This window comes from Bacteroides sp. 2_2_4 (genome assembly GCF_000157055.1).
GTDB lineage: Bacteria > Bacteroidota > Bacteroidia > Bacteroidales > Bacteroidaceae > Bacteroides > Bacteroides ovatus.
Map to the genome: position 1 here is coordinate 464,225 of NZ_EQ973357.1, position 57,671 is coordinate 521,895.

Genomic DNA, 57,671 nt, shown 5'->3' on the forward strand with positions numbered 1-57,671 from the left:
GACTATCTTTCGAGCAGGAGTACTAACGGTTTCTTCTTAATGGTAGAAGGTGCCCGAATAGATAAAAGTGCGCACAGCAATGATTATTCGGCAGTTGTCCGTGAAGTATTGGACTTTGATAAGGCGGTAGAAGCTGCTATCAGATTTGCAGAAAAAGATGGAAATACATTAGTGATTATTTCAGCTGATCATGAAACCGGAGCATTAGCTTTACGTGACGGAAACATAAAAGAAGGCAAAATGAAAGCAATGTTTGTATCTAAAGGACATACACCAATCATGGTTCCACTGTTTGCATACGGTCCACAATCCAAGCTTTTTGGCGGTGTTCAGGAAAACAGCGATGTTAGTAATAAAATTCTCCAATTACTCGCTAAATAAGATATAAAACAGATCTGTCATTCAAACTGAAATAAGAAAGAATTTCTTATTTGCATATAGAAAAAATTCTTTCTTATTTCTTTTCTGCCTGATAGACTCCAAAAATAATGCAACCTGCTCCCAATAATGTAATCCACGTGATTTTTTCGTGGAGAATGATAACCGAAGCTACCATAGTTACCAACGGATTGAGATAGATATAATTGGAGGCTCTAACGGTTCCCAACTGTTTCAATACCACATTCCAGAGGACATAACAAACCAAGGATGCCAGGACGGCCAAAAATAAGAGATTAGATAATACAACCGGTTTTAAAAGTACATCGAAATCAGGTTGTAACGGATGAAGAAAAAAGGCGGGAAGTATGGTTAATACTCCATAAAAGAATATTTTGCGGGTGATAAATACTGTGGGGTAACGCCCTGTCATTTTCTTTATCACCAAACTATAAAATGCCCACGACAGGGCGGCAAGTAAAGTGAGCAAATCCCCTACCGGAGATAATTTGAGTACAAAACTACCGTTAAAGACCACCAGTCCCACCCCGATTAAAGCTAATATGGAACCATAAATCAAACCTTTGGTGGCTTTTTCACTCTTATAAAAGAGAAGGGAAAGAATGGTAGTAAGCAGGGGAGCTGTGCAAATGATGAAAGCGACATTGGATGCTTGTGTGATCCCCAAAGCTGTATTCTCTGTAAAGAAATAGAGTGAACCACCGAAGAAACCTCCTGCCATCAACCAAAGTTCGTCTTTCCAATTACCCGCAAACAGACGTTTGGGAGAAATCACCCAAATACCCAGATAAGCAATGAAAAAACGATAAAAGAATATCTCCTGTGGGGTCAGTCCGTGATTAATCAATACTTTGGTTGATATGAAAGTCAATCCCCAGATAGCAACTACAAGTATCGCAATCAGATGGTAATATCCATGCTTCAATTCCATAATGGTGGTGATGTTTGTTTAATAGAGTGCAAAGATAGCGAGAAGTTATGGAATGTTTGTTTGGAGAAGTAACAAAAAGCCCGTACCTTTGTTTATGTTCAAAGAAAGTTCCTAAAATAAGGTATAAGTTATGGAAAAATATATAGCACCGGACAGGAAACGTATCCCATACGGCATGATGAACTTTGCAGTAATCCGCCGCGACGACTGTTATTATGTAGACAAAACCCGGTTTATACCCATGATAGAAGAGGCGGACAAGTTTTTCTTCTTTATTCGTCCGCGCCGTTTCGGCAAAAGCCTCACAGTAAATATGTTGCAGCACTATTACGATATACTTGCCAAGGATAAATTCGAAGCGCTGTTTAGCGATCTTTACATCGGAAAGCACCCTACGCGCGACCGAAACAGCTATCTGGTACTATACCTCAACTTCTCCGGAATAGTAGGCGAACTGCACAACTACCGCAAAGGACTGGACGCGCATTGCCAAACAATGTTCGACTATTTCTGTGACATTTACGCCGACTATCTCCCCAAAGGCATCAAGGAAGAACTCGACAAAAAAGAAGGAGCTGTCGAACAATTTGAATACCTGTTCACAGAATGTAATAAGACCAACCAACGTATTTACCTCTTTATTGACGAATACGACCATTTCACCAATGCCATCCTCTCGGATATAGAAAGCCTGCACCGCTATACGGACGAAACACATGGCGAAGGTTATCTGCGCGCCTTCTTCAATAAAATTAAAGCTGGAACCTATTCCAGCATTGAGCGTTGTTTCATTACCGGCGTAAGCCCCGTGACAATGGACGACCTCACAAGTGGTTTCAATATCGGAACCAACTACTCGCTCACACCGGAATTCAACGAAATGATAGGTTTCACGGAAGAAGAAGTGCGCCAAATGCTCACTTACTATTCCACCACCAGTCCATTCAACCACAGTGTGGACGAACTGATAGAAATAATGAAACCTTGGTATGACAACTACTGCTTTGCGGAAGAATGTTATGGTGAAACCACTATGTACAACTCTAACATGGTACTCTACTTCGTCAAGAATTATATTCAACGAGGCAAAGCCCCCCGGGATATGGTAGAAGACAATATCCGTATCGACTACGAAAAATTACGTATGCTCATCCGGAAGGACAAAGAGTTTGCTCATGATGCCTCCATCATACAAACATTGGTGAGCGAAGGCTACGTCACCGGAGAACTGAAAAAAGGTTTTCCTGCCGTCAATATCACCAACCCCGACAACTTTGTGAGCCTGCTCTACTATTTCGGTATGCTCACCATTAGCGGCACGTATAAAGGAAAGACCAAACTCACCATCCCTAATCAGGTAGTCCGCGAACAAATCTACACTTATCTGCTAAGTACCTATAATGAAGCCGAACTCAATTTCAGTAGTTACGAAAAAAACGAACTTGCCAGTGCTCTTGCCTACGATGGAGACTGGAAAGCCTATTTCGGTTATATTGCCGACTGCCTGAAACGCTACACTTCCCAGCGCGACAAACAGAAAGGTGAATTTTTTGTCCACGGCTTTACGCTTGCCATGACGGCACAAAACCGTTTCTACCGTCCCATTTCCGAACAGGACACACAGGCAGGTTATGTCGATATTTTCCTCTGTCCGCTACTGGACATCTATTCCGACATGAAGCACAGCTATATTGTAGAACTGAAGTATGCCAAGTATAAAGATCCCGAAAGCCGCGTGGAAGAACTGCGACAGGAAGCTATTGCCCAAGCGAATCGTTATGCTGACACTGATACGGTAAAGAGAGCAGTCGGCACTACACAGCTTCATAAGATTGTGGTTGTGTACAAAGGAATGGATATGCCGATATGTGAAGAGGTTTAACAGATAGGCTAACAATATGAAAAGATCAATAAAACGTTTGCCCAAACGCACGCAAGAAGAGTTGGCGGTGTTACAAGAGCTGATATTGTCGAATCTTACGAATGTGCGTATGATTATCTTGTATGGAAGTTATGCACGGGGAAAATATGTCATCTGGGATGAAACATACGACGAACGTGGAGTAACTACTTACTACCAAAGTGATTTGGATATTCTGGTGATATGTGATACGAGAGACGCAAATAAAGCAGAGAGGCATGCGCGCGAGGTGATCGTTCCTAAATATGATACAAGAATGGAAGGAAAGCGACATCCGGCACCGCCTAATATTATTGTAGAAACTCCAGTGACCATTAATAGAGCTATAAGAAGGAAGCATTATTTCTTTTATGAAATTATAAAAGACGGAATTCTGTTGTATGACAATGGTACGTTTCATATTGGCAAACCTGAAAAGTTGCCGTATCGGGAGATTAAGCAATATGCAGAGGAAGAATATGAAGAATGTTTTCCTTTAGCAGAAGGATTCTTAAGACATGGCGAACTAGCCTATGAAGATGGAGACTATAAATTAGGTTCTTTCTTATTACATCAAGCCTGCGAGCGCTTCTACAAATCATTTACGCTTGTGTATAACGGAATTCGCCCTAAATCTCATGAATTAAAAGTACTGGGAGCGATGGTCAGAAGCTGTTCACGAGGATTTGCTAATGTGTTTCCTACCAATACTTTCGAAGATAATAAAGCATTTGATAAATTATGCAGGGCATATATCGAAGCGCGATACAACCGGCTGTTCACCGTCAACAAAGAGGAATACGAGTATATGCTGGCACGAACAGAGGTGCTGCGCGAAGTGACTATCCGAGAATGTGCTGCACGCATAACATATTACGACGAGATGATAGAAAAAGAAGAGAAAGACAAGATATAACCATATATTGTAAAAATGAAGAATTACCCTCATCACAAATAGCTGTAATGAGGGTAATCACGTTAAAAGAGAGTTTCTACACATCTCCTTAATATCAATTTCTACATGAGAAACTATCGCAATTACATACTTTATTTAGTCACCTTGTAAGTTCCACTTCCATACTCCTTTGACTTCACCTCTCCAGGAAGAGTTACGGTAGCGGTAACACCCTTAGGAATGGTGAATTCCCAAATCCAGGTGTCTCCTTCGTATTTCCAGGCGCTCTTGATGAGTCCGGAGGCGGAACGGTATTCGGCAGTCACGTGTCCTAATCGCTTGTCTGGAATGGGCTTCATAATGATATGCTTGAAGCCGGGAGTAGCAGGATCGGCTGCAATGCCGGCAACGGTTTCCCAAATCCATTCACATACGCATCCGTAGGCATAATGATTGAAGCTGTTCATACCGCGTGGTCCCATTCCTTTGTCTATCATATAGCTGTTCCACCGTTCCCAAATGGTGGTGGCTCCATTGTCCACAGAGTATAGCCAGCTTGGGTTCTTACGTTGAAAGAGGAGTTCATAGGCAATGTTTTCCATGCCATTCTCCGTGAGGGTAGCCATGAGAATGGATGTTCCCAAGAATCCGGTCTGCAAGCAAAGATCGTGCTGTGCGAAGTTTTCACGCAGGCGGTCTATCATCTTCGCTTTGGCTTCGCCTTCCAAAAGCTGGTTCTTTAGGGCAAATAAGGCAGGAGTTTGCATGGTGTTGAGGATGGCGGTTTTGAAGGTGCCGTCTTCGTTGAGGAAGTTCTCTTTGATGTATGCCTTTGCCGAATCAGCCATTTGCTGGTACTTGGCAGCATCGCGACCGGTGGCGGCAGCCATATCTCGCATCATGAAAGCATCTATTACCCAGTAGGAAGCGCTCAAATAGTTCCAATAGCTGACGGCATCAGGAAGCGGGCCTTGGGGAGAGAAAGCGAGTCCGCTACAACTTTCCAGTGGTTCGTAGCTCAACCAGTCGGCCCATTGGTAGTTGCCGTTCTCACCGCAGAGAGTCTCGTGGTTATACTTGGTGTCGTTGATGTGGTTCATAAACAGGTCCATGGCGTTCCAGCTCTCCTCAATAATTTGCGTGTCACCGAATTGCTTCCATACCGTCCAGGGCACAATGATTCCGGCATCAGCCCAACCCAAACGCATTTTCTCATCACCGTATTGTGCCAAGGGAGCCACTCCAGGGAATCCGCCCAAACTATTCTGGGTGTCGCGCATGTCACGCATCCACTTATGGAAAAACTTCATGGTGTTAGCAAAGAACGTACCGGTTTCTGCAAACACTTGTGTGTCTGCTGTCCAGCCCAGACGCTCGTCGCGTTGCGGACAGTCGGTGGGTATGGACAGGTAGTTGGATAGCTGTCCCCAATAAGTGTTGGAGATGAGCTTGTTCACAAGGTCGTTGCCTGTGGTGATAGTGCCGGTCTCCAGTTCCTTTGCGATGGAAGTAACGGGGATGGACTTCAACGACTTGATGGCAACATTCCCGGTGGCAGTTATGGAGACATAGCGGTAACCGAAGAAGGTGCAGCGAGGATAATAGGCCACATAGTTATCTCCGCCAGCAAAGGTGTAATCCAGACGGATGCCGGTGTGGGGGATGCGCAGGTTTTCGCGATGGCAGCTTCCTTCCGGACCGTCCATGCCACGAATCTTGGCACCGTTGCCATCATTGAGCAGCTCTGCAGGAAGGCAGGTCAGCACCGTTCCCTCGGCGGCTTTGAATACGAAAGAAGGTACGCCGGCACAATTTTGTCCGAAGTCCACCACTAACGTCTCTCCCGGACTTACGGTCATCTCCGTACCCGATGCGAACTCACGGGCGATAATTACCTTACCGAACTCATTCTCCTTTGCTCCTTCTACATTCTTCCAAACGTATGCTTTGACAGGAGCGAGGGCGAGATCTGTACGCAGATAGACTTCCGCTCCGTCCGAAGGCAGGATGTCGCCGGAGAATTCGGTGTTCTCTTCGGGTATGGAAAGTTTGTCCACACATTCGTAGCCCATCGGTTCGCGTGCATCGTACTCTTCTCCGTCAAAGATACCGGCATGTTTCACCGGGCCGGCAATTCCGGCTTTCCAGTTTTTAAGGTCAGTACCGTAACGCTTTTTGGTTCCGTCAGAAAAAGTTAGTTCCAGTACACCACGGAAGGCACATTTCTTGCCTATCATGCCGTCATATCCTCCGGGGGTTATGATTTTGTCACCCCACCATCCCGGCGTCACCTGTACGGAGAGCATGTTCTCGGCGTTTGGCTTGGTACGGATGATGTCTGTAATATCATAGGTGAAAGAACGTTTGGTCTTGGCATAGTGTGTGAAGCCCGGTTTCAGAAATTCCCCGCCTACGGGTTTCCCATTCACATACAACTCGTAAACTCCCAGTCCAGCGGTCATCCACTTGGCAGAGACAATTTTCTGTTCGTTTTTCACGGTGGACACGAACCAACTCGCGCCATCGGCTGCGCGACCGTTGTTATGTCCTTTCACTACAGGGGCGTCTACTGCGGAAATCCATTGGGATTCGTTCCAAGCTGATGCTTCCAATGCGTCAGTACGTTTTCCGACTTCGGTTGCGTTTATCAGTCCGCTATTCGAGAAAAGCGCGAGAATCATTATCGGGATAAGATTCGCAAAACAATGAAGATTCATTTTCATACTTATATGTATTTTTTAGTATTAAAAGATTAACTTGGAAATGCAGTTTTAGTTTTACAGGGCTTGCACAACAAAATTACAGAATTATATGATATGACAGACGATTTCTGCATTTTTTTTGACTCAATGATGGTTTCTATTCAATCCGGAACTGACTCATAAGTCCGAACTGATTGAACAGACAACAGGAGCTTTTTACGTTGAATGATCAATTACCGAGCAAAACAATGACATATTGTAAAATAATATAATCAATACACTCATTCAGTATATTGTATAAATTATTTATTAAAAAAGAAAAGAAGATGCCGGTTATTCATTGCAATCATTCTTTCTTCTTTACACGAAATTCTCGAAATCGAATAAACTCTATTCAAGTTTTTAATAAATAATGAAGAGGTTTATTATAAACGGTATCCAAGTTTATTATAAACTCTTTTTTGACACTTTCAATACCTAAAATAGAATTATTGCAACAAAAATGGGCAAGAACCTTCACAGTTTCTTGCCCATTCGTTATCCTCGTTATGCAATTCGCATATTAACCTATTGAATTTTATGTAATAAAATTTATATATTTCATTGTTATTTCTTTATCATTATTGACCTCAAATATACAAAATAAAAAGAAGAAAGTCAATAGGGAAAGCGTGGTTATCTGAAAATAAACACGTAAATTTGTGCCTCGAATTAGAAATAACAGTATAAATCACTATAAATAAAAACTTTATCACTATGGAGTACAATTTCAGAGAAATTGAAAAGAAGTGGCAGAAAAGGTGGGTAGAAGAGAAAACCTACCAAGTTACGGAAGATGATTCGAAGCAAAAATTTTATGTACTAAACATGTTTCCTTACCCATCAGGAGCTGGTCTACACGTAGGTCATCCGCTGGGATACATTGCTTCGGATATTTACGCCCGTTACAAACGACTGCAGGGCTTCAATGTACTCAACCCAATGGGATATGACGCTTACGGTTTGCCGGCAGAACAATATGCTATCCAGACCGGACAGCATCCTGCTATCACTACCGTCAACAATATCGACCGCTACCGCGAGCAGTTGGACAAAATAGGTTTCTCTTTCGACTGGAACCGTGAAATCCGTACTTGCGACCCGGAATATTATCATTGGACCCAATGGGCCTTCCAAAAAATGTTCAACAGCTATTATTGTAACGATGAACAGGAAGCCCGTCCTATCGAAGAACTGGAAAAAGCCTTCGCCATCTACGGAAACGAAGGACTCAATGCCGCTTGCAGCGAAGATATCAGCTTTACTGCCGAAGAGTGGAACGCCAAAAGCGAAAAAGAAAAGCAAGAAATCCTGATGAACTACCGCATCGCTTATCTGGGCGAAACGATGGTAAACTGGTGTGCCGAGTTAGGAACTGTACTGGCTAACGACGAGGTAGTAGACGGAGTCAGCGAACGTGGCGGTTTTCCTGTTATCCAGAAGAAAATGCGCCAATGGTGTTTGCGTGTATCTGCGTATGCACAACGCTTGCTTGATGGATTGGACACGATCGAATGGACAGATTCTCTGAAAGAAACCCAAAGAAACTGGATCGGACGTTCGGAAGGTGCTGAAGTGCAATTCAAAGTAAAAGACAGTGATCTCGAATTCACAATTTTCACCACTCGTGCAGATACCATGTTCGGTGTTACCTTTATGGTATTAGCTCCGGAAAGTGAATTGGTGGTACAATTAACGACTCCTGAACAAAAAGCAGAAGTAGACGCTTACCTCGACCGTACCAAAAAACGTACGGAACGTGAACGCATCGCCGACCGTAGTGTTACCGGTGTATTCAGCGGTTCGTATGCTATCAATCCGTTCACAGGTGAAGCAGTACCCGTATGGATCAGCGATTACGTACTGGCCGGATACGGAACAGGAGCTATTATGGCTGTACCTGCTCATGATAGCCGCGACTACGCATTTGCCAAACATTTCGGATTAGAAATCCGTCCGTTGGTAGAAGGCTGTGATGTAAGCGAAGAAAGTTTCGATGCAAAAGAAGGCATTGTTTGCAACTCTCCGCGTCTTGATGTCACTCCTTACTGTGATCTTTCATTGAACGGACTGACCATCAAAGAAGCGATAGAGACAACCAAGAAATATGTAAAAGAGCACAATCTGGGTCGTGTGAAAGTGAACTACCGTCTGCGTGACGCTATTTTCTCTCGCCAACGTTACTGGGGTGAGCCGTTCCCTGTTTACTACAAAGACGGAATGCCCTATATAATTGACGAAGCCAGCCTGCCGCTGGAACTTCCGGAAGTCGCTAAATTCCTGCCTACCGAAACAGGTGAGCCTCCATTGGGACACGCAACTAAATGGGCTTGGAATACAGTAAACAAATGTGTCGTAGAAAATGAGAAGATCGACCATGTAACCGTCTTCCCGCTGGAACTGAACACCATGCCGGGATTCGCCGGTTCTTCGGCTTACTATCTCCGCTACATGGACCCGCATAACCATCAGGCATTAGTTGATCCGAAAATTGACCAGTACTGGAAAAATGTAGACCTATATGTAGGTGGTACCGAACATGCAACAGGTCACTTGATTTATTCTCGTTTCTGGAATAAATTCCTGTATGACATGGGTGTGTCTGTAATGGAAGAACCCTTCCAAAAGTTAGTAAACCAAGGAATGATTCAAGGCCGCAGCAACTTTGTATATCGTATCAAAGATACCAATACTTTCGTTTCGCTGAACCTGAAAGATCAGTACGAAGTTACTCCTATCCATGTGGATGTAAATATCGTATCCAATGATGTTTTGGATTTGGAAGCATTCAAAGCATGGCGTCCTGAATATAAAACAGCCGAATTTATCCTCGAAGACGGAAAATATGTTTGCGGATGGGCAGTTGAAAAGATGAGTAAATCTATGTTCAATGTAGTCAATCCGGATATGATTGTTGAGAAATACGGTGCGGATACACTTCGTATGTATGAAATGTTCCTTGGCCCGGTAGAACAGTCTAAACCGTGGGATACAAACGGAATCGACGGTGTACACCGTTTTATCCGTAAATTCTGGTCGTTGTTCTACAGCCGTACAGACGAATATCTGGTGACAGACGAACCTGCAACGAAAGAAGAATTGAAAAGCCTTCATAAATTGATTAAGAAGGTGACAGGTGATATTGAACAGTTCTCTTACAATACATCTATCAGCGCATTCATGATTTGCGTAAACGAACTCTTCAACCTGAAATGTAGCAAAAAAGAGATTCTGGAACAGCTCGTTATCACTCTCGCTCCTTTCGCTCCACATGTCTGCGAAGAGTTGTGGGATGTATTGGGACACGAAACTTCCGTATGCGACGCCCAATGGCCTGCATACAACGAAGAATATCTGAAAGAAGATACTATCAACTATACCATCTCTTTCAACGGAAAGGCACGTTTCAATATGGAATTTGCAGCAGATGAAGCTTCGGACGCTATCCAAGCCGCAGTATTGGCAGACGAACGTTCACAGAAGTGGATTGATGGCAAGACTCCGAAAAAGATCATTGTCGTTCCGAAAAAGATTGTAAACGTTGTAATTTAAAGTATTAAGTATAAAACAATAAGTATTAAGTAATAAGTATTATCCATAGTCGTTTTCCAAATATATCCGTCAGGTTAATACTTATTACTTAATACTTGAACTTAAAATCCATGCATAAACTGACAAAAGCGGAAATAATGAGAGAAGTGAAAGATTACATCTATATCACTCTCGGATTGATAAGCTATTCTTTGGGATGGGCTGCATTCCTGTTACCTTATCAGATAACTACCGGAGGAACTACCGGTATCGGAGCTATTATCTATTATGCAACAGGATTTCCAATTCAGTGGTCATACTTCATTATCAATGCAGTTCTGATGACGTTTGCCATCCGGATATTGGGTCCGAAATTCAGTATAAAAACGACTTATGCTATTTTTACGCTGACTTTTCTGCTTTGGTTATTCCAGTTGGTGGTGAACAATTACGTAGAAGCACCGGATATGACGCCGGACGGTAAGCCGCTGTTGCTCGGTACAGGACAGGATTTCATGGCCTGTATTATTGGTGCAGCCATGTGCGGTGTAGGCCTCGGTATCACTTTCAACTACAATGGAAGTACGGGTGGAACAGATATTATCGCAGCCATCGTCAATAAATACAAAGATGTATCACTCGGGCGAATGATTATGATTTGTGATGTATTCATTATCAGCTCCTGTTACTTTATATTTCATGATTGGCGCCGGGTTATTTTCGGTTTTGTCACCCTGTTTATTATTGGTGTTGTGCTCGACTGGATTATCAACAGTGCCCGTCAATCGGTTCAATTCTTCATCTTCTCCAAGAAATATGATGAAATAGCCGACCGTATCATTAAAGACGCCGACCGGGGAGTAACGGTACTCGACGGTACGGGATGGTACAGTAAAACCAATGTGAAAGTGTTGGTAGTACTTGCCAAGAAACGTCAGTCACTCGAAATTTTCCGTTTGGTAAAACGCATTGATCCGAATGCTTTTATCTCTCAAAGTTCCGTTATCGGTGTGTATGGCGAAGGATTCGATAAGCTGAAAGTGAAATAATAACCGGTTGATAAGTAGTGAACAACCCTGTTAAAACAAAAAATAAGATGATGAAACGCAAACTTGTATTTGCTACCAATAATGCTCATAAACTGGAAGAAGTGGCCGCTATCCTGGGAGATCAAGTAGAATTATTAAGTCTCAATGATATCGGTTGCCAAGCGGATATTCCCGAAACTGCTGAAACACTGGAAGGAAATGCGTTATTAAAATCTTCCTATATCTACAAAAACTATCATCTGGATTGTTTTGCCGATGATACGGGATTGGAAGTGGAAGCCTTGAACGGAGCTCCCGGAGTCTATTCCGCCCGCTATGCAGGAGGTGAAGGACACGACGCCCAGGCAAATATGCTCAAACTTCTTCACGAACTGGACGGAAAAGAAAACCGTAAAGCACAATTCCGCACCGCTATTTCGTTGATACTGGACGGAAAGGAGTATCTCTTTGAAGGAGTGATAAAAGGCGAAATAATCAAAGAAAAACGTGGTGATTCCGGATTTGGCTACGATCCTGTATTCATGCCTGAAGGTTACGACCGGACTTTTGCCGAATTGGGAAATGATATAAAAAACCAAATCAGCCATCGCGCACTGGCTGTACAGAAACTTTGTGAGTTTCTGCAAAGCTGATTATACATACCCACTTAAAATATAAAACACAATGAAGAAAATTACTTTATTTACTTTACTTACGCTCCTATTGTGTACTTCGTGTGTAACAAAAAAGAAGTTCATGCTTGCAGAGATGGCAGCCACCGCAAGCAAAGACAGTCTGCAAGGGTTGTTGAATAACTCCCGCGAAGTTGGTAACCAGCTATCGGCACAAGTCAAAAACCTCTTGCGTGATACGACCAAGATGGGGAACAGTATCCGCCAATATCAGAGTATGTTGAATGTCAACATGACTGAACAGGAAAAACTGAATGCGCTGTTGAGCCAGAAGAAAAATGAGCTGAACGAAAGAGAACGCACGATCAATGAATTGCAGGACATGATTAAGGCACAGAATGATAAGGTACAAAATCTCTTGAGTAATGTAAAAGATGCATTACTTGGTTTTAGTACTGACGAGCTGACCGTTCGCGAAAAAGACGGAAAAGTATATGTAGCGATGTCCGACAAATTATTATTCCAGTCAGGAAGTGCCCGCCTAGATAAACGTGGAGAGGAAGCTCTCGGCAAACTGGCCGAAGTATTGAACAAACAGACGGACATCGACGTATTTATCGAAGGACATACGGACAACAAACCGATCAATACTGTACAATTCAAAGATAACTGGGATTTGAGTGTGATCCGTGCCACTTCCGTAGTTCGTATCCTCATCAAGAATTACAATGTAAATCCTTTGCAGATTCAGCCTAGCGGCCGCGGTGAATATATGCCTATTGATGACAACGAAACAATAGAAGGAAGAAGCAAGAATCGCCGTACGGAGATTATCATGGCTCCGAAGTTGGATAAGTTGTTCCAGATGCTTCAAAGTTCGGAAGAATCCAAATAAAAAATAATTGATTCAATAATCAACAATAAAAAATCCTCTCGGTTAATAAACTGGGAGGATTTTTTTATCTTTAAAGAATTGAATTATTTTAAAACAGTTTCTAACTGTTATTCATTCAAGAACAATAATAAAAACCAAATTTCTTTATAATCCCAACTTAGCCGAAATCTCCAACATCCGCTGAATCGGCTTCACTGCCTTCTTAGCCACCTCCGGATCTACCGTTATTTCCGGTGCTTCATTCTTCAAACACTCATAGAGCTTCTCTAACGTATTCAACCGCATGAAGCTACACTCGTTACATCCGCACGTACTATCGTTCGGAGGAGCAGGGATAAACGTTGTCTGCGGACACTTCTTCTGCATCTCATGCAAGATACCCGATTCGGTAGCCACAATATACGTGTTTTCCGGATGGTTCACGGCATACTTCAACAATGCTGCCGTAGACCCTACCACATCCGCCAGTTTCAAAACCGTACTCTTACATTCGGGATGTGCCAAGACCAACGCTTCCGGATGCTGCGCTTTCAATTCCACAATCTTTTCAACAGAGAACTGTTCATGCACGTGACAGGCTCCGTCCCAAAGCAACATATTCCTGTTCGTAACAGAGTTGATATAATTACCCAAATTCCTATCCGGACCAAAGATTATTTTCTCATCTTTGGGGAAGCTTTCCACGATCTGCTTCGCATTGGTGGAAGTCACCACCACATCTGTCACTGCTTTCACGGCAGCTGTTGTGTTGACGTACGAAATAACGGTGTATCCCGGGTGCTCTTTGACAAACTGTGCAAACTGATCCGCCGGACAACTGTCCGCCAACGAACAACCTGCCGCCATGTCGGGTACCAACACTTTCTTGTCCGGACAAAGCACCTTTGCCGTTTCCCCCATAAAGTGAACGCCACACATCACAATAATGTCCGCTTCCGTTTTGGCTGCCCATTGAGCCAATGCCAAACTGTCGCCAACGTAATCGGCGATGTCTTGTATTTCCCCTTTCTGGTAGTAGTGTCCCAGAATGATTGCATTCTTTTCTTTCTTTAGCTCGTTAATAGCCTTTATGAGTTCATTCATAATAATATTCTTATTTCTTTCCTTTTAAAAAAAAATCCTTTGTTAGTGATGATAGCCTGTTAATAATGTTAGCAAATAAATACGATTTCTCTTGCCAGATAAGTTATTAGTCCATACTTCTGCTTTATGAGTCGGTTATGAACTGATGTAAAGGGCAAGATATCCTATTCTACTTGCTTCATTATCAATGAAAGCATCGTTAAATGCCGTCAAATGGAAGTTTGCTATTAACTCCCTGTTGATAAAGTGCAAAGTTAAAAACTTTATGGATATAAACAGGCAGATAAGTGCTGAAAAATATGTTTATGTCTGTGTAGAAAGTTTTGGGTTAGTTTTTTGGAATGTTCATAACGAAGGTCTCTTATATCTTCTTTTGAATAATGCAAGAATTATTTTTCAAAATCTTTGCCGATAGTTTTGACAGGTTTTAAACCGTTATCAACACCTTGTTAACTGAAAAGAATTACCTTTGTGGACAAGAACATAATAAAAGAAAAGACGTATGCGTAAACTGAAAATAACAGAGCTGAACCGTATCAGTGCCGAAGAGTTTAAACAGGTTGAAAAACTGCCTTTGGTGGTAGTGCTGGACGATATTCGTAGTTTGCACAATATAGGTTCTGTGTTCCGTACTTCGGATGCTTTCCGTATTGAATGTATCTATCTGTGTGGTATAACAGCTACCCCACCGCACCCTGAAATGCATAAGACTGCGCTGGGTGCAGAGTTCACTGTCGACTGGAAGTATGTTAATAACGCTGTTGATGCTGTTGATAACCTCAAAAACGAAGGGTATATCGTTTATTCTGTAGAACAGGCGGAAGGAAGCATCATGCTTGATGAACTTCAGCTGGATAAAACCAAGAAGTACGCTATCGTTATGGGAAACGAGGTGAAAGGGGTACAGCAGGAGGTTATTAACCATTCGGATGGCTGTATAGAGATTCCTCAATATGGTACCAAACATTCGCTAAATGTTTCCGTAACTACCGGTATTGTGATTTGGGATTTGTTCAAAAAGTTACACTAATAGTCATAATACAGGATTGGTTAATAAGTTGTTTATAACGAGTTAATAGCTTAGTTAATTCATTTATAATCAATAACTATGTTCTGTTTATAACTATATGGAGCCATGTTGATTCTATGGGTGTTGGGTAGTTATTATTATAGTTGTTGATAGTTCGTTTTCAGGCTGTTAATATTTGAGTTGTCAGGTATTAACAGTCTATATGATACGTATTAATAGCTGGGAACTCAAGTATTAACTTCTGAGAAACCGGAAAATAATACCTTACAGGAAGTTTGTTAATTCTTGAAATGATAACTAGTATGGTTGAGTAGTGATCAATTAGTTTATAAAGTTGATAAACTTATAAGCCGATTGATTTTAGATCTGTCCGTTCTCCACCATCAACACTACACGTTCCGTTAGTTTGTCTTCACCTTGCGGATCATATTCTTTTTTTAAACTGGCTCCGAACAATGCAGCAAAAGTCTGATAGAATCCCGCTTTGAAAGGTCCCATAAATGCTTTTACCAGTTCATAACTGGTAGAATTGCTTTGGCGGTCTATTAATTTAATCAACAGTTTTCCCTGTGCAAACGAGAGTTTCTTCATTCGGGGAGTATATTGCTCTTTCAATCCTTTTTCAACCCGTTTGATATGTTTTTGGCGGGCTTTCTCATTGGGTAATGTCTGAAGATATTCGTAAGTTTCAATGATGGCCTGGTTAATTTCTCTGGAGATAGGATATACCTTTTTCACATTGCGAATCAGTCGGTAATATTCCTGGCGTTCCTTTTCATTTTTGAATTTCAACGGACGGAAAATATACACAGTTCTTAACTGGACACATGGAATGGTATCTCCATTGTAGATACACATCGGAACCAAATATCCATTGATGCTTTGTTTATCTTGAGCTTGCAGGCGCAACGAACAACAAACAATAGCAAACAGCGTCATTACTACTATGTTAAGCCTTCTTTTCACGATACAAAAATAGAATTAAAATTTTATTATTCAGACATTTCTCTTCGATGTTAACCTATTTAAAGTATCTTTGCGGCCTTATCTGTTAAAAAGCAGGAAGAATAAACCATTTTATTGATGAAAACTATTCAACTTTTACGGTTGATAAGTATTATAAACAGCCTGTTAATAATTCCTGCTTGTAGTGCTCAAAACCCTTCCGAAAGTCTTTTAGAAGATGTTCTTGAAGATTTATCTGTTAATAACGGAACTGATAACTCTGTTAATACTCCTAATTGGGAAAATGAATTGGAAGAACTTTCCAATCGTATGCAGGAACCAGTTAATTTGAATGTTGCTACCCGTGAACAACTCGAACAGTTTCCTTTCCTTAGTGATATTCAGATTGAACATCTGCTGGCCTACATCTATATACACGGACAGATGAAAACCATCTATGAACTTCAACTGGTAGAAGAGATAGATAGGCAAACAATCCAGTATTTACTACCTTTTGTCTGTATAAAAGCTATTAACAATGAACCTGCTTTTCGGTGGAAAAGTCTGTTGAAAAGCGCAGCAAAGTATGGAAAGAATGAGCTGTTAACTCGCTTTGATATACCATTTTATAGGCGAAAAGGTTATGAACATACCTATTTAGGACCTTCTGTTTATAACTCTGTGAAATACAGTTTCCGATACAGTGACCGACTCTATGCAGGAGTCGTTGCTGAAAAAGATGCCGGAGAACCTTTTGGAGCTTTACACAATCGCTACGGCTACGATTATTATTCCTTTTATCTGTTATTAAAAAATTGTGGACGATTAAAAGCATTAGCTGTTGGTAACTATCGGCTTAGTTTCGGACAAGGATTAGTGATTAGCACTGATTATCTGATGGGAAAAACAATCTACGCCTCTTCTTTCAACAGCCGTAGTAGCGGGATAAAGAAACATTCTTCTACCGACGAATACAACTATTTCCGAGGAGTAGCTGCCACTGTTTCTTTAGCAAAAGATTGGGATCTTTCCGGTTTCTATTCACACCGTTCATTAGATGGAGTAATCACTGACGGAGAAATCACCTCTATCTATAAAACCGGACTGCACCGAAGTCAAAAAGAAGCGGATAAAAAGAACCTATTCACCATGCAATTAACAGGTGGACACGTGAGTTATCAACACAACCGTATTCGACTGGGTATCACCGGTATTTACTACCTTTTCAACCGACCATACGAACCGGAATTAACAGGCTATTCCAAATACAATCTTCATGGAAACAACTTCTATAATCTGGGGATTGATTATGCTTATCGCTGGCATCGTTTTTCTTTTCAAGGAGAGACGGCCATAGGAAAACAAGGTTGGGCCTCTTTGAACCGTTTGCAGTATTCACCGGTTCAAAACACTCAAATCATGTTGATACACCGGTTTTATTCTTATAACTATTGGGCCATGTTTGCCCATTCTTTTGGTGAAGGAAGTACGACACAAAATGAACAGGGATATTATATCGGCATGGAAACTTCTCCTTTTGCCTATTGGAAATTCTTCGCCTCATTCGATTTATTTTCCTTTCCTTGGAAAAAATACAGAGTAAATAAACCCTCTCGCGGAACAGACGGATTGCTTCAAGCCACTTTCACTCCACGCAGCTATCTATCCATGTATCTGAAGTACCGCTATAAACGCAAAGAAAGGGATTGGACAGGTAGTAAAGGAACACTAACACTTCCTATTTTTCACCATCAACTTCGCTACCGTTTGAACTATTCTTTAGGAGATGTGTTAAGCAGTCGTACAACTTTAGATTATAATCATTTTCATTCTCAGGACAGAGCTGCTAATATAGGATATCAGGTTACACAAATGATATCCTCCCAACTGCCTTGGGCCAGGCTGTTTGCTGACGTTCAGGGCAGTTACTTTTTTACAGAGGATTATGATTCGCGCGTATATGCTTCGGAAAGCGGATTGCTTTATACGTTCTACACACCGTCCTTCCAAGGTCGTGGATTTCGCTGTAGCGTCCGTCTCAGATATGAACTGAATAAGCACTGGTTGTTCATAACCAAGTTTGGCGAAACAGTCTATTTAGATCGGAATGAGATCGGTTCGGGCAATGATTTGATCTGTGGAAATAAAAAAGCAGATGTGCAAATGCAACTGCGTATTAAGTTTTAATGTATATTTGTCTGCCAAAAATAATAGAAGAATACGATATTAAATGGATGACAGGGCTACTTTTGACAAAATGTTTAATGAATGGTATGCACAGTTTGTATATTTTGCATATTATTTTATAAATGACGCTGAGATATGCAGAGATATCGTAAGTGATGCTTTTGAGTATTTGTGGCGTAATTATGAAAAGATAGAAGAGGCGACGGCTAAAACTTATCTTTATACAATCATTCGTACACGTTGCATTGACTATCTTCGCAAGCAAAATATCCATGAAGAATATGTAGAGTTTACTTCGCAATTAACTGATAAAATGATAGAAAGCGATTCGCAACATTCTGATTCTCGTGTTTTGCGTATTCGTAAAGCTATGGAAAAGTTGACTCCTTATAATTATCATATATTGGAAGCATGCTATATTCATAATAAGAAATATAAAGAAGTGGCCGAAGAATTGAATGTAAGTGTTGCGGCTATTCATAAGAATATAGTAAAGGCTTTGCGTATTCTTCGCGAAGAATTGGGTCAAGAGGGTAACCGGAATAGACTTTAAAACGTAAATATATATATTGAATACATTATTTATGGATGAAAAGAATATAAATATAAGTAAGTCGGAAGAAGAACTCCTGGAAATTATGGAGAATCGTTCTCATATAACTACTGATCAATTGCATAATTTGAAAGAAGATGAGGAGTGCTTGCAGGCATATTCTGATTTGGCAGAAATTGTGATAGAAATGCAGAAAAAACAAAATATGCTGGCAATTGATGTCCGGAATGAATTGGCAGATTTTCATAATAAACATTCTAAAAACGATCGAAGAAAAAATACGCGGATACTGTTGTGGGCCAGTGCCACGGGTGTAGCGGCGACTGTTGTCATAATTTTAGTTTTGCGTGCAATGATGATTTCGTCGCAACCGGAAATCATTCAAGTGTTTCAAGCCAATCATGTTGCCCAAGAAGTCACTTTACAAGTGAATGATGAGAAGGAAATAAAACCACTAAAAGAAGTGGTAGAATCTCTTTCGTCTTCCTCTACTGCACAGTTGTCTTCTAAAGAAATAGATTATAGTCGTGCTCTTCTTCAGACAGAAACCAAGGAAGTAGGAAAGCAGAAAGTACAGATACATAGATTAAGTATTCCCAGGGGAGAGACATTCAAAGTTGTTTTATCCGAAGGAACCGAAGTCTTCTTGAATTCAGACAGCCGATTAGCTTACCCTACGATTTTTAAAGGAAAAGAAAGAGTCGTCTCTTTGGAAGGTGAAGCTTATTTTAAAGTTACTAAAGATGCAAAACATCCTTTTATTGTGAAAAGTGGAAATCTACAGGTTCGCGTATTAGGAACGGAATTTAATGTGCGTAGCTACTCTCCTATTGATGTCCGTGTTACGCTCATTACAGGAAAAGTGGCTGTTAGCGATACTTGTGGAATTCATAGTGTTGAAATGATGCCGGGACAAAGTGCACAGCTTTCTTCTGACGGAACGTTTGCTGTGAACGAGGTGGACATTGAATCATTTTTATATTGGAAGGAAGGATTTTTCTATTTTGACGATGTTGCCCTGGTTGACATGATGAAAGAAATAGGGCGTTGGTATAATATAGATATTGAGTTCCGCAATAGCAAAATTATGGATCTTCGTATGCATTTCTTTGCAAATCGTCACCAAGACATCTTTCACTTGATTGAATTATTGAATCGAATGGAGAGGATACATGCTCATTTTGAAACAGGAAAACTAATTATTGAATAAAAAACGAGCAAAAAGTCATAAATCTGAATAGAAATATATATTTCTGAAAAATAAATTCTTTTAAGGGTAACCATTCTTTTTTAAACTTCGTATATAATTAAAAGAATGAAATATTATTTAACTATTCGGGCTTATGAAAAAGAATCAAGCACAAAAGTTCATTGTCTTGTTCTTGTTTTTCCTTTTTGCCTATTCATGGCGTGTTGAAGCGCAAACAGGTAAGGAAAAGCAAATAACAATGGAGTTTAAAAATGAAGGATTACCCTCTATTTTTAAACGTTTTGAAAAAGTATCGGGATATAAAGTTCTTTTTATCTACGATGAAATCAGTTCTTATACTTCTACCGGAAAAGTAGAAAAAGCTACAGTCGATGAAGCATTGAAAGTGATTATCGGGAAAAATCCGTTGAAATACCACATTGACGGACAATTCATCAATATCACAAAAGAGGATTCTAAAAAGTTTTTTTCACAAGTAAAAGGAAAAGTTTTTTCCGAGGAAGACGGACTTCCTGTTATCGGTGCCACTATTATCGTAGAAGATGCCAATAATATTAGGGCTATCACGGACAATAATGGTAATTTTCAGCTTTCTAATGTTTCGAAAGATAGTCGGGTTAGAATATCGTATGTAGGTTTGGAGACTCAGTTCTTGAATCCTTCATCCTATATGTCGGTAGTGATGAAGTCTGATACAAAAGCACTCGATGAAGTGGTGGTGACAGGTATGTTTAATAGAAAGAAAGAGGGATTCACTGGTTCTGCTGTTACTATCAAGGGTGAAGAACTGAAAAAGTATAGTACGAATAATGTGGCTAAAGCGATAGCTGCTGTCGCTCCCGGGCTTCGTATCATGGATAATATCAATATGGGGTCTAATCCGAATAATCTGCCTGATATGCGTATGCGTGGCGGTGCAAATATGGATTTGAATGCACAGGCTACGGTAGATTTAAATTCTGCCAGTAATGATGTGCTGGCAGTTCAGGGCGAATATGAGACCTATGCCAATCAACCGCTGCTTATCATGGACGGATTTGAAATCAGTATACAGACACTTGCTGATATGGATCCCGACCGTGTTGCTTCCATCGTTGTGTTGAAAGATGCGGCAGCTACGGCTATTTATGGTTCGCGTGCGGCAAATGGAGTAATTGTTATCGAAAGCAAGACTCCCAAACCGGGACGGATTTGGGTGACTTATGGTGGGGAACTTCGTATTGAAGCTCCGGATATGACCGGATATAATTTAATGAATGCAAGAGAGAAGATAGACGCAGAGTTGCAAAGCGGGCTTTATACATACGGTGGTGAGACAGTTGAAAAATGGCAGCTCTATCAATCTAAATTGCGTGAAGTGCTGGCAGGAGTAAATACTTATTGGCTGGACAAGCCTTTGCAAACAGCTTTCCAACAACGACATACGGTTACGTTGGAAGGTGGTGACGAAGCCTTGCGTTATCGGATGTATGTCGGATATAATAGTTCTCCGGGTGTGATGAAAGACAGCAAACGTGATGTACTGACCGGTTCACTTGATTTTCAGTATCGTCTGAAAAAGGTGTTGTTAAAGAATAGCATTACGTTGGATAATTCGGTGGCTAATGAGTCTCCGTGGGGAAGTTTTAGTGAATATACCCGCTTGAATCCTTATCTGCGTCCGTATGGAGAGAACGGAGAAATACAAAAACGGCTTGATAATTTCGAAGGAGTGGGTGGTGAGTCGAGCTACCTGAATCCGATGTATAATACAACATTCAACAGTAAAGACCAAAGTAAAAACTTTACAGTACGTGAACTTTTCAAGGTGGAATATAATCCTACTAATGAATTACGGTTTGAAGGAGCTTTTAATCTGTCCAAGAGCGTAGGACATCGTGATATTTTTCGTCCTGCACAACATACGCTTTTTGATAATGTGACTGATCCTACCTTAAGAGGTGATTATCGCAGAAGTCAGAGTGAAGCTGTCAATTGGGGCATAGATTTAACAGGAAGCTGGAATAAGCAACTGGAAGATCACTACCTGACTGCTAATGCACGTATGAGTGTATTGGAGAATAATTCGGAGACTTATGGAAACTATGTGACTGGTTTCCCGAATGATAATATGGATAACTTGTTGTTTGGTAAGAAATATAATGAGAAGGTGACAGGAGATGAGAGGACAACGCGCTCCATTGGTTGGGTAGTTGCTGGAGGCTATTCTTATAAATATAAGTATTCGTTCGACTTTAATATACGCTTGGACGGTTCTTCTCAATTTGGAAAAAATAACCGTTGGGCTCCTTTCTGGTCAACCGGATTACGTTGGGATTTGAAAAAAGAGAACTTTTTGAAAGATGTATCTTTTATTTCTGATTTTATTTTGAGGGGTACATACGGTACGACCGGTTCCCAAGGTTTTGATCCTTATCAGGCACATGGTTATTATACATATTCCAATTTACTGCTTCCTTATTACTCGTCGGATGCAACAGGTTCGGAAATCTTGGCTATGCATAATGAAAGTTTAAAATGGCAGACTACAAAAAGTACTAATCTTGCCTTGGAACTCGGGTTTTTCGATCAGCGTTTTACTGCACGTGTGGAATATTATCGGAAAATAACAGATAATATGGTTGCCAATATAAGTCTTGCTCCTTCTCTTGGTTTCAGCAGTTATCCGGAAAATCTGGGAAAGATAGAGAATAAGGGTTGGGAAATTTCTCTCTCGGCTATTCCTTATAAAAACACTGCTAAACAAGCTTATTGGACAATTACAGTAAACGGTTCTCATAATACTGACAAACTATTGAAAATATCGGAAGCGATGAAATACAGAAATGATAAAAGTGCATCAGATTTAAAAGATACGCCGTTGCCACGTTATGAAGAAGGTGAATCTCTTTCCCGTATCTGGGTAGTACGTTCATTAGGTATTGATCCGGCTTCCGGAGATGAAATATTATTGAAACGTAACGGGGAGATGACGAGTGCCGTTAACTGGAGTGCGAATGATGTAGTACCTATTGGTAATACAGAACCTAAATGGCAAGGATATATTAATTCTTCCTTTACATACAGAGGTTGGGGAGCAGATGTCAGCTTCAGGTATCAGTTTGGCGGTCAGGTATATAATCAGACCTTGCTTGACAAGGTGGAAAATGCTAATTTGAAATATAATGTAGATCGACGGGTAACTCAGCTACGTTGGGCGAAACCGGGTGATAAGGCACAGTTCCGTATTCTTAATCCTAACGGTTTGGAAACGAAAGCCACTTCCCGGTTTATAATGGATGAAAATATATTCCAGGGAAGTTCGTTGTCTGTTTACTATCGTATGGATCGTACTAATACAAAATTTATTAGTCATTGGGGATTGAGTTCCGCTAAAGTGACGTTTAATATGGAAGACTTTTTCTATTGGTCTACAGTGAAACGCGAAAGAGGTTTGTACTATCCGTATTCCCGTCAGTTTACATTTGCTCTGAATGTTGCTTTCTAATTAAAAACCTATTTGTATGAAACAGATAATATATATACTATTAACAACAACAATGCTGGGACTTATGTCTTGCAGCGACTGGTTGGATGTATCTCCGAAGACTTCTATTCCTACCGACAAGCAATTTGAGTCGGAATCAGGATTTAAGGATGCGCTTACAGGTATTTATTTGAAGTTGGGAACCACGACATTATATGCCGGAGACTTGACTTATGCTTATTTGGATGAGTTGGCAGGATTATATTCCGATTATCCGGGGTATAATACAAATGCTGTTTTCGACCAAAGTATCGTGTTCGATTATGAGAACATGTTTTTGAGTAAGAAGAATGGGATTTACTCAACGATGTATAACATCATAGCCAATATTAATAACTTCTTGGAGTACGTAGACAAAAATAAAGATGTTTTAGTTACCGAACGCTATTATGAAACTATGAAGGGAGAGGCACTCGGGCTTCGCGCTTTTCTTCACTTTGATTTGTTGCGTATGTTCGGTCCTGTTTATAAAGAACATCCTGCATCCAAAGCTATACCCTACCGTATTGCTTTTGATAAGGATGCCACTCCTGTTTTACCAGCCAGCGAAGTGGTTGACGCTATTCTCAAAGATTTGAATGACGCTGAAAAATTACTGAAAGAGAGTGATCCTCTTGATTTCTTTACCGATCAGACGGATGAAGATTTTATAGATAAAAATCATTTTCTTGTCAATCGTGAGTTTCGTATGAATCTATATGCGGTTAAAGCTATGCTGGCTCGTGTATATTGTTACAAAGGTGATGCGGAAAGTAAAGGATTGGCCACAGAGTACGCTAAACAAGTGATTGCTGCCTCTAAGTATTTTACATTGTATAAATCGCAGACTGCTTCCAATTACAATTCCATACGCTACGCAGAGCAAATCTTTGGAATAACAGTCAATGAATTCTCCAATTTGCTTATTGGAAATTATATGGATATGGAGAATACCAATACTCAGCAACATTTCTATCTGGATGGAGATAAATTTAAATTCTTCTATGAAACTGCCGATGCAGGGAATACTGACTGGAGAAAAAATACGGAAATGTTTGAGGTTATTAATGGGGCAAGTCGGACAGATGTTTTTTGTAGAAAATATAATCAGAAACCTTTGAATGGCGGATATGCTTATTCCGGTGCTGACGCTATCCCTTTGATACGCTTACCCGAAATGTATTATATTGTAGCAGAATGTGTTCCTTCTGCATCGGAAAGTGCTGACGCGTTAAATACCGTACGTTTTGCACGTGGTATCTCTTATAGTGATGAAATACCGACTACCGGATATGATGACCTTGATAATACTTCGGAAGAAGACAAAAACCAGACTAAACGTATTAATGAGATAATGAAAGAATATAGAAAAGAATATTTCGCGGAAGGTCAACTTTTCTATTTCTTGAAAGCGCATAATTATAGCACTTATTATGGTTGTGGGATTGAAACGATGACTGAAGCCCATTATCAGATGACGTTGCCGGATGACGAGTATATTTTTGGAAACAACTCTAAATGATGAAGCATTATGAAACGTATTATATATTTTGTTTTAGCTATTCTTGTTTGCGGCATTTATGTAGGATGCAGTGAAAACGAGATAGACTTATATGACCAGACACCTCGTATCAATTTCTATGGTAGCACTACGCATGTCCGTACTTTGGTTGATACGGATTATGTGAAGAAAGAACCTTATGCTGTAGACAGTTTCGAGGTAAGAATACAAGGAGATTTTTTGAAAGAGAATCGTGATTTCTGTGTGAAAGTAACTCCGAATAATGATTATCAGAATTCAGTGGATGTATTATTGGAAAGCAAGTATACATATACTGACCTTGATACAGTTTGCCAGATATTCTATTATAAAATAAATCGTCCGAAAGTAGAGGCAGGTAGAAATGTTTATGGTTGTTATCTGGAGTTTGATTTGAATAACCCTCTTCATCAGTTTGATAAAGGTCTGGTAGAAAAGAATCAAATCGTTTTAAATGTCAGATGGGAGTTGAAACCGACCGAATGGAGTGATTATGTGGGATTTGGCAGTTATAGCGATGCTAAATATATGTTTATTATGGATGTATGTCAACGTGTATGGGATGATTTGGAAGATGAAGATATTGATGTAATCAAGCAAGCTTATAGAGAATATAAGGAGGAGGGAAATCCACCGATTTTAGGTGAAGAGGGTGATGAAATAGAATATGAATAAGATTAAAAAGAAACGTTATGAGGAAATATATCATCTGTATAGTAAGTTTTATCGGAGCGGCTTTATTGCAAACAGGCTGTTACGATGACAAGGGAGATTACGATTATCATGATGTAAATACGATGGATATCGTAATACCTGAAACGAAGGTACGTATGCCTAAAGAGGAAGCAGTCGAAGTTTCAATTATACCCGAGATTTCTCAGACTTTGGAGCAAAATGAGAAAAACCTTGTATTTCAATGGAAGAAAACAATCGAAGGAAAGAAAGCGGGGTCGGACAGACTTAGTGATTATAAAGATTATTCCGTAGGCAAAGAATGTAAAGTAACAGTCGAGCCTTATGAATCCGAAAATATAGGTTTGATGTTGGTCATTACGGATAAAAAGAATGGAACAACCTGGTATCAGATAGGTGAAGTTGCAATTATTCGTCCTTTAAATCCTTGCTGGTTTGTATTGCAGGAAAAAGAAGGAAAGGGAGTATTAGGAGCGATAGAGGGTACTCCGGAAGGATATTATGTTTATCCGGATGTCTTTAAATCAGAACTGAATCAGTCATTTCCGTTAGAAGGAAAACCTTTGGCGGTAAGTGCAAGAAAAAACTATGGGGATTCGTTTTTAAGTAGTATGCTGGGTTTTTTTGGTTTTAAAGTAAGTCCGGCGTTAATGGTGGTAACCGATCGGGACTTGGCCTTGTTGACTCCAAGTACTTTAATAACGAGATATCCATCGAATAAAATACTTTTTGAACCGACTGGAAAAGGGGAACCGTTGAATATCGAGCTCTATAAGATGAGTACTCATGGTGAATTGTTTGTGAATAGTGGAAAAGCATATTGTGCTCCTATGGATGGATTTTGTGTACCATTCTCAGTAAAAAAGGAAAGTGAGTTTCCCGCCATTTCCGCTTATGGTTCGTATGGAGGAGGCTATTTGTTTTTTGATTCTGAAAATCATCGTTTTCTTGCTTCCTCTATTCTGGGTTTTAGCGATTATATGGTACCGAATTCGGCTACTCAAGATATACGTAATTATGGAACTAAATGGACTGATCAGAAACCTGTCAGGACATATTTAATGTCGTCTGATGAATCAAATGTCTTTGATCCAAATAAGATTGATCCGTCTTTAGAAGTGCATGACATTGTTACGGGAGGAAACGGGGGAAATTTTGCTTATGCAATTGCTGCTCCCCATAACGGAAAAGAGCTGACTGTGTTTAAATTCAGTGCGCAAGATGAAGATCCGATTTGTGCTGCCCGGTATACGATTGCTTTACCGTCCGAAGTAAATGTAGAAACAGCAAAATTTGCAGCTTCTTACGCGTATACGGCAAACCTTATATTTATGACATCGGGTAATAAATTATATCGCATTGATCTTGGTCGCGGAAGGGCAATTGAACTTTATACTTATGAAACTGATCCGTCAGCACAGATAGTTAGTTTTAAATTTAAGGACCCTGAAAGTGTGAGAGAGGAAGATGACGATGAGGAAATAGGCGAATATAAGGAGAAACTAGGTATGTCTCTCGGATTAGGCATCAATACAGCTGATAAAGGTGTAGTTGTAGAATTGCAACTGACAGTGGCAGGTGATGTATCCCGCGAAGAAAACAGCATTTGTGTTTACGAAGATCCCGAGCAACTCATTGGGAAGATTGTTGATATTAGCTATAATTATGAATAGTATAAATCGCTCTTTATGCTAAAAGGAATTATCAGTGCAATATTTCTTGCAGTTGCCTGTACTTTTTTGTACGGGCAACAGCCAAATATGGCTACTTTTCTAAAAGAAGGAGCACCAGTGGAAGTTATTCCCGGTATGTTTACTACTTATCGAAGTGGTAAACATATATATTGGGAAATTCCGGATTCATTGATTGGACGTGAATTTGCCGTAACAACTACTATCTTGACTGCTCCTGCCCGTCCGGATCGGGATATGGAGAAGAAATTCGGATATTCGGGTGATATGATAGGTCCGGTATTCTTCAGTTTCAGGAAACAGGGTGATGAATTGTGGATAGTAGATCCGTTGAATGAAAGGATTATTGAAAATCCTGCAGGGATATATGCAAAGATTGCTGCCCAACGTGGGAATAGCAGACTTTATAAAAGATTGCCGGTCAAAGCAAAGACTCAAGGAAGTAGTTTGATAGAGATTGGCGAGGTATTAAAAGATTTCCCTTTGTTTACGCTCGATATTGTATCTTTTGATTTATTGGTAGGTTCACGTTTAAAAGAGAAAGATTGCATCAAGGAAATCAAGGGATATGACAACCGCTTGTTGGTTCATATATCACGGGCTTATCGAAGTTCGTCAATAGGAATGCCCGGCAAACCTGTTTCTCCGTCTTATATTGGTGATTGGGATACGGGTGTTTGCATTAAATTATTATCAAAAAAGCCATTGGAAGCAGTTTCTGCAAATAGCGGAGCCTACTTTTCCATCGGCAAGGAATGTTTTCAAGGCGATCAGCCCGCTGTCCGGAAAGCTGTTATCAAACGGTGGCGTTTGGAGATAAAGCCGGAAGACAAGGAAAAGTACATGAAAGGGGAATTAGTGGAGCCGATACAACCTATTATCTTTTATATAGATCGCAACACGCCGGAAAAGTATATTGGTTGCATTATTGAGGCAGTACGTGACTGGCGTCCTGCTTTCGAGCAAGCCGGATTTAAGAATGCCATTGATGCACGATTGGCTCCCACTGCCGAAGAAGATCCGGATTTTAGTATTTATGACAGTACTTATCCGTTTATTTCATGGAAGATATCAGGACAGAATAATGCTTATGGGCCGACTCCTTGTGAATCCCGGTCCGGAGAGATTATTGCTTGTCACGTCGGTATTTTCAGCAGCGTGTTGAATTTGGAGCAAAAATGGTATTTTGCTCAATGTGGAGCCAATGACCCGCAGGCATGGAACATAGAATTTCCGGACTCTTTGCAATTGGAACAGATAAAACAAGTATTCATTCATGAAGTGGGTCACACATTGGGATTGGAACATAACTTTCTGGGTAGTTCCCATTATTCCATAGACCAGTTGCGTGATAATGACTTTTTGAGTCGATATAGTATAGGAAGTTCCATAATGGACTATGTACGATATAATTACGCTTTGCGTCCTCAAGATAAGGTTGATTTGAAAAACAGGCGGGTACGTGTCGGCGAATATGATAAGTGGGCTATTGAATGGGGATACCGTATATTTCCGGGTAAGGATGCTTCTGAAAGAGAAGAGAACAGAGAGCGTTGGAATCAGGAAAAACAGAAAGATCCTTCCTTGCATTTTTCAGGTGGGATAGATGTACGGGCGCAGGCGGAAGACTTAGGTAATGACCATGTTATTGTCAATACACAAGGAATAGAGAATCTGAAATATTTGTGTGAACATCCGGATGTCTGGCATGTAACGGACAAAACGTCTTTATATGTATTACAGGGGCGTTATGAAGCGGTATTGAATCATTATAAACAGTGGGTACAGCATGTTTTGTCGCATTTGGGCGGAAAACGTCTTGCGGAAGCCGATGATGAGAATATTTATATACCGGAAAAGGCTGATTACAATAAGAAGGTGATGAACTTTATACAGACTTATGTATTACAGCCTCCTGCGTGGATGTTTAATAAATCGTTTACCCATAAATTAGAAATAGATGCCAGTCAAGAATTCGACCGTTTTTATGAGGAACTTATGTCGGAAATAATCCGTTCTCTTCGGAAGGTGGAAGAATCAGAGAATGCTTGTGAGGATATGTTATCTGTAAATGAGTTTTTGGAAAGTATGCATGAAGGGTTATTCGTTGAATGGACTGATAATGTTCCTGTAAGTGAAGCGAAGCATAAGATACAGACGCTTTATGTAAATAAACTCTGTGATTTACTGGATCGGTCGGAAAAGATAACCTCCTCGAAATTATTAGTTTCTGTTATGCAAGCTTTGAATAGAATTAAGAAAGAGGGGCTTGATTATAGTAATAGGGTAGCAGAACCGGTTGCTAAAAAACGTGCTATGTTTCTGGTAGATAGCATTATATTTTAAGGATGAAAAGCAAATAAAGAGGCTCATGAATAAAAGAAAATATGTGATTATTATATTGTTGTGTATGGCCGCATGGCTCCAGGCACAAGATTCCGTCAAAGCGTTTGATGAATTCTTTGTCACCGGAATGAAAAAAATAGAGGGTGTATTTCCTGTATATGTAGCGGAGAAGGAGGTTTATCTGGAAATACCCCGTGAATATATCGGGCGGGAGATTGAAGTTCGCGGACAGATAGATAGAGGCTTCGATTTACTGAATCGTCCCGTTACCGGTTTGGGGGTAGTACGCATCATGTCTCCTGATAAAGCTACGATTTGTTTCCAAAAGCCGTTTTATACAGAGCGTATTCTGGATGAAAAGAGTGTATATCAGCGGTCGTTTTCGTTGTCAAATATACAACCTGCCGGTGATAGCTATCCGGTAGTGGCTTATTCGAAAGAACAAGGAGCCATTATCCGAATAACAAAATATCTGATAAATGGCAATGACTGGTTCAGCTATAATCATGGTTTTATCCGTTCGTTGGTTCCGGAACTGTCAGAGGTAACAAAAATACATCCTTTTGAAGGAGGGGTGTCATTTACGGTCAGGCGTTATCACGGGGTTGAGGCGGAAAGATATATGTTTTCCAGCTCTGCCATTATATTACCTGAAGGCAGCATACCTTTGGAGGTTACTTGTGTAGTACGTTTGCTCCCTCAAAAGAAAGATCAGATCCGCCTGGCAGATCACAGGATACCCTATCAGACATTGACTTTTAAAGATTATTCCCAAGATCCTTATTGTATGGTAGAAGATTCATTAATTCTTCGTTGGGATATGTCGAAACCGCTTATTTTTTATGTAGATACGCTTTTTCCGAAGGAATATTTTCAAGCTGTGAAAGAAGGAATATTGGTATGGAATACTGCATTCCGCAAGGCAGGTATCCGGGATGCTTTACAAGTGAAGTATGCAGACAGCAAGATTGTTCCGGCCGAACAGCGTGCTTTCGTTTCTTATGATTTGATGATGCCGGGGATAAAGAGCGACTTTACCTGTCATCCTCGTACCGGAGAAATACTGTCATGTCGGGTGAATATCGGACATGGATTTCAAAAAGGAAAATTGGATGACTATTTGTTGAGTTGTGGCGCTTCGGATCCGCGTATCATAGCCGACCGTTATGCAAAGGAAGTGGAAAAAGAGTTGTTGCAAAATGAAATAACAGGGGAAATCGGGCATCTTTTAGGTTTACGCGGAAATCTGTCCAAAAACTCGTGCGGAACGACTGTGAAAGTAGGGGAAGATGCTTGCCGGGCTATTTATTTTGGTTATAATCCTCTCAAAGGAAGTAGGAATTGCTATGATGAACGGGAGCAACTCCGTCGATGGATAGATAAAAACCTGCCGGATGGGACCCATTCTCTTCCTCCATCCGATTATGCAGCAAAGGTGTCAAATCTGCAGATTATACTAAATCAATTGGATAAGATTGTGTATAAAGGAGGAAAAAGGGACAAAGGAAGTTCACTCACTGATATATACAGGAAGGCTATTCGTCAATATGGAAGTTACCTGATGGGAATAGCTGAAACAGTGGGAAGTTCCCAACCGGCAGATACACAACATCAAGCAATGCTCGAACTGGATAACTATTTATTTCATCCTGTAGAAAAGATGGAATGTACGTATGTAAAAGAGAATTTACTGGAAGCAAGAAATAACATTCTATATCCGGAATTGGTAAAGATGTTCAAGCACTTACTAAGTATAGAAACAATATCGGCTCTTAGATTGCAAGCATTACATAGTAATCAAAAAGGATATAGTGATGACGATTTCTTCCGGGATTTGTATAAAGGGCTGTTTAATGATTTTGATCCGTCGGCTGCTGTAAGCTATGAACAAATGGATATCCAGTTGATATGTCTGGACGCATGGTTGGATATAATACAGGAAAATGCAAAACATACTAGTACAACGAAGCGTTTAAAGGATGAATTGCATAGTCTGTACAACAGATTGGAGAAGCTTAGTACGATACATCCCCAGGCAGAGGTGCGTGATATGTACACTTTACTTATGGGAAGAATTAAGTGAAAAAATAGTCGTACAGATAGGATAACCTGTAAGTTTTGGGTTATCTTTGCTATGATTTATGAATAAATAATTAGAATAAAATGACTATTATTTTTCCTTCACCCATCTTCGGCCCTATTCATTCCCGCCGTTTGGGCGTTTCTTTGGGAATCAATTTATTACCGGAAGACGGTAAGGTTTGTTCGTTCGACTGCATTTACTGTGAGTGTGGCTTCAATGCCGAACGTCGTACGAAGAAGCTTCTCCCTACCCGTGAAGAAGTCCGCACGGCTCTCGAAGAGAAACTGAAAGATATGCAGGCAAACGGTTCCGCTCCCGATGTACTGACCTTTGCCGGAAACGGTGAACCGACTGCGCATCCCTACTTCCCGGAAATCATAGAAGATACACTTGCGCTTCGCGACAAGTATTTCCCAAAAGCGAAAGTAAGTGTATTGAGTAACTCTACATTTATCGACCGTCCTGCCGTATTCGAAGCACTGAACAAGATAGATAATAATATCCTGAAACTGGATACGGTGGATGAAGAATACATTCATCTGTTGGACCGTCCTAACGGAAAATACTCTGTTAAGAAGATCATCGAAAAGATGAAAGAGTTCAAAGGAAACTGCATCGTACAGACGATGTTCCTGAAAGGAGGTTATCAGGGAAAAGACATGGATAATACATCCGACAAGTATGTGCTCCCCTGGATAGAAGCAGTGAAAGAAATCGCTCCCCGTCAAGTAATGATTTATACGATCGACCGGGAGACTCCCGACCACGATTTGCAAAAGGCTACACATGAAGAGTTAGACCGTATTGTGGCTTTATTGGAAAAGGAAGGTATTCCGGCAACAGCTTCTTATTGAAATATAATTCAACAGGGATATATTTCTAATAGATAATACGTAAGAGAGTTAATATAAGAGGGCGAATTAATAGAATTCAGAAGTTTTACTTCCTATTCTATTGCTCGCCCTTTTATTGGCTTCATGAGCTGTTTCAGCCTATTCTGACAAGGGTATATTCTCACTGCGATGAGAAATGTACTTCCCTGATAATTGAACTGCACCCCAAAAGTTAGACACAAAACTTTAGGAGTGCAGTTTTTTATGCGACATTCATTTGAAGAAAAACTCAATATTGTGAGCAAAGTCAAGAGCGGTCAGCTCATTAATACCTCTTTGGTTGTTCGGTTTCTTATATGAAAGGCTAGCTTCCTTTCTTCACATAATCTTTCGGCAATATCCCGAACTGTTTCTGAAAGCAGCGCGCGAAGTATGAAGGATTATTAAATCCTACGATGTAGCAGACTTCGTTAATCCGGTATTCCCCTTCCCGCAAAAGTTCTCCGGCTGTTTTGAGCCGTATCAACCGGATATAGTCATTGGGCGGCATTCCGGTCAATCCTTTCAATTTGCGCTGTAAGTTGGAACGGCTGACAGCCATTTCTTCTGCCATCTTGTCGATGGTAAATTCTTCATTGGTGAAATTGCGGGTAATGATTTCATTGATCGTGTTCAGCCATTTCACGTCTGTTTTGTTCATTAATGTCTGGTCGTATGACATATTCGGTACCGTTGTAAAGTGGTTGAACAGCATACGCCGGTTTTCTAGCAAATTATTGATAGTGGCCTTCATGTGGCTTAGCGAGAAAGGCTTTTCTATATAAGCGTCCGCGCCATAGTCAAGACCCGCAATTTTCGAATCGATGCTATCGAGTGCCGAAAGCAGGATAAACGGGATATGGCAAAGCATATTGTCGGAACGGATGGACTTTAATAATTCGAATCCGTCCATGTGAGGCATGACGATGTCACTGATAATAAGATCTACTGTCGTTGTCTCCAGATATTCCAAGGCTTTCTTGCCATTGGTGGCTGTATGGATAGTATAGGTATTTCCCAGATTTTTAGCCAGAAACTCCAGCATATCCGTCGTGTCTTCCACTACCAGAAGAGAGTAACCGGCGGGTTCGCCTTCTTCTTCCGAAGCGGGAACCCTGTCGGGCATGGAAGTGATGGAAGGGCTGACAGGGATGTTTTTCTCCAAATATGGAATTTCCACACATACCTCGCATCCTTCCGTATAGCCGGGATTGATATAAACCTTCCCTTTATGCTTCTCCACCAATAATTTGACGAGACTCAATCCGATTCCTACTCCCGATCCGTTGTTTCCTGTATTTCCTACCTGATAAAACGGTTCGAAAACCTTGCTGCATTCCTCTTGCGGAATACCCGGACCGTCGTCACGCACACACAAGGAGAGCGTGCGCCCTTCAGAAGACAGATGTTCGTCCATAATTACCATAATGCGGGTACGGGCATATTTCATGGCATTTGTCAGCAGGTTGCTGGCAATTTTAGTCAGCGCCTCCTGGTCTACATTATATTGCAGATGTTCTTTCGGAAGAGAGACACTGAAAGATATTCCGGTCAGGGAGATGGCACGGAAACGGTCGATGATGTCCTCTATCATCCGGTTGATATCCACTTCATTGAATGAAAGCGTATAACCTTCCTTGTCCACTTTGCGGAAGTCGAGCAATTGTTTGATAAGCTCCATCAGTCGGTTGGTGTTCTTCCGTATCACAGACAGGTTGCTTTCCACTTCACTGTTCCATTCATGTGTTTCCAGAATAGCTTCCAGCGGAGCTTTGATAAGGCTTACCGGAGTCTTGATTTCATGCGCCACTTGAGTGAAGAATGTAATTTTCGACTGGAACAACTCCTGATTCTTTATTTGTTCCATCTCTTTCATCTTTCTTATTTTCACAGCCTGCTGCTTACGCAAATAAAGCTTTACCAGAAAATATGCGAGACCACATGCAATTAGTAAATAGAAAATCTTGGCATAAATGGTCTTCCAGGGTGGAGGAAGAATTTCAATATGCAGGCAACAGTCGTCATTGCTCCAATATTCATCGTTGTTACTTGCTTTCACACGGAAAGTATATTCACCCGGAGGCAGGTTGAGAAAAGATACGTTATGTTTATCCGTGTATATCCATTCTTTGTGAATACCGTCCAGTTTGTAGGCATATAAATTCTTGCTGGGAGCCACATAACTAAGACTTTCGAACGTGATGTCGAACGACACCACCTGATAAGGAACAGTTACCTGTCCGCTAAGAGCAGGTATACGCTTGCTAAGGCTTACTTTGTCGTCGGGGCTATGCATATATACCGCCGAGATAGACGCTGTAGGTCTTACCTTATTAATAGATAATTTGAACGGATAGAAACAATTGAACCCGTTCACCCCACCGAAATAGAATTTCCCGTCACTGGCTTGCAGGGAAGAACGGAAATTGAACTGGTTGCTTTGCAATCCATCCTCGATGGTATAGAGTTGTGCCCGTTTGTTTTGCGGCTCATACCGGATCAGTCCCCTGTTGGAAGAAAGCCAATAGTTACCCGATTGATCGTCCAGTATGCCATAGATGATATTGTTCGGCAGATTCTCTTTGGTGGAGAAGTTTTCAAAACGGTCTTCCTGATAGTGATAACGGCAGATGCCACCGCCTTCAGTACAGAACCATAGATGCTGTTTATGATCGATATACACACGGATTACCCAGTTGCTGCAAGGAGAATCAGGATTTGCCGGGTCGTTGCGATAGTTGTGCAATTTGCCGGTTTGGCGGTTGTAACGCCAGATACCATCCCTTTTGCTTGCCAGCCACAAGTCTCCGTATGGGTCTTCAACCATGTCGTAGATAAAGATATGGCTTAAAGGTTCCAATGTCCGGAAAGAATCACTTTCCGGGTCATACTGGCAGAATCCGGAGAGCGTTCCCAGATAAATGCTGCCATCCTTCGTTTGATAGATGGAGTAGATATGGTCGTTAGGAATTGAATGTGGGTTTGCGCGGTTATGGCGATAGTTTTTCATTTTTCCCGTTTGAATATCCAGGATATATAATCCACGGGAGAAACTGCCAATCCACAATTTTCCTTCATTGTACAACAGTGCATGGATATTGTGATAACCGATATTAGGGTTACTGCTTCTCAACAGATGGTTTTTAAACTTCTTCGTGCGGGGATCAAAGAGATTCAGTCCCCCGTCTTCGGTAGCAATCCAAATGTTTCCGTCGGGATCTTCGCAGAATTGGCTGATGACATTTCCCGAAAGAGAATTTTCCGTACCATTGGGATAATACCACTCAATATCCTTATGCTTGGGAGACAGGTAACTCACCCCACTGAAATACGTCCCGATCCAGATTCCCCCCTCCCTATCCTGATAACAGGCATAGATACTTTCTTTATTTTGTCCGTCGTCGGTAGGCAGACATTCTCCTGTCGTGGTGTTGAATGTATAAAGTCCGTCGTCGGAGCCGAGATAGAAAGAGTTGGCCGTCCGTTGAAACAAGGTGCGGATGCGTGGAATGGTAAGCGTGTCCCCTTCTCCGAAGTAATAGCGGAATTGCCCTGTCTCCTTATTGAACCGTGCCAGTCCCCCGTACCATGTACCCGCCCATAATACTCCCTGCGAACTTTCCATCAAAGAGATAATCTCGTTGCAGGCAGGACGTCCGAAAGAAGTATCTTCGGATATATACCCTGTGAAGTTGTCCGTGCGTTGGTTGTATTTTGCCAGACCATTCCGGGTGCCTATCCAGATAGTTCCGAACGAGTCGTTGTAGATCACCCACACGTGATTGTCCGGCAATGAATGAGGATCGGAAAGAGAATGTAGATACTGCCTCAACGTACCTTTTTTCTCGTTGTAGACAAACAGTCCGTTGGCTGTTCCGATCCATAACTGCCCGTCGTTGTCGTATGCCATTCCAAAGACACTGTTGACTGTCACCCCGTCTTCCGTCTGTGTATCGAATACGGAGAACTTCTCTTCCCGCGAGTCGAATAAATACAGCTTCTCCGTACTGGCCACCCAAATCTGATTGTTATCCTGATGGCGGCAGATCGTTACTATATTCATATAACTGTTTCCACCGTTTTCTGACGAATGTCCGTAGTTGGTGAACTCGATACCGTTGAAACGATTCAGCCCGTCCTGCGTTGCAAACCACATATATCCGATGCTATCCTGGAGGATGCTCCGGACGCAATTGCCCGATAACCCTGATCTAACGTCATATTTCTTGTAGATATTGGCGAAGACCAGAGAAACCGATGTCAGCAGTATACATATAGATAAGATGGATCGTTTCATAATTTCCTTTATTTCACGTCGTCCCACGTATCCGTGCGGAACGGGAAAGCACTCAATCCGAAAGTATTCCGCAGCGTGATATTTCCCACATAATTACGGAAAGCATAGCGCACGGCAACCGGTTGGGCTACCTCTTCACTCCACACTTCTACTGTGTTGGTACGTCCAACAATCTTTGCTTTCGCCGGATAGAACTTCTTGTCCGCTCCCGCAATCTCGAATCCTTCCAGTTCGGAGAAAGTAGGAAACAACCCCACAGGTGCATTATCAAATGTCACTATAGCCTTTTTGTCCGCATAGTCCACTTTGGTCATCGTCGGACCGTTGGATGGCAATCGGCGGATACCGTATGTTTTAGTCAATGCAAGTGTAGCCAACCGAAGTCCCACTACATCCTTCTGTGGCGGATGGATGCAAAATTCATCACCAATATCCGTAGTGGGCACCATGCCCGAATTAGGAATCGTTTTCAGTGCTTCCATCTGTGCTTCACGCAATAAAGCAGCCCCCGTATTGCTGCTGTTTTCATATTTGTAAGGAGCGATCTGCACATAATAGAAAGGCATATCGGGAGCCTCCCATACATTTCTCCATAGCTGCACCATAGCAGTCATCATCGGAGCATAGAATTGATAGTTGGATATATTCGATTCTCCCTGATACCAGAGGAAACCACGTGCCGTGAAGTTCTTGACAGGCCATAACATCGAGTTGTACAGACATTCCAAACGCTGATGCACCCCTCTTTTAGGATTCTTGGCAGCTTCCACATTCATGCCTTCAACGGTTTTCAATGTCGGTTCATCCATCCATGCTTCGATCGCCGAACCTCCCCAACTGTTGATAACCAGTCCTACCGGGAGATGGAGACTTTCAGTCAGTTGGCGGGCAAAGAAATAGGCGGCGGCACTGCAATCAATGCTCGTTTCGGGTGACGATACTTCCCATTTTCTTTTCTCGAAATCCGTGCGGCGTTCTGTATCATTGGTTCTCGGTACGGTAATAAAACGAATACGGTCGCGATAATTTCCCGAGTTCAGCAGCGTTTCAAGTGAGTGGTCAATGGGTTGTGCTGCATTTCCCATCATACGCATTTCCATGTTCGACTGTCCGGAGCAGATCCACACCTCCCCTATCAGTATATCCGAGAGAGTGACCGGAGTGCCGTCACTGATCGTAATAGAATAAGGAGTATATCCTCCTTCGGGAGTGTCTACTTTTACCAGCCAGGCCCCGTCTTTATCCGTAGATGCCTGATAAGTCCGGTTGTTCCACGAAGTGGTGACAGTTACTTTTTTGCCATCCGCCCAACCCCATAACTTAACGGAGCTGTTCTGTTGAAGTACCATGTGATCTCCCATCATTGCAGGGAGTTTTACTTTGCCTTGTGCAATCGGCAGGAATAAAAGTGATAAAATAAGAAGTAGAAAATGTTTTTTCATACTGTTTTTATTAGATATTCGACGAATAATTATTAGGTATCAGGCAAAAATACAACCTATTTTTAAATATGGAATAAAACTAGCTAGTCATTTTCTGATAAAAGCTGGTCGAAATCTTAAAAGCTTGTTTTTCCTTTCCATTCTCCGCCGAATTTTCTTAATTAGTGGCATCAATCGCCTAAACAGTATTATTAGATTGGCTAAATATCCCATTTCTTTGCAGGGTGAGTATTTAACAACCTAATTGTTTCATTAAATCTAATAAAATGAAAAAGAAGCATTATCTATTATTTTTATTGGCTTCGCTCTTTTTACTGACAGATGTGGTGTGGGCACAAACATCTGCCACGGTAAATGGAGTAGTGATCGATGAGAATGGAGAAACCCTGCCGGGTGTTTCCGTCGTCGAAGTAGGTACAACAAACGGTGTCCTGACAGACCTGAACGGACACTATACCTTAAAAACAACTTCTGCCAAACCTTCCGTTTCTTTCAGTTACATTGGTTATCAGACCACCACGCTTCCCCTGAACGGGCGTACGAAACTCGATGTACAGATGAAAGTGGAAACGAAAGTGCTGGATGAAGTAGTGGTAGTGGGCTACGGTGTACAGAAGAAAGTGAACCTGACCGGCTCCGTGACTTCCATCAACTTTGCCGACCAGACGGAAGGACGACCCATCATGAGTGTTTCTTCCGCCCTTTCGGGACTCGCCGCCGGTATGAACGTCACACAAGCTTCGGGACAACCCGGCTCGGACGGTGCCACCATCCGCGTCCGCGGTAACGGTACGTTCAATACCAACTCCCCATTAGTCCTGGTGGACGGTATCGAATGGAGCATGGATAATGTGAATCCCAACGACATCGAAAGCATCTCCGTACTGAAAGACGCTGCCTCCACAGCTATTTACGGTACGCGTGCCGCCAACGGAGTCATCCTTATCACCACCAAAAGCGGGAAAGGCAAACCGCAAATCTCCTATTCTTATTCGGGAGTTGTGCAGATGCCTTACAATAACCTCTCTTTCGTGAGCGACTATGCCCGCTATATGGGACTGGTGAACGAGGCTTGCGACAATGTGAATACCAAAGGTATCTTCTCGCAGGAAAGCATCGACCGCTGGAGGGCTGCTTCTGCCGATCCGAACGGGTTGAACGAGTACGGAGTACCCAATTACGTAGCTTATCCCAACACCGATTGGTTCGACGAAGTATTCGACACCGGATATTCGCAAGAGCACAATCTGTCTGTCTCCGGCAGTTCGGAGAAAGTGAAATACATGCTTTCTTTGGGCTATCTTGACAATCAGGGAGTCATGAACCGCTGGAACCTCGACTCAAGTACGCAGAAAATCAATTTCCGTACCAACCTGGAAGCCAAGATAGTGAAATGGATGACCGTCGGCACCCGTCTCTACGGACAAAAGCAAGATTACGGGATGGCTAATATCAGCAACGGATTCAAGTATCTCTATCAGACCACTCCGGGTGTATACCCCGGCGAACCGAACTACTGGGGACGTGCCGCACTGGCCAGCGAAGAATCTTCCAATGCCAATAATATCTTCGGTCAGATGGCAGGAGCCACCGGTTTCAATACCGTCTGGCGTCTCAACGCATCAGTCTACGGAATTATCACTCCCTATAAAGGGCTCAACATTGAAGGTACATTCAACTATTCGCCGACATTCACCGACAAGTCTTCTTATAGCCGCCAAAATGGTTATTGGGACTACGTCACCGACCAGCGCGTCAGTGAAAGCGCGTTGGAGAACGCTTCCATCACCAATACGAGTGCACGCACCTGGCGTCAGAGTGCCGAAATACTGGTACGCTACAATACAACTATCAAGAAAGACCACGACCTGGGCGCACTGCTCGGATATTCCGCACAGGAATATTACAGCAAGAGCTTTGCCGTTTCCCGTAAAGGCGCTACGGACTGGACGCTGAACGAATTAAGCACTTACGAGACGCTCGTCAGCTCTTCCAGCTCGGCACCCGCCAAATGGGGATTGCTCTCTTATTTCGGCCGTGTCAACTACGGATATAAAGGACGTTATCTCTTCGAAGCCAACCTTCGTGCCGATGCCTCCTCCCGTTTCGGTGTGAACCAGCGTTGGGGATATTTCCCCTCGTTCTCCGGCGGATGGCGTATCTCGGAAGAATCATTCATGCAAGGCGCATCGGACTATCTCTCTAACCTGAAACTCCGTGTTTCTTGGGGAAAGACAGGTAACAACTCTACGGGCAACTACGACTGGCAGGCAAACTACGCCACAGGCAATGTCGTAATCGACGGTGAAGGAACCAAAGGACTGGTACGCAAGAAACTAAGCAACGACAAGCTGCATTGGGAAAGTACCGCCACCACCGACATCGGACTTGATTTCGGCTTCTTCAACAACCGCCTGACGGGTGAGATAGACTATTATAATAAGTATACTTCGGACATTCTCTACCATCCCGAACTCTATCTTTCGATGGGTGTCGTAGGCTCTGCTCCCGAGAATCTGGGTGAAGTGCGCAACCGTGGTGTTGAATTTACCCTCAACTGGAACGACCGCATCGGAAAAGATTTCGAATACCGGGTGGGTATGAACTTCTCTTTCAACGCCAACAAAGTAATGAAGTTCAAAGGCGAACTCCAGAAATACTGGACGTATGATGCGCAGGGAAACAAAGTGAGCTATGTCAATAACTTCAGTGATGTGTCTGAATCCGGTTTCGGAGGTTATATCTGTGAAGGCCGCCAACTGGGGGAAACCTATATGTATAAGGTGTACAGAGGTTCCGGCGAAGGCTATACCGGAGGTGCGGTGGATATCCATGCGGGACCGAAGGACGGAATGATACGTACGAAAGAAGATATGGTATGGGTGCAGGCTATGATTGACTCCGGTTATTCGTTCGGAGGAATGAAGACGGTTGCCAAAGACCAGCTTTGGTATGGTGACATACTCTATGCCGACAGCAACGGTGATATGAACTACGGCGATACCAACGACCGGGATTTCTCCGGACACACCAGTGTCCCCAAATTCAACCTGGGTTTCAACTGTGCCTTCTCTTACAAGAACATTGATTTCTCCATGTTATGGTCGGGAGCTTTCGGGCATTACCTCAACTGGAATACTGATTACTACAACTCGACACTGGTCAGCCATGGATATGGCATTATCGAGCATATCGCCGATAACCATTACTTCTTCGATCCTTCCAATCCGGACGATCCGCGCACCAACCAGTCGGGCAAATATCCCCGTCTGACATACGGTACTACCTATAATAACAGAATCCAGAGCGACTGGAACGAATATAAGGCCGACTATTTCAAATTGAAGAATATCCAGATCGGCTATACGTTGCCGCAACGGATTTCCAGCAAGTTCTTTGTTAGCAAGCTCCGTGCTTTCGTGTCGATGGACAATATCCTGACGATTACCAGCTATCCGGGACTCGATCCGGAGATAGGAACAGAAATCGGTTATCCGTTGATGCGTCAGATCTCTTTTGGCGGACAGATTACCTTTTAATGATGTAGAACTAAAAAACAGAATCTGATATGAAAAAGATATTAATGATTTTAACGATGGCGCTGGCGGCTACCTCCTGCATGGATATTCTCGATGTGGCTCCGGAAGACCAAATAGCAAGTGAAAACATGTGGACCACGGAGGAGCTTGCCGACAAGGGAATGGCAGGACTCTACTTCCCGTTCTATGCCACCCAACTCTCCTCCACCCAGCTTCGTCGTGCCGACGGACTGAACCGTCAGGGAATCGAAGCTATGAGCTTTGCAACCGATTATTATTCCAACAACTATCCGGTGGAACTGCTTTCGCTGGCTACCAAGCCTGCCAATGACTTTCAGGTGTGGTATGAATGGAAGTTCTGTTACACCATTATCCATGCGTGTAACGATGCGATTTCCAATCTGCATAAAGCGGATATGAGCGCTAATAAACTGGCGCGTTACCAATGCGAAGCCCGTTTCCTTCGTGCTTGGGCGTACAATCGTCTGAATATGCTTTATCAAGGTGTCCCCGTTTATCTGGAACCTATCAATAACGAAGACTGTACCCGTGGCCAATCTTCGGTGGATGAGGTATGGCAAGTGATTCTGGATGATTTGACGTATTGCATCAACAATCCCGACTTCCCCAATAACACGCTGAATGAAAACTACGGCCGTCCCTCTAAAGGAGCCGCTTATGCCCTGCGTGGTATGGTATATATGTGGAAGAAGCAATACAAGGAAGCAGGCAACGATTTCAAAGAAGTGGAAGCGTGCGGTTATGGCTTGTGGACAGGCGAATATGCCGACTTCTTCAAATATGAAAACGAAAAGGATAAAGAAATGATCTTCTCGCTCCAGTTCAGCGAAGAAACCGGTTATTGTGATAACATTCAGCAAATGACCGGTGCCCGCGATACGTATGATGGCTGGACGGAAATAAAACCTTCCGCAGACTTTGTGGACTACTATAAGAACGCGGACGGATCGGACTTCAAATGGTCGGAAGTAGACGGCTTGGAAGATTGGGACTTACTGACTCCGCAACAACGTGAAATCTTTTTCTGCCGTGACGGATTGGAATCCATGTCCTCACAAAAAAATGCCCTTATCAAACGGGTAGGCGAAGATATCTATCAGAAATATTACCTCAACAGTGGTAATGAAGCCCGTATCAAAAAGGCGTATGACAACCGTGACCCGCGTCTGCAACAGACCGTCGTCACTCCTTATGTGCCGGTGGACTGCTACAAGCCTAATTATGCAGGAGATGCCAACCAGATCGGTAAACAACTCCGTTGGCCGTTGAAGGAACAGGGAACGAATGGCGGAGACTTCTGGCTCGATAAACGTACTTCTGCTTTCTACTGCTATCGCAAGTACAATGAGTTTGAGAAAGGCCGTTTGATTAGCCGGAGCCGTTGCCATACCGACTGGCCGTTGATTCGCTATACCGATGTACTGTTGCAGTATGCCGAAGCATTGGCGCAGACCGATCAGTTGGGAGAAGCCATCCGTTTGGTGAATAAAGTACGTACCCGTGCCCACATGCCCGCACTGACAGAGGGCGGAAGCGGTCCGTGCGCAGTGAACGGAAAAGAAGACATGCTCGAAAGGATACGCTATGAACGTCGCGTGGAATTCTGCCTGGAAGGAATCAACTTCTTCGATGAAGTACGTTGGGGAACCTACAAAGAAACCAAATTCCAGGGAAAAGACGTGAATGGCGGCAAGTCCTGGTGGGGCGATATGGTAGAGTATAACTGGTATTACACCGATTATATGTGGCCGTGGACTGCTCCTATCGTTGAAACGCAAAAGAACCCGAACCTGACTAAACGAAGCGGTTGGGCGTATTAATCATAAAGATTTGAATAAGGATGAAGAAAATACTTTTACTATTACTCATTTTTGTATCCGGTTGCACGGGTGTAGTTGCGCAACAGTTTGATTATGGCAAGATAGCGCCTCATCCCCGGTTGTTACTGCCGGAGGGAGGAGAAGAAGCCATCAGGAAAGCCATTGCGGAGTATCCCCCGTTGGCCACTGTTCACCAGCGGATCATGGAACTTTGCGACCGGACACTTACGGAACAGCCTGTGGAACGTATCAAAGAGGGTAAACGCCTGCTGGCGATTTCGCGCATCGCATTGAAGCGTATCTACTACCTGTCTTACGCTTACCGTATGACGGGAGATCAGAAATACGCTCTCCGTGCGGAACAGGAGATGCTGGCCGTTAGTCATTTCACCGACTGGAACCCTACTCATTTCCTGGATGTGGGTGAGATGGTAATGGCATTGGCTATCGGTTATGACTGGCTGTATGACTCTTTGCAGCCCGACACCCGCCGGGTGGTGCGCGAAGCAATCATCGCGAAAGGGTTCGACGCGGCAAAGAACACCCGTCATGCCTGGTTCTATACAGCCAAGAATAACTGGAATTCCGTATGTAATAGTGGATTGGCGTATGGCGCGCTGGCTCTTTTTGAAGAGATTCCGGAGGTATCGAAAGGCATCATAGAGAAATGCATGGAGACAAATCCGAAAGCGATGGTAGGTTATGGCCCCGACGGAGGTTATCCCGAAGGGTTCGGATATTGGGGGTACGGGACAAGTTTTCAGGTAATGCTCATTGCTGCGCTCGAAAGTGCTTTCGGCACAGACAATGGGCTCTCCCAAGCCCCCGGCTTCATGGAATCTGCCCGTTTCATGCAGTATATGACGGCTCCGAGCGGAGACTGTTTCTGTTTCTCGGACTCTCCGGTAGAGGCAGAGTGTAATATGATGATGTTCTGGTTTGCAGGCAAGGCGAAAGACCTTTCCCTGTTGTGGATTGAACGTCAGTATCTCGACCGCCCGGATATGCAGTTTGCCGAAGACCGTTTACTGCCCAGCCTGCTGGTGTTCTGTTCACAGCTCGACCTGAACCGGATCGGAAAGCCGAAGAAAAACTTCTGGTTTAACCGTGGAGATACGCCTGTGTTTATCTACCGTGGCGGATGGGACAGCAAGAAAGATACCTATCTGGGAGTGAAAGGAGGTTCGCCCTCTACCTCTCATGCACATATGGATGCCGGGTCGTTTATCTTCGAGAGAGACGGAGTGCGTTGGGCGATGGACTTGGGGATGCAGAGTTATATCACACTCGAAAGTAAGGGAGTGGACCTGTGGAATATGTCGCAGAACGGACAACGCTGGGAAGTATTCCGGCTAAGCAATATCGCTCACAATACGTTGACGATTAACGGAGAACGCCATTTGGTAGAGAGCAATGCCCCGATCACCCGTACTTTCGAGTCGAAGAAACAGAAAGGGGCGGAAGTAGACCTGTCGAGTGTGTTTGCCAACAGCGTGAAGAAAGCCGTCCGCACCGTGATATTGGATCAGAAAGACCATCTGGAAGTGACCGACCGCTTGGAGACGGGTGACAAGGAAGCTACCGTATCCTGGATTATGGTCACTCCGGCGGAAGCCAAAATAACGGGCAAGAACCGGATGGAATTGACCAAAGACGGCCAACGGATGCTGCTGACGGTAGATGCCGATACGGAAGTAGAAATGAAAACCTGGTCGAACGTGCCCCCGCATGAATATGATTTCCGCAATCCGGGAACCATCCGCGTGGGCTTTGAGACGGTGATTCCTGCCAATTGTGCCGCGCAACTGAAAGTACGACTTATTCCTTTGAAGTAGTAATACAAATAAATTCATTGAACCATGAAAACGATTCTTTTTAAAACAATCATCATAGCTTTCTTTGTGGGAACAGCCGTTAGTTGTTCCGATGAAGATGAGAACAGATTCCGTCCGGGATCTACCCATGAGAAACCGAATCCCACGGAGCCGGAGGGCGGACTGGATTATTCCAAACTGACTGCGGATAACCATCCCCGTCTGTTGATGAATGCCGAGGCTTTCACTGCATTGAAAGCCAAAGTGGATGCAAATACGAGTGTCAATCTGACCTTGCTCCATAATGCCATTATGGGAGTGTGCAACAGCAAAGGGATGAACGCCACGGCACTGACTTATAAATTGGATGCCAGCAACAAACGTATCCTCGATGTGTCTCGCGATGCGTTACTGCGTATTTTCACCTGCGCTTATGCCTACCGGATGACCGGCGATGCCAAATACCTGACTAAAGCGGAAACGGATATCAACGCTGTCTGCAACTTTCCCGACTGGAACTCGAAACGCCACTTTCTCGATGTAGGCGAAATGGCTACGGCTGTTGCGTTCGGCTACGACTGGCTCTACAACGAACTAAGCGCAGCCACCCGTACAAAAGCGGCCAACGCATTGTTGAAGTTTGCCTTCCAACAGGCACAGAACAAGAACTGGAATCTCAACTTCTATGAAGCCACCAACAACTGGAACCAGGTTTGCAATGGCGGACTGGTCTGTGCGGCACTGGCTTCCTATGAAAACAATCCTTCCGAAGCAAAGGACATGATTGAAAAGGCGTTAGAATCCAACAAACCTGCATTGGAAGTGATGTATTCTCCCGACGGCAACTATCCGGAGGGCAGCGGTTACTGGTGTTACGGCACGCTCTATCAGGTATTGATGCTTGCCGCCCTCAACAGTACGCTCGGCACGGATAACGGGCTTTCCGATACACCGGGATTCTCCAAGACGGCAGAGTATATGCTGTATATGACAGGCTTGAACAGCAAGTTCTTTAATTATTCCGACTGTGCCCCCTCTTCTACCGCGGCATTGGCTTCGTGGTGGTTTGCCGATAAATACAGTAATCCGTCCTTATTATATAATGAGCTGAAAATGCTGAAGAACGGCGAATACGCTTCTTGTGCCGAAAACCGCCTGTTGCCGATGATTATGGCGTTTGCCAATAATCTGAATCTGGACGCAATCTCCGCTCCTTCCAATAAACTATGGAGTGGAAAAGGGGAAACGCCCGTGGTGATGGTACATACCGACTGGACATACACCGATACGGACAAATACCTCGGAATCAAAGGCGGCAAGGCAGGTTCGAGCCACGGACACATGGATGCCGGTTCGTTTGTATACGACGCGTATGGAGTGCGCTGGTCGATGGATTTCGGTCTGCAAAGTTATACAACGCTCGAGTCGGTATTAGCCGGCTTAGGCGGTAATCTTTGGGATATGGGACAGAACTCGATGCGTTGGGATGTATTCCGTTTGAATAACTTGAATCATAGCACGATTTCAATTAATGACGCCCGTCACCGGGTAAATGGGGCGGCTACGCTGACTACTACTATCAATACCGCTACGGAATTGGGAGCCACTTTCGATCTGACAGAAGTTGTGTCCGATCAGGCTGCGTCCGCTACCCGTACCGTGAAAATCGTGAATGATAAAGATTTAGTGGTTATGGATGAGATCAAGGCGAGAACGGATAAATCCGCCAAAGTACGCTGGTGCATGGTGACGCCTGCCGTTCCGACGGTGGAAAGTAACCGCATCGTACTAACGAACGGAAGCAAAGTGATGTATCTCACAGCCAGCGGAAGCGTGAAGCCTACCTACAAGCAATGGAGTACCACCAGTGAGAACTCTTATGATCAGGCTAATCCGGGCACCTATATGGTCGGCTTTGAAGCAACGGTCACCGCCAATCAGACCGCCACATTTACCACAACCCTGTCCCCTAAATAAAAAGAATGGAACGTATGAGAATCCTATTAATATCTATACTCGGACTTTTGACATTGGCCTCCTGCACGAAGCAGGAGCCGATGGAGGCGTTGATTGACCGTGTATTTACCGTTGCAGAGCAACAATACACGGCTATGGACACCCGCCTGACAGAAAAGACACTTCCCCGCACGCTCTCTGCCGACGGTGAGTTTGTTCCCTCGAATATCTATTGGTGGTGCAGCGGCTTCTACCCCGGTTCCCTCTGGTATATCTACGAATATACCCGGAAGGACGCAGTGAAAACACTGGCCGAGAAGAACACGCTGAAACTCGACTCTATACAATACGTGACCAGAGATCACGATGTAGGTTTCCAGTTGAACTGCAGTTACGGTAATGCTTTCCGGTTGACAGGTAATGAGGCTTATAAACAAGTGCTCTATCAGGGCGCCAAATCTTTGTCAACCCGCTTCAATCCTGCTGCCGGTGTGATCCGTAGCTGGGACTTTGTACGCAAAGGCTGCGACTGGAAGTTTCCGGTGATTATTGACAATATGATGAACCTTGAATTGCTGTTGTCCATGTCGAAAGCCTACGCCGACGACTCTTTGCAGAACATTGCCTGTACGCATGCCAATACCACTATCCAGCATCACTTCCGGGATGATTATTCCACCTATCATCTGGTGGATTATGATCCTGAAACGGGTGCGGTGCGCGGCAAGCAAACAGTGCAGGGCTTCTCGGACGATTCCTCCTGGAGTCGCGGACAGGCATGGGCCTTGTATAGCTATACGATGATGTTCCGCCTGACGGGGTATCAGAATTATCTGTTGCAAGCCGGGCATATCGCCGATATGCTGCTCCGCCGTCTACCTGCTGACGGTATTCCCTACTGGGATTTCGACGCTCCGGTAGAAGAGCAGACCTATCGGGATGCTTCCGCTGCGGCTATCATGGCCTCCGCCTTTATCGAACTAAGCCGTTATATCCCCGGCACGGAAGCCAAGGAATCTTATCTTGCCATGGCAGAAAAGCAACTCCGTACGCTTGCCTCGAAAGAGTATCTGGCAGAACCGGGTACGAACGAATGTTTCATCCTGAAGCACAGCGTGGGTGCACTTCCTGATAAAAGCGAAGTAGATGTCCCCCTGACGTATGCCGATTATTACTTTTTAGAAGCATTGCTGCGGTATAAGAATTTACAAAAATAAGACTAATACAATATGATTATGAAGAACTTACATATAAGTATGGCATTTATCTTCGTACTACTGCTGATAAGTGCCTCCTGTTCGGACAAGGATGATTCGGCTCCGCGTGTCATTCCTACTATGAACCTGACAGTTTCGGAGATTGCGGACAATACGGCTCTGATTACTTCCGAGCAGCAAACAGGTACTACGTTCGGAGCGAAAGTCATTGAATTCTATCCGGTGGCCGATATCGGTTTTGATTATAACATTGAAGTGAAGCTGGTGAAATTCGTAGAAGAGAACGGAGAACCCGTATCTCTGCCCTATACGCGCAAAATCACCGAAGGATTGCGTCCGGGAGTGAATTACATCAGTGCGATCATCGCCTATAATGCCGAAGGGCGTGCCGTGTGTTCCGCTTTCCAGACCTGGAAAGCTTCAGGAACGGAAGGAGCATGGAGTGACGGCGGTTCTGCCGGTGATCTGGAAGAGAATGAATGGTAAAAATGGTGTAACTCAAAAGAATGAATGGTATGAAAAATAGATTATTTGCAATAGGTGCAATGATTCTCATGATGACAAGTTGCACGCAGGACGAACTTATTTCGTCCGATAAGGGCAAAGAACCGGCAACGGCAGGTTCATGTCTGACGTTGGTTGGACTCTCGTCTCCGCAGACGCGTGTTTCTATCGGTGACAAAACTGGGGACGTTTATCCGGTGCTCTGGAGCGAAGGGGATGCCTTGGGCGTTTTCTCCCGTACGGCAGGGACCGACATCAATAATGTGCAGTCTTTATTGAGTGATGAGTCGATCGGACAAAACTCCGGTGTCTTTACTTCGGACGACGTGAAGATGGCGGAAGAAGGAGCTACGGAACTTCTTATTTACTATCCTTACCGGGCAAGTACGGAACTGGCCGAAAATGGCAACAAGATAACTTCTACCCTGTCCGTTGAGCAGGAACAAAGCCGTCCCGGTGATAGCCATCATATTGGAAAGTATGGTTTTGCGTTTGCCAAGGCTACGGTCAGCAGTCCGGATATGCTTGCTAAATTTACGTTGAACCATGCGATGGCTTATGTGAAGTTCAGCATCTCGTCCCAGGAGCTTTCTACGTACAAACTCAAGAGTGTCTCTTTATATGACAAGGAGACAAAAACTCCTCTTTCCGGTGTATTCATAGCAGATTTGGATACGGACGAACTGACCTACGGTACGGATGTGAAACCGTATGCCACTGTTTCACTGACTACTCCCGAACTGCTCGCTTCCGCACAGGATATATACCTGACTACGTATCCTGCTGATTTGAGCGGCAAAGAAGTGTACATTGTCATCACTCTGGAGAATGACCAACAGACTGTTACAATTCCTATTCTCAAAGAAGGAAAGCAACTGAAAGCCAATGCTGTCAATACGATTGCTGTCAACAACCTGAAACTTTCGGATAATTCCTGCGAATGGTACGAGCCGGTAGAGACACGTCTGCTGGCTGGAGGATGGGCTTATGGCGAGTCCAACTGTCTGTTGACGAATATTTCTACCAGTGGCGTGAGCAATACGATGAGTGTGAAAGCACGTGGTAACTTTATGGAAGTGGAAGAACCCAAGTATGCCAAAACTATTCTGGGTTGCGATTTGAACGTTAATCATAAGATGATTGCCGTGAATGGCTCTACTACGGACATCTCTCCTATTGGCAGTGATTACAATATTACGATCAACACCTATAAAGTAAGTGGAGGCTATGACGGCGGTTGCGGTCAGGTGGCTATCTATGGAGCGGATCAGACTACCGTCATCTGGAGTTTTATTATCTGGATGACCCCTACTCCGGCAGAACACCCTTATGGTAATACGGGATATGTAGTGTTGGATCGTAATCTGGGTACTTATATGACGTGCGAAGGAGACAACTGGAAGCAAAACGGTGTTTACTTCCAATGGGGACGTCCTACGCCGGTCGGCTGGTCGGGAACCGTGGGTACTAATATACCTACCGAAGCCACCAACGTCCGATTCTCTATAGAAAATCCCCGTGCATTGCTTTATACCAATAATGTAGAGAATACAAAATCCGACTGGTATCTGGGCGCATGGACCGGTGCACGTACTGATCGTAAAGATGACTTCTGGGGTAACCCGAATGAATCGAGCACTTATCTCAATCCTTCTGACGGTCATAAATCTATTTATGATCCTTGTCCGAAAGGTTACCGGGTTGTATCTCCTCGCGTATTGGATGAGATAGAACAGAAAGGTGAATTTGTGAAACAGAGCGCAACTGCGGTATTTAAATATTGCTATGACGGTACGAACTATGCTTATTGGCCGTTGGCAGGTTGTAAGTGGGGTTCCAACGGTGGTAATAATGGCAACAATACAGGATTGGATGCCAGTAAGGGTGCCGCTTGCTATTGGTCTAACTCATCGGCAAGCAGTTATGGAAATGACAAGGATCAGGGAGCTACTTCTCTGTATTATAAAGTTTCCGATAAGACTTGGACACATTCCTCCGGTCGTTCCCATGCGTTCTCCGTGCGTTGTATGAAGGATGCCGAGAATCGTTGATTCTCTTCGTTGATTCTCTTCATTGAGAATATGAAATAGAATTCCCCGCTATATGAAAGTTTCTGCCTGTCTCCGGATACAAGGTACTTTCATATAACGGGGAATCTGTTCTGTTTTTAAGATATTCACGAAAAAAGGAAAGAAAGAAAAGAGCCAAACAGAAAATAAACTGCATGAACAATTGCAAGAATATACATTATCTCTCTCTATTTTGTATTTATTTCCTTGAAATATGCACGATATGGTGTAATTAAACGCTCTGTTTGCCGTAATCAAACCCTCTGTTTGGTTTAAACAAACCGTCCGTTTGCTATAATCAAACCCTTCGTTTCTTTTAAAGGAAGCTAAACTTGGTTTTTGAAGAGGATGTATTGAGCTACTTTGTCTTTTTCTACTGTTGATTTATAAATAGCAATCTGATGCATCTCTTGTGAAATGATAGCTGTTTGTGTTTTTGAATGGCTACTTTTATTGCAACTTGTTTGCTAATAGTACCTATCTGGTGTTATTTGCGAAATCTGTAACTCTAAATGGAGGGCGTTTTTCATGAAGTGCAAGGAAACGGCTCGAATGATGAAGAGCAGGACAGATAAAATATACAATTCTTCATGTTGGCACTTTTTTCAGCGATCAATGTCTTTCCTCTATAAGTATGTATCTCTCTTAAATCACCATATATGGTGAAAAGCATGATAGTATGCTTTTATACTATGCTATTTATGCGTAAATTCACTGTATATGGTGAATTAGCTTGTTTTTCTACTAAAAAGATTCTATCTTTGTGAGAAAGTCACTATATATGGTGAATTATGGATTTAATAGAGATAGGAAAACATATTCGCGAAAGGCGTAAAGAGTTGGGCTTGGATCAGGCTACGTTGGCAACTCTTGCAGGAATAGGGATTAACGCTTTGGTCCGCTTGGAACGTGGAAGTGGTAATCCCCGCTTCGATGTCCTTTTTAATGTCCTGAAAACTTTAGGACTTAGTATTCATATTCAATAATAGACACGCATATGAGTCGATCTGCCAAAGTCTATATAAAAGGTATTTATGCTGGTCTGTTAACAGAAATAGATCGTGAACACTATTCATTCTGTTATGATACGGACTATTATAATAATCCACAACTCCCAGCTGTCTCACTGACCATGCCCAAGACACAGCAGGAATATACCTCTTCCTATCTTTTCCCTGTTTTTTTTAATATGACATCTGAAGGGGATAATCGGATTATTCAAGCTAGAAACCTGCATATTGATGAAGAGGATGATTTTGGTATTCTTCTGGCTACTGCCCATACAGATACAATCGGAGCAATAACAATTAAAAAAATGTGATAATGGAAACTGATATTCATATTTGTCCCTCACTTTTACGGGAGACTGGTGGAGAAAGCGGATATTCACCCAAAGCCTTGAAGCAGCTTTCTGATGGGAAAAATATATCTTGTGAATTACCTTACAGGCATTTTGACGATAATGTCGGTATTGATCTCTTCAATAACAATAGCAAACGCATATCCGTTTCTGGAGTCCAGATTAAGTATTCTTTAGTTGCCGATGACGGGATATTGCGATTGACCAAAGAGGGAGAACAGGGCGAATTCATATTAAAGCCTGTTCCCAATAATCTCCGTAACAAGGAGTTTTGTCCTGCCAACGAACATTTGACAATGCAGATAGCTGCGCAAGTATATGGGATTCCGACAGCTCCTAATGGATTATGCTTTTTTCAGGACGGAACCCCTGCTTATTTTGTACGACGTTTTGATTTGTCGGAGAAAGGAAAGTTACAAAAGGAGGATTTTGCTTCTTTAGCCGGGCTTACCAGGAAAAATGGAGGTTCCGATTATAAATATGACAATCTGGCCTATGAAGAGTTTGCAGGAATTATAGATAAATACAGCTCTGTCCCCCAAGTGGATAAATTGCGTTTTTTTGAACTTATCTTGTTCAACTTTGTCTATTCTAACGGCGATGCCCATTTAAAGAACTTTTCTTTATTGGAAGAGAAGAAAGGAAGATTCCGCCTATCTCCTGCTTACGATTTATTGAATACTCATCTCCATATAAACGATGGTATCTTTGCCATGAGCAAAGGTTTGTTTGTTAATCCTGAACCGGATTATTTCGGTGGTGCATCGGCGGTTACTGGGAAGACTTTTTATCACTTTGGCTTAAAAATAGGTCTACCCGAGCGTTTGGTAAACTCTTGTCTCGAAAAAGATAGTAAGATATATGAATTGACTGATCAACTGATTGAACATTCTTTTCTCTCTAAAGAATTGAAAAAGCAATATAGACTTATGTATAAGTCAAGAGTCGGGAGCTATCTTAGTGTTATTGAGTAATAATGTGCACATTATTACTCTTTTTTTATAGTAAGATGAACAAGATCCCCAAAAAGATTTGTCTAACATAAGAATCTGTTCTTTTTGTCATTCTTCTTTTCTGTTCCGATAATTGGCCGGTGATGTTCCCAAATGCGCTTTTACGTATTTCCCGAAAAAGGACTGATTGGGGAAGTTGAACTCTTCGGCAATTTCCTTGATAGACTTTTCCGAACGTTTTAATCGGTATTTGATATGCTCCACGGTAGTTTCGTTAATCAAATCCAACGGAGTTCTGCCACACGCCTGTTTGATGACTTTCGAGAAATGCTTCGGAGTGTAGCAAAGCTCGTTGGCAAAATAACTCACCGAACGGTGCATACCCTTGTCCTTCGATAACAGTTCCATGAACTTCCGCAAAATATAATTCACCTGTTTGATGCCTTCTTTCGAACCTTCCATGTTGCCGGCGGCTTCCATTTCCTTATGAAGCTGTCCCATCATTTCGCAAAAGATAGCGGAGAAGAGATGTTGTATCACTTCTTTGTGGTAACAATGAGGCTCATCGTTTATCTTGGCTATAATTAAATCCCGGTAGAATCCGAAGACTGTTTGATCCTCCCCGTTGTCAACCGACTTCACCGGATTGTTGTGGATATGAATGGCAGTATTCCACGTTTCCTTTTCCATTTTAATAATACGTTGCAGGAAACGGGTAGAGAATCCGGCAAGCCTGACTTTATATTTAGGACTAAGCATCGTATGGCTGATAATCGTGTTGGGCAGACCGAGCAGCAGCTCGCCCGCCTGCAACTTATAGGTCCGGTAGTTGACGTCTAACTGGATGCACCCTTCTATACAAACCGCGATGAGAAAACAATTCAGTTTGATTGTATCATTACTATAAGGAGTCCCCTCCAGACTGTTGACTATCGCAAAGTCATCATCGATATAATCAAGGACGTGCTGACTGTCCTTAAAATCCTCTATATCCACCGTAATAATGTTCTCTTTTTCCATGTTCTTTCCTTTTTTACTTTTTGCAAAGTTGGCGAATAATCGGGAAAACAGAATGTCCCATACTTCTTCAGATTTGTTTGATATGTCGTTTATTGCCAAATTGTTAGCTATAATAAACGTAAATGGCGAAAATAGGACATTTATGGAGGGAAATTGGTCACTCTTGCCTTGTTCTTTTCTCCTACTTTTGTCCAGGATTTAACAAAAGACCAAAAGAGAAAGTATGATTACAGTAAGCAAAAAATGGATACGGCTGATAGGGATTGTCGGTTGTACAGTGTGGATGGCATCTTGCAAGCAAGCATCGGATGCGGGAGTGAAATCTTCTTCTTATGCAGTAATGCAGATAGAAGCGGTGGATAAGGAATTTTCTTCTTCCTATTCGGCGAGCATACGTGGGCGGCAGGATATTGATATCTATCCGCAGGTGTCGGGAACGATTGAGAAACTCTGTGTGGCCGAAGGACAGAAAGTGCGCCGCGGGCAATCGCTTTTCATTATCGACCAAGTTCCTTACAAGGCCGCACTCAAAACCGCCATTGCCAATATGGAAGCAGCACGTGCCGCACTGGGTACTGCCGAACTGACCTACAAGAGCAACAAAGAACTGTATGCGCAGAAAGTAGTTTCGGAATTCAGCCTGAAAACGGCCGAGAATTCTTACCTCACCGCCAAAGCTCAACTGTCGCAGGCTGAAGCACAAGAGATCAGTGCCCGTAACAATCTCTCTTATACCGAAGTGAAAAGTCCTAGTGACGGAGTTGTAGGTGCATTGCCTTATCGTGCAGGCGCATTGGTAAGTGCCAATATGCCCTATCCGCTTACTACGGTCAGCGACAACTCGGATATGTATGTCTATTTCTCCATGACCGAGAATCAGTTGCTTGCCCTCACCCGCCAGTATGGCGACATGGACGAAGCGTTGAAGAACATGCCGGAAGTGGAATTACGCCTGAATGATAATTCGGTTTATAATAAGAAAGGTGTCATCGAATCCATCAGCGGCGTCATCGACCGGCAAACGGGTACTGTGGTGGCGCGCGTGGTGTTTCCCAACGAATCGCGGTTGCTTCATAGCGGAGCATCGGGCACGGTGGTAGTGCCGAGCATTTATAAAGACTGTATCGCTATTCCGCAGACGGCCACCGTGCGGATGCAGGATAAGACGATTGTATATAAGGTAGTGGACGGGAAGGCTGTATCTACCCTGATAACAGTGGCCGCAAACAATGACGGACGCGAATATGTGGTGCTGGACGGACTGAAAGCAGGTGATGAAATTGTATCGGAAGGCGCCGGACTGGTACGCGAAGGCATGCAAGTTAAATAAGAAGGAGACTGATTATGAAAGGAAATATATTTATAAAACGGCCGGTGATGGCTATCTCCATCTCCGTACTGATTCTGGCCATAGGGCTTATTTCGCTCTTCACGCTGCCGGTGGAGCAATATCCTGACATTGCACCTCCAACGGTATACGTAACTGCCAGTTATACGGGTGCCGATGCCGAGGCAGTGATGAACAGTGTCATCATGCCACTGGAGGAGAGTATCAACGGTGTGGAAGACATGATGTACATCAGTTCCAGTGCTTCCAATGCAGGTTTGGCTATTATACAGGTTTATTTCAAGCAGGGCACGGACCCCGATATGGCGGCAGTCAACGTGCAGAACCGTGTGGCGAAAGCGCAGGGATTGCTTCCGGCTGAAGTAACGAAAGTCGGCGTCAGCACGATGAAGCGGCAGACCAGCTTCTTGCAGATTGGTGCTTTGGTCTGCACGGACGGTCGATACGACCAGACGTTCCTTGCCAATTACCTGGACATCAATGTCATTCCGCAGATTAAACGTATCGAAGGAGTGGGAGACGTGATGGAGCTGGGTGATACATACAGTATGCGTATCTGGCTGAAACCGGAACGAATGGCGCAATACGGACTGGTTCCGTCGGACATTACCGCCATATTGGGTGAGCAGAACATTGAAGCTCCCACTGGTGCATTGGGCGAGAGCTCGAAGAATGTTTTCCAGTTTACGATGAAATATCGCGGACGCCTCAAAAGCGTGGAAGAATTCCGGAACACGGTTGTCCGTTCGCGCGAAGACGGTTCCATACTTCGCCTGCAAGATGTGGCAGAGGTGGAGCTGGGTACGATGACGTATAGTTTCCGCAGTGAGATGGACAGTCAGCCGGCCGTTCTTTATATGATATTCCAGACAGCTGGTTCCAATGCTACCGCTGTCAACAAAGAAATCACTGCGCAGATAGAGCGGATGGAGAAGAATCTGCCGGCAGGAACGGAGTTCGTCACGATGATGAGTTCCAATGACTTCCTTTTCGCTTCCATACATAATGTGGTGGAGACGCTGATTATTGCCATCATTCTGGTCATCCTCGTGGTCTATTTCTTCTTGCAGGATCTGAAGAGTACGCTGATTCCCTCCATCTCTATCATTGTGTCGTTGGTGGGTACGTTTGCCTGTCTGGTGGCTGCGGGTTTCAGTCTGAACATCCTGACACTGTTTGCGCTGGTGCTTGCCATCGGTACGGTGGTGGATGATGCCATTGTGGTGGTAGAGGCCGTGCAATCTAAGTTCGATGCCGGATATAAGTCTGCCTATCTTGCCACAAAAGATGCAATGGGCGATGTGACGATGGCTATTGTCTCCTATACCTGTGTATTTATGGCTGTGTTTATTCCTGTAACCTTCATGGGAGGTACTTCGGGCGTGTTCTATACACAGTTCGGTATCACGATGGCAACTGCCGTAGGTATTTCGATGATTTCGGCTTTGACACTCTGTCCGGCTTTGTGCGCCATCATGATGCGTCCGTCGGACGGAACCAAGAGCGCCAAGAGCATCAACGGACGGGTACGTGCAGCTTACAATGCTTCGTTCAATGCCGTATTGGGTAAATATAAGAGAGGTGTGATGTTCTTCATCCGCCATCGCTGGATGGTGTGGAC

At 43.2% G+C, this 57,671-nt stretch carries 37 protein-coding genes (2 of these 37 running past the window's edge); 30 read left to right on the top strand and 7 right to left on the bottom strand.

The window, feature by feature from the left end; genetic code table 11:
• A protein-coding gene (locus BSCG_RS19775) for an alkaline phosphatase (RefSeq protein WP_032849389.1) crosses the window boundary here: on the top strand, positions 1–381 show its end. It extends 756 nt beyond the left edge of the window; the window shows 381 of its 1,137 coding nt (coding positions 757–1,137); its start codon lies beyond the left edge, outside the window; it ends in the stop codon at positions 379–381.
• Positions 382–454: 73 nt separating this feature from the next.
• Here BSCG_RS19775 and BSCG_RS19770 read toward each other — a convergent pair whose 3' ends face one another.
• Positions 455–1,330, bottom strand: coding sequence for a DMT family transporter (locus tag BSCG_RS19770; RefSeq protein WP_008775343.1), 876 nt, complete (start codon positions 1,328–1,330; stop codon positions 455–457).
• 130 nt (positions 1,331–1,460) lie between these two features.
• On the opposite strand from BSCG_RS19770, the gene BSCG_RS19765 reads away from it, so the two are divergent.
• Together BSCG_RS19765 and BSCG_RS19760 are read left to right on the top strand one after the other, a co-directional pair.
• Complete coding sequence (locus tag BSCG_RS19765; RefSeq protein WP_004308435.1) at positions 1,461–3,212, top strand: AAA family ATPase; 1,752 nt, start codon at positions 1,461–1,463, stop codon at positions 3,210–3,212.
• Between the two features lie 16 nt (positions 3,213–3,228).
• The gene (locus BSCG_RS19760) at positions 3,229–4,146 is read left to right on the top strand and encodes a HEPN domain-containing protein (RefSeq protein ID WP_008775344.1); all 918 of its coding nucleotides are present in this window, start codon (positions 3,229–3,231) and stop codon (positions 4,144–4,146) included.
• A 131-nt stretch (positions 4,147–4,277) separates the two neighbouring features.
• Here the strand turns inward: BSCG_RS19760 and BSCG_RS19755 are convergent, their stop codons facing one another.
• Positions 4,278–6,848, bottom strand: a complete 2,571-nt coding sequence (locus BSCG_RS19755; protein ID WP_008775345.1) for a family 78 glycoside hydrolase catalytic domain — start codon at positions 6,846–6,848, stop codon at positions 4,278–4,280.
• A gap of 735 nt (positions 6,849–7,583) precedes the next feature.
• On the opposite strand from BSCG_RS19755, the gene leuS reads away from it, so the two are divergent.
• The 4 genes from leuS (at position 7,584) to BSCG_RS19735 (ending at position 12,952) form a co-directional block, all read left to right on the top strand.
• Positions 7,584–10,418 (top strand): leucine--tRNA ligase, encoded by a 2,835-nt coding sequence (gene leuS, locus BSCG_RS19750; RefSeq protein WP_008775347.1) that lies wholly within the window; start codon positions 7,584–7,586, stop codon positions 10,416–10,418.
• 110 nt (positions 10,419–10,528) lie between these two features.
• The gene (locus BSCG_RS19745; protein WP_008775348.1) at positions 10,529–11,446 is read left to right on the top strand and encodes a YitT family protein; all 918 of its coding nucleotides are present in this window, start codon (positions 10,529–10,531) and stop codon (positions 11,444–11,446) included.
• A 50-nt stretch (positions 11,447–11,496) separates the two neighbouring features.
• Positions 11,497–12,078, top strand: coding sequence for a non-canonical purine NTP diphosphatase (locus BSCG_RS19740; RefSeq protein ID WP_008775349.1), 582 nt, complete (start codon positions 11,497–11,499; stop codon positions 12,076–12,078).
• A gap of 31 nt (positions 12,079–12,109) precedes the next feature.
• The gene (locus BSCG_RS19735) at positions 12,110–12,952 is read left to right on the top strand and encodes a flagellar motor protein MotB (RefSeq protein WP_008775350.1); all 843 of its coding nucleotides are present in this window, start codon (positions 12,110–12,112) and stop codon (positions 12,950–12,952) included.
• A gap of 144 nt (positions 12,953–13,096) precedes the next feature.
• On the opposite strand, the gene nadA is transcribed toward BSCG_RS19735, so the two are convergent.
• Entirely contained in the window at positions 13,097–14,035 is a 939-nt protein-coding gene (gene nadA / locus BSCG_RS19730; RefSeq protein WP_004298721.1) for a quinolinate synthase NadA, read from the bottom strand.
• A 502-nt stretch (positions 14,036–14,537) separates the two neighbouring features.
• On the opposite strand from nadA, the gene BSCG_RS19725 reads away from it, so the two are divergent.
• Positions 14,538–15,065, top strand: a complete 528-nt coding sequence (locus tag BSCG_RS19725) for an RNA methyltransferase (RefSeq protein WP_004298728.1) — start codon at positions 14,538–14,540, stop codon at positions 15,063–15,065.
• A gap of 360 nt (positions 15,066–15,425) precedes the next feature.
• On the opposite strand, the gene BSCG_RS19720 is transcribed toward BSCG_RS19725, so the two are convergent.
• Positions 15,426–16,004, bottom strand: a complete 579-nt coding sequence (locus BSCG_RS19720; RefSeq protein ID WP_032849390.1) for a DUF4294 domain-containing protein — start codon at positions 16,002–16,004, stop codon at positions 15,426–15,428.
• A gap of 144 nt (positions 16,005–16,148) precedes the next feature.
• Between BSCG_RS19720 and BSCG_RS19715 the strand changes: the two genes are divergently transcribed.
• The 10 genes from BSCG_RS19715 (at position 16,149) to BSCG_RS19670 (ending at position 32,672) form a co-directional block, all read left to right on the top strand.
• On the top strand, positions 16,149–18,197 hold the full coding sequence (locus BSCG_RS19715; RefSeq protein ID WP_008775352.1) for a helix-hairpin-helix domain-containing protein: 2,049 nt from the start codon (positions 16,149–16,151) through the stop codon (positions 18,195–18,197).
• Positions 18,198–18,240: 43 nt separating this feature from the next.
• Positions 18,241–18,750, top strand: a complete 510-nt coding sequence (locus BSCG_RS19710; RefSeq protein ID WP_008775353.1) for a sigma-70 family RNA polymerase sigma factor — start codon at positions 18,241–18,243, stop codon at positions 18,748–18,750.
• 31 nt (positions 18,751–18,781) lie between these two features.
• Positions 18,782–19,960, top strand: a complete 1,179-nt coding sequence (locus tag BSCG_RS19705) for a FecR family protein (protein ID WP_008775354.1) — start codon at positions 18,782–18,784, stop codon at positions 19,958–19,960.
• A 133-nt stretch (positions 19,961–20,093) separates the two neighbouring features.
• Positions 20,094–23,447, top strand: coding sequence for a SusC/RagA family TonB-linked outer membrane protein (locus BSCG_RS19700; RefSeq protein ID WP_008775355.1), 3,354 nt, complete (start codon positions 20,094–20,096; stop codon positions 23,445–23,447).
• Between the two features lie 16 nt (positions 23,448–23,463).
• On the top strand, positions 23,464–24,987 hold the full coding sequence (locus BSCG_RS19695) for a RagB/SusD family nutrient uptake outer membrane protein (RefSeq protein WP_004316103.1): 1,524 nt from the start codon (positions 23,464–23,466) through the stop codon (positions 24,985–24,987).
• 9 nt (positions 24,988–24,996) lie between these two features.
• A complete protein-coding gene (locus tag BSCG_RS19690) occupies positions 24,997–25,680 on the top strand; it encodes a DUF4843 domain-containing protein (RefSeq protein WP_004316104.1) in 684 nt (227 codons plus the stop codon).
• 17 nt (positions 25,681–25,697) lie between these two features.
• Positions 25,698–27,371 (top strand): PKD-like family lipoprotein, encoded by a 1,674-nt coding sequence (locus BSCG_RS19685; RefSeq protein ID WP_008775357.1) that lies wholly within the window; start codon positions 25,698–25,700, stop codon positions 27,369–27,371.
• A gap of 15 nt (positions 27,372–27,386) precedes the next feature.
• Positions 27,387–29,735 (top strand): zinc-dependent metalloprotease, encoded by a 2,349-nt coding sequence (locus BSCG_RS19680; protein WP_008646934.1) that lies wholly within the window; start codon positions 27,387–27,389, stop codon positions 29,733–29,735.
• A 25-nt stretch (positions 29,736–29,760) separates the two neighbouring features.
• Entirely contained in the window at positions 29,761–31,818 is a 2,058-nt protein-coding gene (locus tag BSCG_RS19675) for a DUF5117 domain-containing protein (RefSeq protein ID WP_008775358.1), read from the top strand.
• Positions 31,819–31,898: 80 nt separating this feature from the next.
• Positions 31,899–32,672: a radical SAM protein gene (locus tag BSCG_RS19670; protein WP_004302827.1), complete on the top strand. Its 774-nt coding sequence runs from the start codon at positions 31,899–31,901 to the stop codon at positions 32,670–32,672.
• Between the two features lie 343 nt (positions 32,673–33,015).
• On the opposite strand, the gene BSCG_RS19665 is transcribed toward BSCG_RS19670, so the two are convergent.
• Positions 33,016–36,987 carry a hybrid sensor histidine kinase/response regulator transcription factor gene (locus BSCG_RS19665; RefSeq protein WP_032849391.1) on the bottom strand — a complete coding sequence of 1,324 codons (3,972 nt, stop codon included), beginning with the start codon at positions 36,985–36,987 and terminating at the stop codon, positions 33,016–33,018.
• Between the two features lie 8 nt (positions 36,988–36,995).
• Complete coding sequence (locus BSCG_RS19660; RefSeq protein WP_008775360.1) at positions 36,996–38,429, bottom strand: sialate O-acetylesterase; 1,434 nt, start codon at positions 38,427–38,429, stop codon at positions 36,996–36,998.
• Between the two features lie 266 nt (positions 38,430–38,695).
• Here BSCG_RS19660 and BSCG_RS19655 point away from each other — a divergent pair, with 266 nt between their 5' ends.
• The 10 genes from BSCG_RS19655 to BSCG_RS19610 all read left to right on the top strand — a co-directional run bounded on the left by BSCG_RS19655 (position 38,696) and on the right by BSCG_RS19610 (position 53,703).
• Positions 38,696–41,968: a SusC/RagA family TonB-linked outer membrane protein gene (locus tag BSCG_RS19655; protein ID WP_008775361.1), complete on the top strand. Its 3,273-nt coding sequence runs from the start codon at positions 38,696–38,698 to the stop codon at positions 41,966–41,968.
• A gap of 29 nt (positions 41,969–41,997) precedes the next feature.
• A complete protein-coding gene (locus BSCG_RS19650) occupies positions 41,998–43,809 on the top strand; it encodes a RagB/SusD family nutrient uptake outer membrane protein (protein WP_008775362.1) in 1,812 nt (603 codons plus the stop codon).
• A gap of 20 nt (positions 43,810–43,829) precedes the next feature.
• Complete coding sequence (locus BSCG_RS19645; RefSeq protein ID WP_008775363.1) at positions 43,830–45,644, top strand: heparinase II/III family protein; 1,815 nt, start codon at positions 43,830–43,832, stop codon at positions 45,642–45,644.
• A 24-nt stretch (positions 45,645–45,668) separates the two neighbouring features.
• Positions 45,669–47,600 (top strand): heparinase II/III family protein, encoded by a 1,932-nt coding sequence (locus tag BSCG_RS19640; RefSeq protein WP_008775364.1) that lies wholly within the window; start codon positions 45,669–45,671, stop codon positions 47,598–47,600.
• A gap of 14 nt (positions 47,601–47,614) precedes the next feature.
• Entirely contained in the window at positions 47,615–48,796 is a 1,182-nt protein-coding gene (locus BSCG_RS19635; RefSeq protein WP_004322632.1) for a glycoside hydrolase family 88 protein, read from the top strand.
• A 12-nt stretch (positions 48,797–48,808) separates the two neighbouring features.
• Positions 48,809–49,282 carry a hypothetical protein gene (locus BSCG_RS19630; RefSeq protein ID WP_008775366.1) on the top strand — a complete coding sequence of 158 codons (474 nt, stop codon included), beginning with the start codon at positions 48,809–48,811 and terminating at the stop codon, positions 49,280–49,282.
• A gap of 29 nt (positions 49,283–49,311) precedes the next feature.
• The gene (locus BSCG_RS19625) at positions 49,312–51,351 is read left to right on the top strand and encodes a fimbrillin family protein (protein ID WP_032849411.1); all 2,040 of its coding nucleotides are present in this window, start codon (positions 49,312–49,314) and stop codon (positions 51,349–51,351) included.
• A gap of 809 nt (positions 51,352–52,160) precedes the next feature.
• Positions 52,161–52,355 (top strand): helix-turn-helix domain-containing protein, encoded by a 195-nt coding sequence (locus BSCG_RS19620; protein ID WP_004298788.1) that lies wholly within the window; start codon positions 52,161–52,163, stop codon positions 52,353–52,355.
• An 11-nt stretch (positions 52,356–52,366) separates the two neighbouring features.
• Positions 52,367–52,690, top strand: coding sequence for a HipA N-terminal domain-containing protein (locus BSCG_RS19615; RefSeq protein ID WP_004308471.1), 324 nt, complete (start codon positions 52,367–52,369; stop codon positions 52,688–52,690).
• Positions 52,691–52,692: 2 nt separating this feature from the next.
• Positions 52,693–53,703, top strand: coding sequence for a type II toxin-antitoxin system HipA family toxin (locus BSCG_RS19610; protein WP_008775369.1), 1,011 nt, complete (start codon positions 52,693–52,695; stop codon positions 53,701–53,703).
• Between the two features lie 87 nt (positions 53,704–53,790).
• On the opposite strand, the gene BSCG_RS19605 is transcribed toward BSCG_RS19610, so the two are convergent.
• Positions 53,791–54,702 carry a helix-turn-helix domain-containing protein gene (locus BSCG_RS19605; protein WP_008775370.1) on the bottom strand — a complete coding sequence of 304 codons (912 nt, stop codon included), beginning with the start codon at positions 54,700–54,702 and terminating at the stop codon, positions 53,791–53,793.
• A 223-nt stretch (positions 54,703–54,925) separates the two neighbouring features.
• Between BSCG_RS19605 and BSCG_RS19600 the strand changes: the two genes are divergently transcribed.
• Positions 54,926–56,032, top strand: a complete 1,107-nt coding sequence (locus BSCG_RS19600) for an efflux RND transporter periplasmic adaptor subunit (RefSeq protein WP_008775371.1) — start codon at positions 54,926–54,928, stop codon at positions 56,030–56,032.
• A gap of 14 nt (positions 56,033–56,046) precedes the next feature.
• Positions 56,047–57,671 carry the 5' portion of an efflux RND transporter permease subunit gene (locus tag BSCG_RS19595; protein ID WP_008775372.1) on the top strand. It continues 1,555 nt past the right edge of the window, so the window shows 1,625 of its 3,180 coding nt (coding positions 1–1,625); it begins with the start codon at positions 56,047–56,049; its stop codon lies off the right edge, out of view.

Bases quoted from the DNA above. Each gene is read 5' to 3' on its own strand.
- BSCG_RS19770 (WP_008775343.1), bottom strand. From the start codon at position 1,330: ATGGAATTGAAGCATGGATATTACCATCTGATTGCGATACTTGTAGTT.
- BSCG_RS19765 (WP_004308435.1), top strand. From the start codon at position 1,461: ATGGAAAAATATATAGCACCGGACAGGAAACGTATCCCATACGGCATG.
- BSCG_RS19760 (WP_008775344.1), top strand. From the start codon at position 3,229: ATGAAAAGATCAATAAAACGTTTGCCCAAACGCACGCAAGAAGAGTTG.
- BSCG_RS19755 (WP_008775345.1), bottom strand. From the start codon at position 6,848: ATGAAAATGAATCTTCATTGTTTTGCGAATCTTATCCCGATAATGATT.
- leuS (WP_008775347.1), top strand. From the start codon at position 7,584: ATGGAGTACAATTTCAGAGAAATTGAAAAGAAGTGGCAGAAAAGGTGG.
- BSCG_RS19745 (WP_008775348.1), top strand. From the start codon at position 10,529: ATGCATAAACTGACAAAAGCGGAAATAATGAGAGAAGTGAAAGATTAC.
- BSCG_RS19740 (WP_008775349.1), top strand. From the start codon at position 11,497: ATGAAACGCAAACTTGTATTTGCTACCAATAATGCTCATAAACTGGAA.
- BSCG_RS19735 (WP_008775350.1), top strand. From the start codon at position 12,110: ATGAAGAAAATTACTTTATTTACTTTACTTACGCTCCTATTGTGTACT.
- nadA (WP_004298721.1), bottom strand. From the start codon at position 14,035: ATGAATGAACTCATAAAGGCTATTAACGAGCTAAAGAAAGAAAAGAAT.
- BSCG_RS19725 (WP_004298728.1), top strand. From the start codon at position 14,538: ATGCGTAAACTGAAAATAACAGAGCTGAACCGTATCAGTGCCGAAGAG.
- BSCG_RS19720 (WP_032849390.1), bottom strand. From the start codon at position 16,004: ATGACGCTGTTTGCTATTGTTTGTTGTTCGTTGCGCCTGCAAGCTCAA.
- BSCG_RS19715 (WP_008775352.1), top strand. From the start codon at position 16,149: ATGAAAACTATTCAACTTTTACGGTTGATAAGTATTATAAACAGCCTG.
- BSCG_RS19710 (WP_008775353.1), top strand. From the start codon at position 18,241: ATGGATGACAGGGCTACTTTTGACAAAATGTTTAATGAATGGTATGCA.
- BSCG_RS19705 (WP_008775354.1), top strand. From the start codon at position 18,782: ATGGATGAAAAGAATATAAATATAAGTAAGTCGGAAGAAGAACTCCTG.
- BSCG_RS19700 (WP_008775355.1), top strand. From the start codon at position 20,094: ATGAAAAAGAATCAAGCACAAAAGTTCATTGTCTTGTTCTTGTTTTTC.
- BSCG_RS19695 (WP_004316103.1), top strand. From the start codon at position 23,464: ATGAAACAGATAATATATATACTATTAACAACAACAATGCTGGGACTT.
- BSCG_RS19690 (WP_004316104.1), top strand. From the start codon at position 24,997: ATGAAACGTATTATATATTTTGTTTTAGCTATTCTTGTTTGCGGCATT.
- BSCG_RS19685 (WP_008775357.1), top strand. From the start codon at position 25,698: ATGAGGAAATATATCATCTGTATAGTAAGTTTTATCGGAGCGGCTTTA.
- BSCG_RS19680 (WP_008646934.1), top strand. From the start codon at position 27,387: ATGCTAAAAGGAATTATCAGTGCAATATTTCTTGCAGTTGCCTGTACT.
- BSCG_RS19675 (WP_008775358.1), top strand. From the start codon at position 29,761: ATGAATAAAAGAAAATATGTGATTATTATATTGTTGTGTATGGCCGCA.
- BSCG_RS19670 (WP_004302827.1), top strand. From the start codon at position 31,899: ATGACTATTATTTTTCCTTCACCCATCTTCGGCCCTATTCATTCCCGC.
- BSCG_RS19665 (WP_032849391.1), bottom strand. From the start codon at position 36,987: ATGAAACGATCCATCTTATCTATATGTATACTGCTGACATCGGTTTCT.
- BSCG_RS19660 (WP_008775360.1), bottom strand. From the start codon at position 38,429: ATGAAAAAACATTTTCTACTTCTTATTTTATCACTTTTATTCCTGCCG.
- BSCG_RS19655 (WP_008775361.1), top strand. From the start codon at position 38,696: ATGAAAAAGAAGCATTATCTATTATTTTTATTGGCTTCGCTCTTTTTA.
- BSCG_RS19650 (WP_008775362.1), top strand. From the start codon at position 41,998: ATGAAAAAGATATTAATGATTTTAACGATGGCGCTGGCGGCTACCTCC.
- BSCG_RS19645 (WP_008775363.1), top strand. From the start codon at position 43,830: ATGAAGAAAATACTTTTACTATTACTCATTTTTGTATCCGGTTGCACG.
- BSCG_RS19640 (WP_008775364.1), top strand. From the start codon at position 45,669: ATGAAAACGATTCTTTTTAAAACAATCATCATAGCTTTCTTTGTGGGA.
- BSCG_RS19635 (WP_004322632.1), top strand. From the start codon at position 47,615: ATGAGAATCCTATTAATATCTATACTCGGACTTTTGACATTGGCCTCC.
- BSCG_RS19630 (WP_008775366.1), top strand. From the start codon at position 48,809: ATGATTATGAAGAACTTACATATAAGTATGGCATTTATCTTCGTACTA.
- BSCG_RS19625 (WP_032849411.1), top strand. From the start codon at position 49,312: ATGAAAAATAGATTATTTGCAATAGGTGCAATGATTCTCATGATGACA.
- BSCG_RS19620 (WP_004298788.1), top strand. From the start codon at position 52,161: ATGGATTTAATAGAGATAGGAAAACATATTCGCGAAAGGCGTAAAGAG.
- BSCG_RS19615 (WP_004308471.1), top strand. From the start codon at position 52,367: ATGAGTCGATCTGCCAAAGTCTATATAAAAGGTATTTATGCTGGTCTG.
- BSCG_RS19610 (WP_008775369.1), top strand. From the start codon at position 52,693: ATGGAAACTGATATTCATATTTGTCCCTCACTTTTACGGGAGACTGGT.
- BSCG_RS19605 (WP_008775370.1), bottom strand. From the start codon at position 54,702: ATGGAAAAAGAGAACATTATTACGGTGGATATAGAGGATTTTAAGGAC.
- BSCG_RS19600 (WP_008775371.1), top strand. From the start codon at position 54,926: ATGATTACAGTAAGCAAAAAATGGATACGGCTGATAGGGATTGTCGGT.